This is a genomic window from Bradyrhizobium sp. WSM1743, from assembly GCF_000473065.1.
Classification (GTDB): Bacteria; Pseudomonadota; Alphaproteobacteria; order Rhizobiales; family Xanthobacteraceae; genus Bradyrhizobium.
Genome location: NZ_AXAZ01000056.1, coordinates 1 through 56,339 on the forward strand (window position 1 = coordinate 1; position 56,339 = coordinate 56,339).

Consider the following 56,339-nt stretch of genomic DNA (forward strand, 5'->3'; position numbering starts at 1 on the left):
GTCCGCTCCAACGGCGAGATCAAATGGCGTGGCGAGCTCATCCACCTTTGCAGCGCTCTCGCTGGTGAAACAGTCGCCGTAGAGGAAACCGCCGATGGGCAATGGCAAGTGCGCTTCTTCAACGTGCCGATCGGCATCATCGATCAGAAAACATCGACGCTGCGGCGCTGCGCTAGCGCAGCGCCGCAGCGGACCGAACCATGAACGATTGTTACCTATCCATCCGGGCTGTTTTGTTACCCTTCCATCCGCTGGACATCCGAGCATGCCGCGCTAGGCGCGCTCCCGCTTTTCAAACTCCCCCGCCAGCACCCGCCACTGGAACAGCGGCGACTCCTTTGGCGGCGAGAGCTCCGGGGTCCAGCCGGTGAGCTTTTCAATTACATAAGTGTCCGTCACAACGCCGCGCCAGCGGCGTTCGACTTCTCCGAGTTGCTCGCGTTTCGCCGGGATGTTCTCCCACAGCGACGAACGGTTGTCCGGCTCGCGTCCGACGTAAATCCCCGCATGTCCCCTGATCTTGTCCATGCCGGGATCGCGGAAATCCTGGAAGCGGCCGCGCTCGTTGATCTCGATGACGGGCACGCGGCCCCGGAACAGCCAGCGCATCATGGCGTAGGTGCGATAGTCGGTGGTCGCGATCCAGGTCGCGCCGGTCTCATCGAGGGCGGCCTGCGCGCGCGCCGCAACCTGCTCGTAGCCGGCCTCGGCGCCGATCGGATCGATCTTGCCGAGCAGATTCCAGGGCGCGGCGACGTAGTAGAGAAACACGATGACGACGAAGGCCATGCCTGAGACGATCGCTGCCTTGACCCAGAACAGTGACGATTTGAGCATGCGGGCCGACCATCCCTCTTTCGTCATCGTGCTGAGGTTCACCGCGGCGGCGGCAAAACCGACCGGCCACATGAACATCGGCCAGGTGTCGCCGACGCGAAGCGTCAGCGACTTGAAGAAGAAATACAGAAACGGCACCAGCACGGCGGTGGACAAGAGGATCGCAACCGGCTCGCGCGTGCGATAGCCGCGCCACGCCGTCAACACCAGGCCCGTCAGCACCACCGGCAGCATGACGAAGCCGACCAGGCCGAATTGCAGGCCGATGTAATCGCCGATCGTGCGCAGCGAGATGCCGTAATTGGCGGTGGCGCGCACGCCCTGGAAGCGGAACGAGGCCCAGTCGTGCTGCGCGTTCCAGATCAGCACCGGTGAGAATACTGCTATCGCGACCAGCACGGCGAGATAAGGGTAAGGGCTGCGCAGCCAACGCCAGCGCCAGTCCGGCACCAGCAGGAAGGCAGCCACTGCGGGCGCGAACATGATCGCGGTGAATTTCGACAGCATCGAGAGGCCTGCGAACAGGCCGGCCGCGAGCCACCAGCGGCCATCGCCACTCTGCACCAGCCGCACCAGCGACCACACCATCGCCACCGCGAACGGGATCATGGCGACGTCGGGCGCAACCTTGGCCATCAGCAGGCCATAATACAGCGCGGCTTCCGGCATCAGCATGGCGACCACAATCGCACGTGCATCATGCGTGAGGCGGCGGACGATGTCGGCGAGCAGCAGCTGCGTCACCAGCATCGCGACGATGCCGCCGAAACGAACGCCGAGATTGGTGTCGCCGAAGATCGCGGTACCGAAACGGATCAGCCAGGCGATGCCGGGAGGATGATCGAGGAAGCTGAGCGCGGCCTCCTTCGACCAGGTCCAGTAATAAGCTTCATCCGTGCGCAGCTCGATCGCGGAGGCATAGACGATGCGAAGCGCGGTCATCGCGGCGATGATCACTGCGGCAACAAGGATGAGACGGCGTTCGGAGCCGTCTGGCTTCGCAGATATGTCGGGAGCGATCGTCACGGCCGCGCTTTTCCCCGACTTGGAGGGGCGAGTCAATGTAGGGAGTCCCACATGGGTGTCGTCCCGGGCAAGCGAAGCGCAGACCCGGGACCCATAACCAGGGAGGAGTGCGGCGAAGACTCGGAGTTACCGCCCCGCGCCACAACCCTCCCTGTGGCTATGGGTCCCGGATCGGCGCGCGCCTGAGGGCGCGCTTGTCCGGGACGACGGCGGGGTTATGCGGCGGCCTGCCGCGCATGTGATCGGCCAAGCTGTCCACATCAGGAATTAAACGCTACGCTGGCTGTTCTCTTTCACGAACTGATACAATCGAATCATGGCCATCGCTCCCATACAGATGTCCGTCGTCCGCGCCACCAGCGTGCGGCAGGTGCGGCTCATCTGCGGCATCATCCTGTTCTCTTATGTGGTCAGCCATTTCCTCAACCACGCGCTCGGCAACATCTCGGTCGATGCCATGGAGGCCGGGGTCTACTACCACACCCTGTTGTGGCAGTTCCTGCCTGTCGCGATCGTGTTCTACACGGCGGCGCTGACCCATATGGGGCTCGGCATCTACGCGCTGTATCAGCGCCGGCAGTTCCGCTGGCGGACGATCGAGCCGCTCCAGCTCGTGCTGGGACTGAGCATTCCGGCTCTCGTGATGGCGCATGTGATCGGCGTGCGACTCGGCCAGACGCTGTACGGACACCAGAAGCTCTATCCGCAGGAGCTCTATCTGTTCTTCGTCGCCGCGCCGGGCCGGCTCTGGCAGATGACGATCCTGCTCCTGATCGCCTGGGTGCACGGCTGCATCGGCATCTATTTCTGGCTTCGCCTCAAACCGTTCTTCACGCGCGCGGCGCCCTATCTGCTCGCAGCCGCCGTGCTGATCCCGACCCTGTCGCTGCTCGGAGTCTACCAGGGCGGCCGCAGCGTCGAGCTCGAGGCCGACGACGGGGAATGGCGTACGCACAATCTCACCCGCCGCCAGGTCGGCACGGTCGCGGAAGGCAATACGCTCGACCGCATCGCCGGCGGCCTCACTGCCGGATATTTCGGTTTGCTGGGACTGGCGCTGGCCGCGCGCGGCGTGCGGGCCTGGCGCGAGCGGCGCGGCGGCATGATCGCGCTGTCCTACGGCAACGGCAAGACGGTGCGGGTCCCCAAGGGCCTCTCCGTGCTGGAAGCGAGCCTGCGCCACAACGTGCCGCATGCCAGCGTCTGCGGCGGCCGCGCCCGCTGCTCGACCTGCCGCATCCGCGTCATCGGCGATCATGGCGTCCTGCCCGAACCGTCGCAACGCGAGGCCTTCGTGCTCACGCGCGTCGGCACCGCCGATCCGTCGATCCGGCTGGCGTGCCAGCTACGGCCGACATCCGACCTCTCCTTCTTCCAGCTTTTCACGCCCCACACGCACGCGGCGGACGGACAGGCCTCGACGCCGGCGCGCATCGGCCAGGAACGCTATCTCGTCAGCCTGTTCGTCGACATGCGCGGCTCGACGCAGCTCGCCGAGAAGCGGCTGCCGTTCGACACAGTCTTCATCGTCAACCGCTTCCTCGGCGCGGTCTCCCAGGCCGTCATCGAGAACGGCGGTCAGCCGAACCAGTACGTCGGCGACGGCATGCTGGCGCTGTTCGGGCTGTCGGCCGATCCGCAAACCGCGTGCCGGCAGGCGCTGAAGGCTGCAGCCGGAATCGCAACGCATATTGACGAACTTAACGAGCTTCTGAGCCACGATTTGCGCCAGCCGATCCGCTTCGGCATCGGCATCCACAGCGGCGAGGTCATCATCGGCGACATCGGTTATCGCGATCACATCGTCTTCACCGCGCTCGGCGATGCCGTCAACGTCGCGGCCCGCCTGCAGGACATGACCAAGACGCTGGCCTGCGAGGCCATTGTCTCGGAAGAAGTCCGCCGCACCGCAGGTCTTGCCGAGGACGCCCTGCCGCAGCAGGAGGTCGCAATCCGCGGCCGCGACGAGCCGATGGCCGTGCGCGTGGTGACGGATGCGAGGGAGTTGGCGGGGCTGGTTGATCGCAGCGAGCGGGTGGCGGCATAAAGTGCGAGCGGCAAGTTCCGTGCGCTCCCTCCCCCGCTTGCGGGGGAGGGTTGGGGAGAGGGTGCTTCCCCAACGGGACAATCCCCTAGAGGAGAAAGCCCTCGCCCGGCGTGCCCGGGACGATGCTTCGCATCGCCCGGAGCGCGCCGACCTCTCCCGCAAGCGCTTGCGGGAGAGGTGCACCGTCGCAGACGCTGCAGTTCGGCTCAACCCACTGCACCGCGTAACACCGGCCTGCTGCAATGCAGCGGCATGGGCTTGCTGCGAAAGCACGAATTGACTTCATCCAAATCGTTGCGACAGATGAGCGCGGGTCTCGCGGTGATGACCGCTGGTCCAACAAAAGCTCCGGGAGGAGACCAGAATGTTCGATCGACGCGACCTGCTCAAAGGAGCAGGGCTTGCCGCACTTGCGGCCACACTGAATTCCACCAGGGCGCTTGCGCTCGACACCGTCACGCTGCCCTTCGCCAATGGCGAACGGCCGCTGGTGAAATATCCGCAGAAGCGGCCGATGATCGGCTTGACCAGCCGGCCGCCGCAGCTCGAGACGCCGTTTGCGGTGTTCAACGACGGCCCGATCACGCCGAACAACGCGTTCTTCGTGCGCTATCACCTCTCCGATATGCCCTACAATCTCGATCCCGACAAGTTCACGCTCGAGGTCAAGGGCAAGGTCGACAAGCCGCTGAAATTGTCGCTGAAAGACATCAGGAAGATGAAGGCGACCGAGATCGTCGCCGTCAATCAGTGCTCCGGCAACAGCCGCGGCTTCTTCGAGCCGCGCGTCGCCGGCGGCCAGCTCGCCAACGGCGCAATGGGCTGCGCGCGCTGGCGCGGCGTGCCGCTGAAGGCGGTGCTGGAGATGGCGGGCGTGCAGACCGGCGCCAAGCAGGTGACGTTCAACGGCATGGACGGGCCGGTCAACGACAAGACGCCCGACTTCGTCAAGGCGCTCGACATTGATCACGCCAGCGACGGCGAGGTGATGCTGGCCTATGGCATGAACGGCGAGGACCTGCCGTTCCTCAACGGCTTTCCGCTGCGCCTGGTCGTGCCGGGCTATTACGGCACCTACTGGGTCAAGCACCTCAACGAGATCACCGTCATCGACAATGTCTATGACGGCTTCTGGATGAAGTCGGCCTATCGCATCCCCGATACGCCCAACAACGCGGTCGAGCCGGGCACCGCGCCGAAAGCGACGATCCCGATCAACCGCTTCACCATCCGCTCCTTCATCACCAGCGTCCCCGATGGTGCCAAGCTGAAGGCGGGAGCTGTGACCCTGCGCGGCATCGCCTTCGACGGCGGCAAGGGCATCAAGGAGGTCCAGGTCTCCACCGACGGCGGCAAGACCTGGGTAAGCGCCAAGCTCGGCAAGGACCTTGGCAGATACGCCTTTCGCGAATGGAAGCTGCCGGTGAAGCTCGCGGCCGGCAGCCATGAGCTCAAGGTCCGCGCCACCGGTAACGGCGGCGAGACCCAGCCGGACACGCCGCGCTGGAACCCGGCGGGTTACTTGCGCAACGTCGTCGAAACCGTCCGCGTGACGGTGGCCTGAAGGACAATGATCATGCAGCGCACCGTTCTCCTCACCATTACGCTCGCCCTCGCGGCCGCAGCGGCGTCGGCGTTTGCCGCCCCGGTCAACTACAAGACCCCCGACGAGCTCGCGGCCTTCAAGCCCGGGCCCAATCTCGAGGTCGTGCAGGGCAATTGCAGCGCCTGCCACTCGTCCGACTACGTCGCGACGCAGCCGCCGATGAAGGACAAAAGGGCCTTCTGGCAGGCCGAGGTGACGAAGATGATCAAGGTCTATGGCGCACCGATCGACGATGCCGATGTCGGCAAGATCGTCGATTATCTGGCCGCGACCTATTGACGGCTGCCGGCATGCGCCCCTGCCATTTGACCGCGAAACGGGCAAAACCGGTAAAAACGCCGCGAAGTTGAGCGGAATTCGGCGAAATGGCGATGTGGTTTGAGCTACCAAGCCTGCCACATTCCGCGTATCCTGTTAGGACCGAACCGGCCGGTTGGCGGGGACTGGCGGTTCGAGATCTCGGAGGAAGACCCGCGGAGAAGTCGTGATGGCTAAAGGTACGGTCAAGTGGTTCAACCCGACGAAGGGTTATGGATTTATCCAGCCTGCGTCGGGTGGCAAGGATGTGTTCGTGCATATCTCGGCAGTGCAGAAGGCCGGTCTGTCCACCCTGAACGAGGGACAGACGGTGGAATACGAAGAGATCGCAAACCGGGGCAAGACCTCCGCGGAAAACCTCAAAGTATAAGCCCGCGCCAGCCTTTGCTGCCTCCCGGATCTGTCCGGGAGCGGGCCAAGAAAATTTAAGAAGACGGCCGGTGCATTCGACGACAGGCGTTGCGACTGCACAAGGATAGCTATTTTTCCTGCGAAGACCGCTTATCAAACCACAGCAATGACAATCGCGACAGCACTTCGCTAACCCACCGGCAACGGTGCGTCGCGCTTGATCTCCTCCATCACCGCATAGGTCCGCGTCTCGCGCACGCCCGGCATCGACAGCAGGGTCTCGCCGAGAAAGCGCCGATAGGCGGTCATGTCTGCCAGCCGCGCCTTCACAAGATAGTCGAAGCCGCCGGCAACCATGTGACACTCCAGCACCTCGGGCGCGAGCTTCACCGCGCGCGCAAAGCGCTCGAAATTGTCGGGCGTGGTCTTGTCGAGCAGCACCTCGACGAACACCAAGAGACCGAGACCAAGCCGGTGCGGGTTGAGCCGCGCGCCATAGCCTTCGACAAACCCCTCGCGCTGCAGGCGCTTCAGCCGCTCGCCGATCGAGGTCGGCGACAGCCCGATGCGCTCAGCGAGCTCGACATTGGCGATGCGCCCGTCCTCCTGCAAAATCGAGAGGATTTTCCGGTCGATGCGATCAAGTTCCATATCTTGCGAGGCCGAATGGCGAAAGATCTTCATTTTCTAAGGCAAACCGGCTAAATTGTCTATCGAACTACGGTCATGCCGGCTTTATCCTGAATCTCACCACAGGACACGCCATGCCGAACATCCCGCCGCCCTTCACCGCTCCCTACGCACCTGACGACGCCGACATTGCTGCGCGCCTGTTGCCATCGGCACATCTGGCCCCGCCGCAGGAGGCGCAGATCGACCGCACCGCGACCCGGTTGATCGAGGCGATCCGCAAACGCGACGACCGGCTCGGCGGGGTCGAGGACATGCTGCGGGAGTTCGCACTCTCGACCAAGGAAGGGCTCGCGCTGATGGTGCTGGCGGAAGCGCTGCTGCGCGTGCCTGATGCCCGCACCGCCGACCAGTTCATCGAGGACAAGCTCGGCGAGGGCGATTTCATCCATCACGAGACCAAGTCGACCGCGTTCCTGGTCAACGCTTCGGCCTGGGCACTCGGCCTGTCGGCGCGGGTGATCCAGCCCGGCGAGACGCCCGACGGCACCATCGGCCGGCTGGTGAAGCGGCTCGGCGCGCCGGCGGTGCGCACCGCCACGCGCCAGGCGATGCGGCTGATGGGCAATCACTTCGTGCTGGGCGAGACCATCGAGCAGGCGCTGGAGCGGGGCCGGCCGCGCTCCGGCCAGAAGCCGCTCTATTCCTTCGACATGCTTGGCGAAGGCGCGCGCACGGCGGCCGACGCCAAGCGCTATTTCGACGCCTATGCCAGCGCGATTGAGACGATCGGCAAAGCGGCGGGCAACCATCCCCTGCCCGACCGGCCCGGCATCTCGGTAAAACTTTCGGCGCTGCATCCGCGCTTCGAGGCGATCAGCCGCGCGCGCGTAATGGCCGAGCTGGTGCCGCAACTGCTGGATCTCGCGCAGCGCGCCAAGACCTACGACCTGAACTTCACCGTCGATGCCGAGGAGGCCGACCGGCTGGAGCTCTCGCTCGACGTGATCGCAGCAACCCTCGCCGATGCCTCACTTGCCGGCTGGGACGGATTTGGCCTTGCGATCCAGGCCTACCAGAAGCGCGCCAGCGCCGTGATCGACTATGTCGATGCGCTGGCCCGCGCGCATGACCGCAAGCTGATGGTGCGGCTGGTCAAGGGCGCCTATTGGGACACCGAGATCAAGCGCGCGCAGGAGCGCGGGCTCGACGGCTATCCCGTGTTCACGCGCAAGGCGATGACGGATCTGAACTTCGTCGCCTGCGCAACGAAGCTGCTGGCCTTGCGGCCGCGCATCTTCCCGCAATTCGCCACCCACAACGCGCTGACGGTCGCGACCGTGCTGGAGCTTGCCGCTGATAGCGGCGGTTTTGAATTCCAGCGGCTGCACGGCATGGGCGAAGCGCTGTACGAGCAGCTCGCCAAGGATCACCCTGACATCGCCTACCGCACCTATGCGCCGGTGGGCAGCCATCGCGACCTGCTCGCCTATCTGGTGCGACGGCTCCTGGAGAACGGCGCCAACTCATCGTTCGTGGCGCAGGCTGCCGACTATCGCGTGCCGGTTTCAGCGCTGCTGCAGCGCCCGGTGGATGCCATTGGCCGACCGCAACAGGCGGCTCATCCCAGGATTCCGCTACCGGCAGATCTGTTCGCGCCGGAGCGGCGCAATTCGCGCGGCGTCGAATTCGGTGAGCGTGCCGCACTCGACCGGCTGCTGGCCGACGTCAGGGCCGAGGCGGCCGATCTCAAGCCCATCACCGACGCGACGCCGGATCAGGCCAACGCGGCGGTGACGGCTGCGCGCGCGGGCTTTGCCAGCTGGAGCCGGACGCCGGCGGGGGCGCGCGCGGCGGCGCTGGAGCAGGCCGCGCATCTCTTGGAGAGCCGAGGTGCCCGCTTCATCGCGCTGTTGCAACGCGAGGGCGGCAAGACGCTCGATGATGCGCTGGCGGAGCTGCGCGAAGCCGCCGACTTCTGCCGCTACTATGCCGCGCATGGCCGCAAGCTGTTCGGGAACGATGCCGCCATGCCGGGCCCGACCGGCGAGAGCAATGCGCTCGCCCTGCGCGGCCGCGGCGTCTTCGTCGCGATCTCGCCGTGGAATTTTCCGCTGGCGATCTTCCTCGGCCAGGTCACGGCGGCGCTGATGGCCGGTAACGTCGTGGTCGCAAAACCCGCCGAGCAGACGCCGCGCATCGCGCGCGAGGCCGTCGCCCTGCTGCACGAGGCCGGCATCCCCACGAGCGCGCTGCATCTCGTCACGGGCGATGGTCACATCGGCGCGGTGCTGACCGCGCATGCGGATATCGCCGGCATCGTCTTCACCGGCTCGACCGAGGTCGCCCGCGGCATCAACCGCGCGCTCGCCGCCAAGGACGGGCCGATCGTGCCGCTGATCGCGGAGACCGGCGGCATCAACGCCATGATCGCGGACGCGACCGCGCTGCCCGAGCAGGTCGCCGACGATGTCGTGACCTCCGCCTTCCGTTCCGCCGGCCAGCGCTGCTCGGCGCTGCGGCTACTGTTCGTGCAGGAGGATGTCGCCGACCGCATGATCGAGATGATCGCGGGCGCGGCGCGCGAGTTGAAGATCGGCGATCCCTCTGACGTCGCAACCCATGTCGGGCCGGTGATCGATCGCGAAGCCAAGCAGCGCCTCGATGCGCATATCGCGCGGATGAAGCGCGAGGCGCGCTTGCACTTTGCAGGCCACGCGCCGGAGGGCTGCTTCGTCGCGCCGCACATCTTCGAGCTCAAGGAGGCCGGTCAGCTCACCGAGGAAGTCTTTGGTCCGATCCTGCATGTCGTGCGCTATCGGGCCGAAAACCTCGCGCGCGTCCTGCAGGCGATCGAGTGCACCGGCTACGGCCTCACGCTCGGTGTTCATTCCCGCGTCGATGACACGATCGAGGCCATCATCGACCGCGTCCAGGTCGGCAACATCTATGTCAACCGCAACATGATCGGTGCCGTCGTCGGCGTGCAGCCGTTCGGCGGCAATGGCCTGTCCGGAACCGGCCCCAAAGCCGGCGGCCCGCACTATCTGGCGCGCTTTGCGACCGAGCAGACCGTGACGATCAACACCGCCGCGGCCGGCGGCAACGCTGCGTTGCTGGCGGGAGAGGAGTGAGGCTCGCAGCGTAACTCAGCCGCAACAACGCATGTTGCCAGTTCCGTCATCCTGAGGTGCCGGAGCGTAGCGGAGGCCTCGAAGGATGAACGGCCCGGATGCAGCCGGGCCCTCGCCCTTCGAGGCTCGTCCTGCGGTACACCGCAGGACGAGCACCTCAGGGTGACGGGAGATGGTTTTCGGTCCGTGGCGGATGCGCGCTGGATAGCGCAACGAGCCCTGCGCCGGGCGCCGTTGCATCCCGCGGAAACATCGGTCTAATGCTCCCATCACAGGCCTGCGCCAATTCCAGCGCGCGGGAAACGACAAGAGCGAGGGAGCAACGCCGCGATGGAGAAGGGCATTTTTGCGGGGCTGAAGGTTCTGGACTGCGCGAGCTTCATCGCAGCGCCCGCGGCCGCGACCGTGCTGTCGGATTTCGGCGCCGACGTCATCAAGATCGAGCCGCCCGGCACGGGGGATCCCTACCGCAATCTGCCCAATTTGCCGGGCTATCCGACCGGCGAGCACAATTTTGCCTGGCTGCTGGAAGCGCGCAACAAGAAGAGCATCGCGCTCGACCTCGCAAAGCCGGAAGCGCAGGCCGTGCTCTACAAGTTGGTGGCGGAGGCCGACGTCTTCATCACCAACATGCCGCCACCGGTGCGCGCCAAGCTCGGCATCACCTACGACCATCTCGCCCATCTCAACGACCGGCTGATCTACGCCTCCTTCACCGGCTATGGCGAGAAGGGCGAGGAAGCCAACAAGCCCGGCTTCGACAGCAACGCCTATTGGGCGCGCTCCGGCCTGATGGACCTCGTCCGCGCCGACACCGGCACCACGCCGGCGCGCTCCGTCGCCGGCATGGGCGATCACCCCTGCGCCATGGCGTTCTACGGCGCCATCGTCACTGCGCTCTATCAGCGCGAGAAGACCGGCAAGGGCTCGCATGTCGCGTCCAATTTGATGGCGAACGGGGTGTGGGCCGCAAGCGTGCTGGCACAGGCAAAGCTCTGCGGCTCCAAGTTCAGCGAGCGACGGCCGCGCGAGCGCGCGCTGAATGCGGTCGCCAATCACTATCAATGCAAGGACGGCCGCTGGCTGATCCTGTCGCTGCTGAACGAGGAGAAGCAGTTTCCAACGCTGGCCAAATGCCTGGGGCGCGAGGATCTGATCGGCGATCCCCGCTTCGCCACCAAGGCCGACCGGCACGCCCGCTCAGTCGAGCTGATCAAGATCCTGGACGACACCTTTGCGACCAGGGATCTCGCCGAATGGCGCAAGATCCTCGACGGCAACGGCCTCGTATTCGGCGTCGTCGCCATTTTGGACGACATCCCGAACGATAAGCAGATGCTCGACAACGAGGTGCTGGTGCCGTTCGAGAACGACACCATGCTGACCATCAACAGCCCGATCTGGATCGACGGCGCCAGGAAGGTGCAGCCGCGCAAGCCGCCCGCTGTGGGCGAGCACAGTGACGAGATTTTGCGCGGCGCGGGATATGACGAGGCGGCGATCAAGGCGCTGCGGGGCTCGGGGGCGGTGGGGTAAGCGGCGGTCGCTCCACAAACTCCGTCATTGCGAGCGCAGCGAAGCAATCCAGAGTGTCTCCGCGGACGCATTGCTGGATTGCTTCGCTGCGCTCGCAATGACGAGGAGGGACTATCTCGCTATAACAATCGGCAACACACCGATGCCGCGAGGTCCCATGCCCAGCTACCGCCTGCACTACTTCCCTGAATCCGGCAACAGCTACAAGCTGGCGCTGATGCTGACGCTTTGTGGCGAGACGTTCGAACCGGTGTGGACTGATTTTGCCGGCGGCGTCACGCGCACGGCGGAATGGCGCAAGGCCGTGAACGAGATGGGCGAGATCCCGGTGCTCGAGATCGACGGCGTGAAGATGACGCAGACCGCGCCGCTGCTGCTCAAGCTCGCCGAGCAGTATGGCCGCTTCGGCGCCGAGACGGAGGACGAGAAGTTCGAGCTGCTGCGCTGGCTGTTCTGGGACAACCACAAGCTCACCGGCTACATGGCGACCTATCGCTTCATGCGGGCCTTCACCGAGAAGAACGATCCGCAGGTGCTGAAGCATTTCCGCCGACGGCTTGAGGATTTCCTCGGCATCCTCGACGGGCATCTTCAGCACAATGACTTCGCGATCGGTACGAAGCCGACGGTCGCCGATATCTCGATGATGGCCTATCTGCATTATCCCAGCGACGAGCACGGCTTTGATTTCGCGCAGAGTCATCCCGCCATCCACGCCTGGCTCGGCCGCATGGCCGCGCTGCCCGGTTGGAAGCCGGCCTATGAGCTGCTGCCGGGCAAGCGGATGACCAATTACGCGAAGTGAAGGCTCTCTCCACTCCCTCTCCCCGCTTGCGGGGAGAGGGTCGGGGTGAGGGGGGCTCTCCGCGAGGGTGGTGAGAGTTGGACTCGCGGAGAGTCCCCCTCACCCGTAATCCGCGGTCCGCGCGAATTCCGGCCTCTCCCCGCACGCGGGGAGAGGCGAAGAGAAAGCTACCTCAACGACAGCCAGCCCAGCGTTAACAAAATCCCGCCGATGATGACGGCCACCGTGACCGCCCAGATGCTGACGCGGATGCTGCCGGTGACCTGCTTGACTTCCTCATTGCGCGCAATCTCGCGATTGCGCATCTTGTTGGCGTTGCCAGTGTCCGTCATGGGTCATCCAAATCGCTTGAGGTTCTATCTTGCGCGCGATCTTTTCGGAAAACCGCTGCACACTTTTCCGGATCACGCGCTAACGCGTCTTGATGAAGCACATGCCGATGCGGCGCGAGGCCGCGGCAGCCTGACAGGCGAGACCGTTTGCACAGCTCCATGACGTAAAACTCTCATCCCGCATTCCCGATCCCGCGTCTTGCAGGGAACAATGCGCGCCCCAGCCGTCCTGATATTCGGTGCCGGCGAGCTCGCTTCTGCCGCGGGTCTGCGGCCGGCTGGCAAATCCGCGTGAGAAATCAGGGTGTTTTCCGGCCGCGAACGCGGCCAGGATATCGCGGCGGCGGAGCTGGTCACCGAAGAAATGCGGCGAGGCCGGCACGATGGTGGAATTCGACGACTTGTCCGCAAGCCAATCGACGCCCGGGAAATGGAAGCCGCCGATGCCGCGGGTCTGGTGGCAGCCGGCGCAGGTGATGTCGTTGAGACGGCGCTGGAAGCCTGCGACCGAGCGGACGTTCTGCATGTCGATGCCGCGTGCCGCGGCCTGCTTGAGCGCGCTGACCACGTCGCTATCGGTGAAGACTGCGTCGCCTTTGCCCTCCCCTTTTCCCTCTCCTTGCAGCATGCCGAACTCCGGCTGCAATGCCGAGGCATCGAGGCCGGCGGGGGTCGGCACCACCGCAGCCTTGGCCAGGAATCTCTCCGGGATCAGCACGGTGCCGCGATCGAACTCGCGCAGATGATCGGGCGCGAGCAGCCAGGCCTTGAACTCGCGCCGCAGCGCGGCGTCGGCAAGAATCCGGTCGCGGTCGATCTGGTTCTCCAGCGCCGATTCCTCGAACGTCTTCGTGGCAGCGTCGTACTTGAACACCTTGAGCAGATAATCGGAGCGGAAATCGTGCAGTGCCGATTTCGGCGCGACCGAGACCTGAATGTTGGTCTCGATGCGGTCAAGCATGGCGTCGTATGGCGGGAAGCGGCTGCCGATCAAATCCTGCCAGTCGCCATTGTCGAGCCAGCGCCGGGCGACCTCGGCGCAGCTGATCGGCTCGCTGCTCGCATCCGTCTGGCGCGCGTCGCGCGCCTTCATCACAAGGTTGAGCGTCATCGGCAGGCGCGTTGCGGTCTTGCCGCCATCCGGGCTGCTGTCGGAACGCGCAAGACGGTAGATCAGCCGGATCTCGCCGCAAGACTCTTCCGAGACATAGGCGCGGTCCATGCGATTGACGATGCCGGCCAGCATGAAACGGGTGTCGCGCGATCTCAGATTGGCGCGATCAAACAATTGCGCGTCAAAACCCTCGCCGACGCCGATGGTCTCGCCTGGATAAGTCGCCTTGTACCACGCGATGTAACGGTCAAACTCCGCATCGATCGCGGGTGGAATCTCTTTCAGCTGCGGCAGCGACACAAACATCAGCTCGGTCGTGAGCGGGACGTCTGCATTCCGCTCCGGCGATAGCAGACGCGTGATCGTCAGCGTATTGTTCTGGTCGAGCTTGCGCAGGAGAGCGGGATCGGTGATCGCGGTGCCGCGCGTCAGCGCAGTGTTCTCCGCTGCGAAGAGCGAGACGACGCCGCCCAGCAATGCGGCGGCAGCAACGAGAATTCGCAAGGCGCGGCCCATGCCTCCAGTAACACCGCACCGGGATGCCTATTCAAGCAAAAGGCGCCTCACATCGTGGTGAAGCGCCTCTGCGACAGTCGTATATCGAACGCTCAGCGCCCGACGATCAGGCCCCTGCTGGTGACGACCACCCAGCGACCGTCCTGGCGGCGGATCGCATCGACACGGCCCACGCCGGGGATGGGGTCGCCGGGATAGACCTCGTAGAGGCCGTCACGGTCCTCGATCAGCGCACCGCCGTTCGCGGCGTTGCGCAGCCTCCAACCTTCAATCGTCGGGAGACGGCCGACCTCGGTCTTGGGGGTTGCGGGCGCCGGTGCGGCCGCCGCGGTCGCGACCTGGGTCGGCGCGATCGAGCCGGTGGTCTCCTTGGGCACCGCTGCTGTGGCCTGCGCGGGGGCAGCGGGCGGCGTGGCGCGGAGCTTGTCGACGGTCTCGGACAGCTTTGCGATCCTGGCCAGCGGCTCGGCCTGCGCCTTCTCGAGCTTGTCGAGGCGGTCATTGGTCCGGTTGAACTGGCTGACACCGACCTTGGAGGTTTGCTCGACGTTGGCCTTCAGTGCGACGAGGTCGGCATCGATCCGCGCGACCGACGCATTCAGCGCGCTGGTGTCGGCGACCTGTACGGGCGCCTGGGCTGGGGCGGCGAAATGCATCATGCCTGCGGTCGCGAGCGCGCCGCTGATCGCGCCGACGCAAGCGGCAATCGCCACCATCGCGGCCATGGCCGAGAGGCGACGCTTGCTGCCGGTTTCGCGCGGCTCGTCCGCCTTCACATGCGGAGCGAACTCCTCGCGCTCCCAGGCACGGTCGGCAGGCGCCATGACGATGAGCTTGCCGAGCTTCGGCTCGGGCTTGGCTTCAGCCTTCGGTTCAACTGTGGCTTCGACCTTCGGCACCTCGATCTTTGGCGCCTCAATCTTTGGCGGCTCGACCTTCACCGGATCGGGCTTGGGTGGCGCCTCGTGGTCGGGCGCGATCGAGGGGGCATCGATCCCGGCAGCCTCAACAGCCTGCGGCGCGGTCGTACCGGCTTCGACGACGCTCTTATCCTGGGCAGCCTGCTCAGCCATTGGTTCGCTCACAGTTCAAATACTCCGCTCTGGATTGACCTTTTGGTAACTTTCATTGCTTGCAAAATCCTTACCTTGGGACCCGCTTACCGAAATTTTAGGAAGTTATCCGGGGCCGAATTGGGCCGGGAAAGTGGAACCGGTGTGGCGGTCGTCAAACAGTTTGTAATCGGGGCAAGATGAACGGTGGCGCAACGGCCTATCACATCACCACCGGCGTATCCGGCAGCTCGTTCGCATGCGGCCCCTGCGGCGGGAAATGCCGCGCCAGCTCGCGCGACACCGCCTCGATGCCGCCGATCACGCCGCGCTCGAACCGGCTAGAAGCGAACTCGGCCTCCATCGCGCGGCAGATGGTCTCCCACCCCTCGGCGCCAACCTTCGAATCGATACCGCGATCGGCGACGATCTCGACGTCGCGGTCGGCGAGCAGGAGATAGATCAGCACGCCGTTGTTGTGCGCGGTGTCCCAGATGCGCAAGTGCGAGAACACGTCGAGCGCGCGCTCGCGCGCCGGCTGGTTGCGGAACAACGGGCGGCCGTCGAGCGCGCCTTCGACGACGAAGCGGACCTGGCCGGAATGGGTGGCTTCGCCGCGCTTGATCGCCTGCTCGATGCGGTCGAGCACGGCTCGCGGAAAAATCTGCTTCGCCCGCCAATGATGCTGCACGAGATGTCGGGCAATGCGCTTGATGCTCATGACCTACCAGCTCCCCGAGGCGCCGCCGCCGCCGAAACTACCCCCGCCGCCGCTGAAGCTGCCGCTGTCACTGCTACTCGACGATCCGCTGCTCCAGCCGCCCGAGGAGCCGCTCGACCACGAGCTGCCGCCCGAGCGGCCTGTGCCGGGCGTTATCGCCGAAAACAGATCGGCGACAAATCCGATGATGAAGCCGAGGATTCCGACGGCCGCGGCGAGCGCGGCGGAGCCCAGGATGAACCAGGTCACCGCCGCGATGATGCCCCCGGTCACCAATGATCCGAGCAGCCGCCCCAGGATGGCGCGGAAGAACCCGCCGACACCTATCGAAGCAAACAGCGCCACAGCGAACACCGGTGCAAGGTCGTCCAGATTGTGGGCGAAGTTGACGCTGCGCGAGGGTGACGGCAGCGGTTCGCCATCGATCACCCGCATCATGCGGTCGACGCCCGCGCCGATGCCCGCGGCGAAGTCGCCGCTCCTGAACTTGGGGGTGATATCCTCGTCGATGATGCGCCGCGAGGTCACGTCGGTCAGCACGCCCTCGAGGCCATAGCCGACCTCGATGCGCAGATGCCGGTCGTTCTTGGCGACGACGAGGATCGCGCCGTCGTCGACCTTCTTGCGGCCGATCTTCCAGGCCTCCGCCACGCGGATCGAGAATTGCTCGATCGTCTCCGGCTGCGTGGTCGGCACGATCAGGACGGCGATCTGGCTGCCCTTGCGGTTCTCGAAGTCGCGCAGCTTTTGCGACAGCGTGGCGATGTCACTGCTGGACAGCGTGCCGGTCTGATCGACCACGCGGCCGGTGAGTTGCGGCACGGGGACGTCGGCGAGGGCGGGGAAGGTAAAGGTGAGGACGAGCGCGATGGCGAGGACGATCTGCGATGAGAAGGCCCAGCAAGCCAGCCACAACCTCGCTGTCATCGCCCGGCTTGACCGGGCGATCCAGTATTCCAGAGACGCCAGCGGGCTACGGAGGAGCCGCCGCGTACTGGATTCCCCGCCTTCGCGGGGAATGACGGCGGTGGCTGGGGCCGAGAGCATTCGCAAAACGGCGCGCGGCTACTTCGATGGCGCTGGCGCCGGATTAAAGTCCACCTTCGGTGCGGTCGAAATCTCCTTCTCGTTCTCGACCGTGAAGTTCGGCTTCTCCTTGTAACCGAACGCCATTGCCGTGAGGTTGGTCGGGAAGGAGCGGATGGTGACGTTATACTCCTGCACCGCCTTGATGTAGCGGTTGCGCGCCACCGTGATGCGGTTCTCGGTGCCCTCTAGCTGCGACATCAAATCCTTGAACAAGGCATCGGACTTCAGTTGCGGATAGTTCTCGGTGACGACCAGGAGGCGCGACAGCGCGCTGGAGAGCTCGCCTTGCGCAGCCTGGAATTTCTGGAAGGCTGCGGGATCGTTCAGCACCTCGGGTGTTGCCTGGATGCTGCCGACCTTGGCGCGGGCATTTGTGACACCGAGCAGAACGTCCTTCTCCTGCTGCGCAAAGCCCTTCACCGAGTTGACGAGATTGGGCACCAGATCGGCGCGGCGCTGATACTGATTCACGACCTCGGACCAGTTGGCCTTGATCTGCTCATCCTCGCTCTGGATCGCGTTGTAGCCGCAATTGGTCAGGCTCAGCGAGGCCAGCGCCGCCAGCACGGTCAGGATCTTGCGCATCAAATTTCTCCCGGTGGAATCCGGCGCAAACTACCAGATTGCGCGCGCGAGACGCCAGCTTGACGATGTCATTCCGGGGCGCGAAGCGAACCCGGAATCTCGAGATTCCGGGTCTGGTCCTTCGGACCATCCCGGAATGACTCCGGTGGATGGGCGCACCCCAGCCGGCTGACGCAAGCCTCTTGCCTATCGCAGGCGGGCATAGTCAACTCCGGCAAAACAAAGCGGAAACGCCAGGGAGGAACGCGATGTCCTCGTTCGAGACCATCCTCGTGGAGCGGCCGGAGCCGGCGATCGTCCGTGTCGTCATGAACCGGCCGGAGGCGCGCAACGCGCAGAACCTGCAAATGACCTACGAGCTCAACGCCGCTTTCGATGCAGCGGTGCAGGACGACGCGGTCAAGGTGATCATCCTCGCCGGCAACGGGCCGCACTTCTCCTCCGGCCATGACCTGCGCCCCGGAGACAAGAATACCGCAGGAGTCGATTTTCCGCCGATCGGAAATTGGGGCGGCTTCGCCGAAGCTGGCGCGCATGGCCGCTTCGCGCGCGAGCAGGAAATATATCTCCAGATCACGCGGCGCTGGCGCAACCTCGCCAAGCCAACCATCGCCGAAGTGCACGGCAAGTGCATCGCCGGCGGTCTCATGCTGGCCTGGGCCTGCGACCTCATCGTCGCCAGCGACGACGCGCAGTTCTGCGATCCCGTCGTCACCATGGGCGTTTGCGGCGTCGAGTGGTTCGTCCATCCCTGGGAGCTCGGACCGCGCAAGGCCAAGGAGTTCCTGTTCACCGCCGACAGCTGGAGCGCGCATGAGGCGCACCAGCTCGGCATGGTCAACCAGGTCGTGCCACACGCGGAGCTGTCATCGCGCGTGCTCGAGCTGGCGCGCCGGATCGCGACAAAGCCGTCCTTCGCGCTGAAATTGACCAAGGAGGCCGTCAACCGCTCGGTCGACGTGATGGGCCAGCCCGCCGCGATCGACCAGGCCTTTGCACTGCATCAGCTCTGCCACGCGCATAATCTCCAGGAGTTTGGCATGATCGTCGATCCCTCCGGACTGCATCCCTCCGTGCGCAAGCCGCCGGCGGCCGCGGAGTAGACGCGATGGATCTCAATCTCAGTGACGAGCAGAAGTTGCTGCGCGAGAGCGCGGAACGGTTCGTGGCCGAAAGCTACGATGCCGCTCACCGCCGCAAGATGGCGAATGACCCGCTCGGCTTCAGCCCTGATGTCTGGAAGCAGTTCGCAGAGCTCGGCTGGCTGGCATTGCCGCTGCCCGAAGAGTTTGGCGGACTCGGCGGCGGCCCGGTGGAGATCGGCATCCTGATGGAAGCCTTTGGCCGCGGGCTGGTCTCGGAGCCCTATGTTGCAACCGCGGTGCTGGGAGCCGCGCTGATCGCCAGGTGCGGCACCACGCTGCAGAAGCAGGTAAGCCTGCCCAAGGTGGCGGACGGATCACTGAAGCTCGCCTTTGCGCATTCCGAGCGCGCGGCCCGGTTCGACCTCGCCAAGGTCACGACCGGCGCCAACAAGACGGCGCAAGGCTGGCGCCTGGACGGCAACAAGGTCGCGGTGCTCGACGGTCATGCCGCCGACGAGATCATCGTCTCCGCACATATCCACGATCATCGGGGGCCGTCGGGGCGGATCGGCCTGTTCCTTGTGCAGGCGACGACACCAGGCGTCGGCATCAGCGATTATCCGCGCCTTGGCGGCGGGCGTGCCTGCAACATCGAGCTGTGCGACGCGCATCTGCCGGAAGACGCCCTGCTCGGCGACGGCAGCGATGCTCTGCCGGCGATCGAATGGGCGGTCGATCGCGCCATGGCCGCGCTCGGTGCGGAAGCTGTCGGCATCATGCAGACGCTGCTCGACACCACGCTCGAATACACCAAGATCCGAAAACAATTCGGCCGGCCGCTCTCCGCCAACCAGGTGATCCGCCACCGCCTCGCCGACATGGCGATGCAGGTGGACGAGGCGCGCTCGATGGCGCTGCGCGCTGCGCTGAAGGTGGATGCTGCGCCGATCGAGCGTGCCCGGGCCGCGTCGGGCGCCAAGGCGAAGATCGGCAAATGCGCGCGCTTCGTCGGCGAGCAGTCGATCCAGCTCCATGGCGGCATGGGCGTCACCGAGGAGCTCGAGGTCGGCGCCTATTTCAAGCGGCTCGTCGCCTTCGACACGCTGTTCGGCGGCAGCGCGCATCACTATGCCCGCCACGCCCAGCTTGGTCGCACGGCCTGACACAAGGAGCGGATCATGGACCTGTCGTTCAATGCCGAGGAGCGTGCCTTCCAGGACGAGGTGCGCGGCTTCATTGCGAAGAACCTCACCGAGGAGATGAAGCGCGCCACCGCGCTGACGCCGTCGGTGTTCTCCGATCCTGATATCGGCATGGCCTGGCAACGCGCGCTGCACGCCCAAGGCTGGGGCGCGCCGGGCTGGCCGGTCGAATATGGCGGTCCGGACTGGACGCCGGCACAGCGCTGGATCTTCGAGACCGAATGCGCGCGCGCCGGCGTGCCCAATGTCAACGTGATGGGCGTAAAGATGGTCGGGCCCGTCATCATCGGCTTCGGCTCGCCGGAGCAGAAGAACTTCTACCTGCCGCGCATCCTCTCCGGTGAGGACTATTGGTGTCAGGGCTATTCCGAGCCGGGCTCCGGCTCCGACCTGTCGTCGCTGAAGACCCGCGCGGTGCGCGACGGCGACGACTACATCATCAACGGCACCAAGATCTGGACCACGCATGCCCATCACGCCAACCGCATGTTCGCGCTGGTGCGCACCAGCGACGGGCCGCGGCAGCAGGACGGCATCAGCTTCATCCTGATCGACATGAAGACGCCGGGCATCACCACGCGCCCCATTCTCACCATCGGTGGCGACCACGAGGTCAACCAGGTGTTCTTCGACGACGTGCGCGTGCCCGTCGCCAACCGCGTCGGCGAGGAAGGCAAGGGCTGGACCTACGGCAAATATTTGCTCGAGTTCGAGCGCGGCTCCGGCATCGCCTCCGCCAAGCTGCGCGAGGGCTTGAAGGCGATCGCGGATCTCGCCGAGTCGGATCTGACGGGCCCGGCGATCGACAGCTCCGATATTGCGGCGCGGATCTCGGAGGTGGAGGTCGATATCGACGCGCTGGAGATGACCGAGCTGCGCGTGCTCTCGGCACTCCAGACCGGGCAAAATCCGGGCGCGGTGTCGTCGATCCTGAAGCTGCGCAACAGCGAGATCCGCCAGGCCGTGACGCGGCTCGGGGCCGACGTGATCGGCCACGACGCCCTCGCCGTCGAGCCTATGCGCCCGCTCTACAAGCTCAACAACGAGCCGGCGATGCCTGAGGAGATGCTGACGGTGATGCCGGAATATCTCAACGGCCGCGCCTATACGATCTTCGGCGGCACCTCGGAGATCCAGCGCGATATCATCGCGAAGATGATGCTGGGGATTTGAGGCCGGGCTGGCGCTGCATTCCCCGCTGTCGCCCCGGACAAGCGCAAGCGCTGATCCGGGACCATACCCACAGGCCGAGGTGATTACGGAGACTCGGAGTTACCGGTTTCTCGCCGAACCGCTCCCTGTGGCTGGGTCCCGGATCGGCGCGCGCTTGAGGCGCGCTTGTCCGGGACGACAGCGGAGTTTGGAGCGAACGCCTAACCCACCTTCGCGTCCTGGATCGCCTGCCAGATCTTCTGCGGCGTCAGGGGCGTGTTCAGCTGGGTGATGCCGAGCTCGGCGAGCGCGTCCATCACGCCGTTGGTGACGCAAGGCGGGCCACCGATGGCGCCGGATTCGCCGCAGCCCTTGGCGCCGAGCGGATTGGTGCGGCAGGGCGCGGAGTCGTCCAGCGTCACCACGATCGGCGGAACGTCGTCGGCGCGCGGGATGCAATAGTCCTGATAGCTCGCGGTGAGGAGCTGGCCGTCGGCATCATACGACACGCCCTCATACAGCGCCTGGCCGATGCCTTGCGCGACGCCCCCATGGATTTGGCCGGTGACCAGCATCGGATTCACGGCAACGCCGACGTCGTCGACCGTTGTGTAGCGCACGACCTTGGAGACGCCGGTCTCGGGGTCGATCTCCACCTCGCAGATATGCGTGCCGTTGGGCCAGCTCGGACCATCGACCTCGCCTTCGGAATCGACGCTGAGCTTGGCGCCGCTCTCCTTCTCGGCGAGATCGAACAGGCTGATGCGGCGGTCAGTGCCGACCACGGTGAGCATGCCGCCCCGATACTCGATGTCCTCGACCGAGGTCTCCAGCACGTTGGCTGCCTTCTCGCGCGCCTTCTGGATCAGGTCGTTGGAGGAGACCGCAACCGCGGTGCCGCCGACGAACAGCGAGCGCGAGCCGACGCTGCCGAAACCCATGGCCAGATCGGTGTCGCCCTGGACCACGTCGATCTTCTCCATGGGAATGCCGAGCGTGTCGGAGATCATCTGGGTGTAGGTGGTCTGCAGCCCCTGCCCCATCGCCATGGTGCCGGAATGCAGCACGACGCGCCCTTGCGAGGTCGCGTGCAGGCTGACCTTCTCGGTGTGGGCACGGCCGCCGGTCCATTCGATGTAGGAGGTGAGCCCGCGGCCGTAGAGCATTCCCTTCTTCTTGGCGGCCTTCTTGCGCGCGGTAAAGCCGTCCCAGTCCGCGAGTTTCACGGCGCGATCGAGCATGTGAGCGAAGGCGCCGGAATCGTAAACCTGCCCCGCCGCGTTGGTGTAGGGCAGCTGCGCCGGCTTGATGTAGTTCACTTTCCGGATCGCGCGCGGGTCCATGCCTATCTTTCGCGCGGCGGCGTCGAACAAACGCTCGACGATGAAGACCGCCTCGGGGCGACCCGCGCCGCGATAGGCGCCAACCGGCGCGGTGTGGGTCATCACCGACTTCACCTCGAAATGCACCAGTGGCAGATCGTAGACGCCGGTCTGCACGAACGGCCCGAGCACCAGCGGAATGATGTTGGCGGCGCCCGAGGAATAGGCGCCGGTGCAGCCGATCGACTTGACGCGATAGGCCAGCACCTTGCCCTTTTCATCCAGTGCGAAAGAAGCGGTGGAGGTGAGATCGCGGCCATGGGTGCCGCCGACGAACTCGTCGGTGCGGTCGCCGCGCCAGCGGATCTTCTTGTTCAGCTTGGTCGCGGCATAGGCGACGATGCCGTCCTCGGGGTAGAGGTTGGTCTTCTGGCCAAAGCCGCCACCGATGTCGCCGACCAGCACGCGCACGCTGTCCTTGGGACGCTTGAGCACGGCTTCCGCCAGCACGTCGCGGGTCGACGCCGGCGTCTGCGACTGCACGTGCAGGAGGAGACGGCCGGATTTCTTGTCGATCTCGGCAATGGTCGAGCGCGGCTCCATCGCGGAAGGAACCAGGCGCTGGCTGACGAGATCGAGCTCGACCGTATGCGCCGCCTTGGCAAAGGCTTCGTCCACCTTGGCGGCGTCGCCATAGCTCATGGCGCCGACGATGTTGTCGGGCGCCCCCGGCCACACCACGGGCGCGCCGGGCTTCGCCGCCTCGACGGGATCGACCACCGCGGGCTGCACGTGGTATTCGACCACGATTGCCTCGGCGGCGCTCTGCGCCTCCACGCGCGATGAAGCCACCACCGCGGCCACCGCCTCGCCGGCATAGCGCACGACCTCGCGGGCGAGCAGCCGGCGCGGCGGCACGGTCATCGGCTTGCCGTCGGGACGCTTGAAGATGTTCAGCGTCGGGATGCTGCCGATGTCGTCCTTGACGAGGTCGGCACCGGTGTAGATCGCGGCAACGCCCGGCATCGATGCTGCGGCGCTGGTGTCGATCGAGACGATCTTCGCATGGGCGTGCGGCGAGCGCAGCACATGCAACCACAGCGCGCCATCTGCTGGCTTGTCGTCGATGAACTGTCCCTTCCCGGTGAGTAGCCGTTGGTCTTCCAAACGCTTGACGGGTTGCCCCGCTCCGAAACGCAAATTGCCGGGAAGAATGTTCATTCCGCTATGTCCTTGAATCCGGAAAACGACCGCGGCGGTTTTAACCGATTTTGCGGGCCAGACAACCGAGCCCCGGCACATCTGCAATGCGCGTCAGAGCCCCTTGCTGACGCGGAATGGCCCGCTAAGACCTGTCGATATCGATGATGCCTACATTCACATCACGGCTGTCCGAGCCGCGCTTGACCGTGAGCCGAACGGTCTTTCCGGCCCCCGCCTGCTCAAGCGCATCGGTCAGGTCGGAGAGGCGCCGCACCGGCTTGCCTTCGGCCGCAGTGACGATGTCTCCGATCGCTCCAGTCGAAAAGTTGACACCGCGAATCCCCGCCCGCTCGGCAGGGCTACCGGGGGCCGTCCGCACCACGATCACCCCTTCGACGCCAAGCCGCGTCGACACATCCTCGCTGGCGGCCACAATGCCGATACCAGGTGTCGGCACGCGGCCGTTGCGGATGAGCTCGGGCACAATCCGGTTCACGACATCGACCGGCACCGCGAAGCCGATGCCGGCGTTCGAGCCTGACGGCGATATGATCGCCGTGGTGACGCCGATCAGCCGGCCGGCAGAATCCAGCAGCGGCCCGCCCGAATTGCCCGGATTGATCGCGGCATCCGTCTGGATGACATTGGCAATCTCCCGGCCGCCATGGGTCGGAAGCCTGCGCTTGAGCGCGCTGATGATGCCGCTGGTCATCGATTGATCCAGCCCGAAGGGGTTGCCGATCGCAAAGGCGGATTGCCCGACCTTCAGGTCGCTTGAACTGCCGAGCGCCACCGGCGGAGGGAGTTCGCGCACACTGCGGATTCGCAGGACCGCAAGATCGTAATTGGGAGCCGTGCCGACCAGGTCGACCTGGGCCACTTCTCCCGACGCGAAGCGCACGGCGATCTCGCCGCCATTGGTCACGACATGATTGTTCGTCACGAGATGGCCCTCACGGTCCCAGACGAATCCCGTGCCGGAAGCGCTGCCCTGAGCTTCCTCACCCATGAGAGGATTGGCCGCCGATTTCGCCGCCACCTGGACGACCGAGGGAGACACGCGCTCGAAGATGTCGATGGTGGCCCTTTCGGCCTCGGACAGCGGCCCGCGCTGCTCGATGGCTCGCGCAGCGGGCGTGGTCCACGGCGCATGCTGGATTTTCGCGGCAGTGACGGCGAGCAGCACGACAGCGAAGGCTGCCGCGACGATGACGTAGCGACGATTCATGGGCGATCACCGCGATGTGTGCTGAAAGCAATGTTCGGAATGCACATGCATAAGCTGACGGACCTCGCTCACGCAGCAACGTCCCAAGGGGCTAGAAGTTTCCCGGTCTGGCAGTTTAGGGAAGGGCTTGGCTTTTGGCAGGCGTTCGACGACATATTGCCGCGTGACAATCGGCTATGCCAGCTCCCTCAGTGCGGCTTCGACGATCCTGCGCTGCTCGGCTGTCAGCGCGGCCTGCGGCGGGATTGGGTCGCCGATATCGTAGCCCTGAATCGAAAGGCCGGCCTTGATGCAGGCGGCGAGGTTGAAGCGGGCGAAGGCTTCGTTGATGCGCCACAGCCTGCGCTGCAGCGCCATTGCCTCATCCCAGCGGCCAGCCTTGCAGAGGTCGTAGAGCATAACGCTCTGGCGCGGGATGATGCAGGCCGGGCCCGCCATCCAGCCGCGGCCGCCGATCAGCATGACCGCCGCGGGAATATGGGCGGAGGCCGAGAACACGCGCAAGGCATCCCCGCAGCGGTTCATGATCGATAGCAGCCGGCCGGTATTGGTCGAGGCGTCCTTGATGTAGCCGATGCGCGGATGTTCGGCGAGGCGCGCAATGACGTCGAGCGTGAGATCGGAGCGCTGGAATTGCGGATTGGTGTAGATGACGACGGGAATGTCCACGGCATCGGCGATGGCGCGGAAGTAGGATTCGACCTGGGCATCGGCGAGCGGGAAATAAGCCTCCAGGATCGCCAGGATGCCGTCGGCGCCGAGTGCCTGATAGGCTCTCGCCTGTGCCACCGCATCCGCGGTCGAGGTGGAGGCGACGCCGGCCACGACCGGCACGCGGCCCCTCGCCGCCTCGATCGTGATCCGTACGACGGAGGTGCGTTGCGCTGCATTGAGATAGGCGAATTCGCCGGTCGAGCCCAGCGGCGTCAGTCCATGCACGCCGGCGCCGATCAGGTCGTCGCAGAGCTTTGCGAGCACGTTCGTCCGCACCGTGCCGTCGGCATCGACGGGTGAGACGAGGTAGGGAAAGACGCCGTGGAATTCGGACATGTCGGAGGCTTCCGGAATGCTGCTGGCACCCACGGGTATTAGCAATGCCCGCCCCGGCGATCAAATCTTGAGCAAGCGTACCCGTGTGCCCCAGGGATCAATCGCCTCCACGCCGTCCGCAAGCGCCGTGACCTTCACACCGCTCTTGCGAAGGCGCTCCTCCTGGGCGGCGAGCAGCTCCTGCTTCGCCATCACCAGCGAGAACCAGGCGAGACCGGTCGTGGACTCGTCGCGCTGGCCGGCACCCTGGCTCTGCCAGACATTCATGCCGAGGTGATGGTGATAACGGCCCGATGACAGGAACGCCGCGCCGTTGCGGCGGCGAGTCGGATCGAGGCCGACTGTGCCGTGATAGAAGCTCTCGGCCTGCGCGAGATCGCCGACGCGCAGATGCATGTGGCCGATGCGCATTCCGTCCGGCGCCTTGGCGTAATCAGGGACGCGCGTATTGGTCAGCGACAACAGGTCGGGGATGTTGAGCTCGTCGGTCGCCATCTTCACGCTGCCCTCGCTCCACTGCCATTGCGAGGGATCGCGGTCGGCGTAGACCTCGATGCCGTTACCTTCGGGGTCGTCGAGATAAACGGATTCAGAGACGAGGTGATCGGCAAAGCCCGACAGCGGCACGCGGTGCGAGGCGGCTGCTACCAGCCAGCGCGCAAGATCCTTGCGGGTCGGCATCAGGAAGGCGGTGTGGTAGAGGCCGGCGGCATTGCGCGGTTCGATCGCGGCATCGGGACGGGCTTCCAGGACCATCAGGGTGATGCCTGATGTGCCGAGCTTTGCTGCGGCTGCCGAACGCTCCATCACGGTGAGCCCGATCACATCGCGGTAATAGTCCGCGACCTTGTCGAGATTCTTCACCCGGAGCGTGACCATGCCGACCCGCATCGGCGTACGGCTGGCAAAGGTCGGGCCACCGCCCTGCGGTGTGCCCTCGGCATGTGCCGCGGCTGCGGCTGCCATCGCGAGTGAGGTCGCGCCGGCAAGCTGCAGCAGGGTGCGGCGGGTGAGGTCGATAGTCATCGGTCGAGGCTCGCTGAAGGGCTATGAGACGCAATTGCCGGATTGCTACACGTTCCCGTGAGGCGCTCCCAATCACATATTCGTCGGGGGTGGCCCTGCGCAGGCCTGGCCGTCCCCCATGTCCTGGCCACCCGGCCAGTTTCGCAAACGCCTGCGACGTCCCAGATTGAAGGCAGCTACAGGAGCCTGCCATGACCGATCCAACTCCCCTGTCCTCACTGTCGTCCGCGCTCGCGGACGTGGTGGCGCGTACCGCGCCGTCCGTCGTCTCCGTGCATTCGCATCGCTCCCGCGCGACCGGTTTCGTCTGGAAGAGCGGCCTGATCGTCACCGCCGACGAGGCGCTAGCCGACGAGGGCGAGGTCGGGATAGGCCTCGCCGACGGCGGCCGGGTCGCCGCCACCATTGCTGGCCGCGACCACACGACCGACATCGCACTACTACGCACTGAAGCCGCTGTCGCGCCGGTCAAGCTCGCCACCATGGTCCCGCCGCTCGGTGCATTGTCGATCGTGGTCGCCACCAACCGCGAGACACCGAGCGCGGCGCTCGGGATGGTGTCGGCGTCCGGCAAGAGCTGGCGCTCCCTACGCGGCGGCGACATCGATGCGCGGATCGAGCTCGACGTTCGCCTCGGCGGCAGCCAGCAGGGCGGCCTCGCGCTCGATGCATCGGGCCAAGCCTTCGGCATGGCCGTGCTCGGCCCGCGGCGCGTGCTGGTGATCCCGGCGGCGACGATCGAGCGTGTCGCGCCCCAGCTCGAGGCGCGCGGCCGCATCGCGCGCGGATATCTCGGCCTCGGGCTCCAGCCCGTCCGGCTCGACGACGGCATCGGTGCCATGGTGATGAATGTCGACAAGGCCGGGCCTGCGGCCGCGGCGGGCATCCGCCAGGGCGACGTGATCGTCGCGGTCAACGACCAGAAACTGTCGGGCGTGCGCGCGCTGTCGCGGACGCTGGGCCCTGCCAGCGTCGGCGCGGTGGTCGACGTCGCGGTGCGCCGCGGCGGCGAGCCGATCAGCTTCAAGGTCACGGTCGGCGAGAGGCCGGAAGCGTGAGCGAGGACAAGACGGCTGAGATCGTACTGTCGCTGGAGATCGACGATCCCGCCCTCGCCGATCGCCTGGCCGTCCTGCTCAGCAACGTCGCCGGGCTTCGTCTTGCCGCACCGGGCGAAACCGCCGCAGCGACGATTGTCGCCCGCGATCCGCGTATCATGCCCGAGGATATCGCACTGACGCAGCGCGAGCTCGACGTGCTGGCGCTGATGGCCGAGGGCGCCTCCAACAAGATGATCGCCCGGCAGCTCGGCATCTCCGTGCACACCGTGAAATTCCACGTCGGCTCGCTGCTCGACAAGCTGGATGCCACCGGCCGCACCGATGCAGTCGCGCATGCGGCACGGCGCGGCGTGATCGAGCTTTGACACCACCGGGCCTCACGGCGCTGACATCGCCGAGAAGCTGAGCTCGACCTTCAGGCCCGGCGCATTGTCATTCAGCGCAATCTCGGCGCCATGAAGGCGCGCGACCGCGGCGACGAGGCTGAGGCCGAGACCATTGCCAGGCGTGTAGCGGCTCTGCTCGAGCCGGTAGAAGCGCTTGAAGACATGATCGCGCTGCTCGGCGGGAATGCCCGGACCGTCGTCGGCAATCGAGATCACCGCACCGCGATCGGCTCTGCGGCAGCTCACAGTCACCTGCCCGCCCTTGCGGCCATGCTTGATCGCATTGTCGACGAGATTGGCGATGGCGTCGAACAGCAGGTCGCGGTCGCCGGTGATCGCGACCTCGCGGTCGCCATCGAGGCTGAGGCGCGTGGCAACCTGCTCGGCGGCGGCATCGTAGAGCTCGACGACCTCGCCGGCGATCTCGGCAAGATCAAGCGCCCGGAAGGCGCCGGTGCGGGCGCGGGTCTCGATCTCGGAGATTCGGGTGATGGAGGCGAACATGCCGAGCACGGCGTCGAGATCGGCAATGGTGTCCCCGATCAACGCCGCGTCCGTCTCGCCGTTGCGCGGGGCGTGGTAGGCCTTCTCCAGCCGGCCGCGCATGCGCGTCAGCGGCGTGCGCAGATCGTGCGCGACATTGTCGCTGACCTGCTTGACCTCGCTCATCAGCGTCTCGATGCGGTCGAGCATCTGGTTGAGGTTTTCGGCGACGCGATCCCACTCGTCGTTGCTGCCGCGCAGGGGGATACGCTGGTCGAGGCCGGAGAGCATGATGGCGCGGCTGGTGGTGTTGATCTGCTCGATCCGTCCGACGGTTCGCCGCGTCACCAGCACGGCCGCCAGCCCGGCGAGCACCAGCAGCAGCGCGGCGACGGCGGCCATCGCAAGCTCGATCATGCTGGTAAAACCGTCATGATCGACTGCCGTGCCGAGCCGGCGCTCCACATAGGCGAGCGTGCCGAAATAGACATAGGCCATGATCGCCGCCACGATTAATCCGAATGCCGCGATCGCGATCAGCGCCAGGCGGAAGGTCGAGGAGCGAAGGGTCTTAGCCAGGAGCACGGAGGCAATATCCGATGCCGCGAATGGTGTGGATCAGCGGATAGTCCTGGGCATCGTCGACCTTGCGGCGGACGCGGCCGACATAGACGTCGATGATGTTGGTGGAGGGATCGAAATGCAGGTCCCAGACATGCTGCAGCAGCATCGCGCGGGAGACGACGCGGCCCTCGTTGCGAACGAGATATTCGAGCAGCTGGAATTCCCGCGGCAGCAGCGGGATCTTGCGGCCGCGGCGGCTCGCGCTACGCGCGATCAGGTCGATGGCGAGATCGCCGACGCGCAGCAGCGTTTCCTTGGCGATGGTCTCGCTGCGGCGGCCGAGCGCCTCGAGCCGCGCCAGCAATTCGGTGAAGGAGAACGGCTTGACGAGATAGTCGTCGCCGCCGGCGCGCAGGCCGCGCACGCGGTCGTCGACCTCGCCCAGCGCGGAGATGATCAGAAAGGGGGACGCGATGCCATCGTCCCGCAGCTGGCGCATCACGCTGATGCCGTCGATATCGGGCAGCATGCGGTCGATGGTGATCACGGCATAATCGCGCGCGGCGCCGTGGCTGAGGGCTTCGCGCCCCGTAGCGGCGAGATCGACGTCATAGCCTGAGGTCGTCAATTCCTCGACGAGCTGGCCTGCGGTTTCCGGATCGTCCTCGACGACCAGGATGCGGCGGTGACCTCCGGTCATGACAAACTCCGCGCGACGATCGCCACCAGACTATCCCGTTCCGGGGCAGAGCGGAACTGCCCGGTGGCGACCGCGACAATGGTGCGGTCCGGCGATGCTAGTACCAATCGTACCCGCACACATTGACCCATTGCCATCCATAGGGCGTCCAGCTCCTGCGCCAGCAGCCGTCGTAGTAACTGGCGTAGATGAACGGCGCGCCGACGAAGGCGAACCGGTGGAAATGATGGCGGTGGAAGAAGGCATGGCGGCCGATGAAGGGCCTGCCATGCCACCCGGTGCCGGCAAACCGCGGGCCGAAGGCGGCGCGGGTCGCGAACGGCGCACCGGCAAAGCGCGGCCCGATCGCCGCGTGAGCGGCCATCGGGGAACCGGCGAAGCGGGCGCCACCGAAACGAGCGCCGCCCATGCCGCCCACTCGCATGCCCCCGCCCATGCCGCCGACATGCATGCCGCCGCCCATTCCACCGACGTGCATGCCGCCACCACCGAAATGCCCGCCGCCAAAGCCGCCATGGCCGCCACCGCCAAAACCGCCGCGCGCGAGAGCGGGCGTCGCAGCCGCCAGCGTCGCAGCAACTGTCGCTGCGGCGAGCCCTGTGAGAAGCCTGTTCTTCATCGGAATATCCTCCTTGCAGTGCAGCGCTAGTCCCGCTGCACGAGGAGGATCAGGAGAAGCGAATGGGCTGTCCCCATCAACTTACAAATGCGCCAGATTCTGACGCGGGTGTTAGGGAGGCATCGCTCTCTCGCTCCCTCTCCCCGTTCTTACGGGGCCCCGACGAGCTTCGCTCGCGCTGAGAGGGTGGGGTGAGGGGTGCTTCCGCAGACGGTGATAGCCGACTCCCGACGCTCTCTCCGCGTCATTGCGAGGAGCCCTTGCGACGAAGCAATCCAGAATCTTTCCGCGGAGAGATTCTGGATTGCTTCGCTGCGCTCGCAATGACGAGGTGGAGAAATCTCACCGAAGGGTCGAGACGCTCAGCCCGCGGAGGCTGGCCCCTCACCCGGATCGCGTCGGACGATGCTTCGCATCGCCGGGGCGATCCGACCTCTTCCCGCAAAGGCGGGGAGAGGTGAAGCCGTCACGCCCGCTTGCCGTTGTTTTTCTCGGCCGCGCGGCGCAGCGCTTCGGCGAGAGCGCCGCCGCCCGAAGACTCCTGCTTGCGCGGTGCTGACGAGGTCATGCGGGCTGGATTTCGCGAGCCGTTGTCGCGCTGCATGCCGGGGGCGTCCTTCTTGGTGCCGACCTCGTCGTCGAGCCGCAGCGTCAGCGAGATGCGCTTGCGGGCAACCTCGAAGTCCAGCACCTTCACCTTGACGATGTCGCCGGGCTTCACCACCTCGCGCGGATCCTTGATGTAGGTCTTGGACATCGCCGAGATGTGCACGAGGCCGTCCTGGTGCACGCCGATGTCGACGAAGGCACCGAAGGCGGCGACGTTGGTCACGGTGCCCTCGAGGATCATGCCCTTCTTGAGATCCTTGATCTCCTCGACGCCTTCCTTGAACACCGCAGCCTTGAACGCAGGGCGCGGGTCGCGGCCCGGCTTTTCGAGCTCGCGCAGGATGTCGGTGACGGTCGGCAGACCGAAGGTCTCGTCGACGAAATCCTTCGGCTTCAGCGTGCGCACAACGTCGCTGTTGCCGATCAGCGCCTTGATGTCGCTCTTGGTCGCTTCGAGAATCCGGCGCACCACGGGATAGGCTTCGGGATGCACGCCGGAGGCATCGAGTGGATCCTCGCCGCCGAGAATGCGCAAGAAGCCCGCGCACTGCTCGAACGCCTTCGGCCCGAGCCGCGGCACGTCCTTGAGCGCCTTGCGCGACTTGAACGGGCCGTTGGCGTCGCGATGCGCCACGATGCTCTGCGCAAGGCCCGAGCCGACGCCCGACACGCGCGCCAGCAGCGGCGCGGAAGCCGTGTTGACGTCGACGCCGACGGCGTTCACGCAATCCTCGACCACCGCATCGAGCGATTTGGCGAGCTTGGCCTGGCCGAGGTCGTGCTGATACTGGCCGACGCCGATCGCCTTCGGCTCGATCTTGACGAGCTCGGCGAGCGGATCCTGGAGCCGCCGCGCGATCGAGACCGCGCCGCGCAGCGTGACGTCGAGGCCGGGCAACTCCTCCGACGCAAAGGCCGAGGCCGAATAGACCGACGCACCAGCTTCCGATACCACGATCTTGTTCATCTTCAGCTCGGCGAGACCCTTGACCAGCTCGGTCGCGAGCTTGTCGGTCTCGCGCGAGGCGGTGCCGTTGCCGATCGCGATCAGTGCGACGCGATGCTTCATCGCGAGCCGGCCCAGCGTCGCCAGCGACTCGTTCCACTGCCGCTGCGGCTCGTGCGGGTAGATCGCGGTGGTATCGACCACCTTGCCGGTCGCGTCGACGACGGCAACCTTCACGCCGGTGCGGTAGCCCGGATCGAGCCCCATCGTGACGCGTGTGCCGGCGGGCGCCGCCAGCAAGAGATCGCGCAGGTTCGAGGCAAACACACGCACGGCCTCGGTCTCGGCCGAGTTCCACAGCCGCATGCGCAGGTCGATGTTGAGATGCACCTGGATCTTGGTGCGCCAGGCCCAGCGCACGGTGTCGACCAGCCAGCGGTCGCCGGCGCGCTTGAGGTCGGCGATGCCGAAGCGCTTCATGATCTTGAGTTCATAGGCGCTCGGCACGCCCGGCGGCGGCGCTTCCGCCTCGGGCTGAATTTGCAGGTCGAGGATCTCCTCCTTCTCGCCGCGGAACATCGCGAGGATGCGGTGCGAAGGCAGCTTGGTCAGGGGCTCGGAGAAATCGAAATAGTCCGCGAACTTCTCGCCCTCGGTCTTCTTGCCGTCGCGCACCTTGGAGGCCATGCGCGCGTTGGTCCACATCTCCTCGCGCAGTGCGCCGATGAGGTCGGCGTCCTCGTCGAAACGCTCGACCAGAATGGCGCGGGCGCCGTCGAGCGCGGCGGCGGCATCGGCAACGCCCTTCTCCGCGTTGATGAAGCCTTCGGCCACGACCTTGGGATCGTTGCCGGGCTCCGCCAGCAGCTGATTGGCGAGCGGCTCGAGGCCGGCCTCCTTGGCAATCTCCGCCTTGGTGCGGCGCTTCGGCTTGAACGGCAGATAAATGTCTTCGAGGCGTGCCTTGCTGTCGGCGGCCATGATCGTGGCTTCAAGGGCTGCGTCGAGCTTGCCCTGCTCGCGAACCGATTCGAGAATGGCCCTGCGGCGGTCTTCGAGCTCGCGCAGGTAGACTAGGCGCTCCTCCAGGGTGCGCAATTGCGCATCGTCGAGCGCACCAGTCGCTTCCTTGCGGTACCGGGCGATGAAGGGAACCGTGGCGCCGCCGTCGAGCAGCGTCACCGCCGCCTCGACCTGCTCGCCGCGGACCCCAAGCTCCTGCGCAATTTTCTGGTTGATGTTGGCCACGCGAGATTCCCTCTGTCAAAGCACGCGACGCAGGGGCGAACCACCGGCCGCGGGACGCCGCTTATGGACCAAGCGGGGTTGATTCATCAAGGTGCGGCGGGGAACCGTCGACAGAGGATTTTTTGCTGGATCGATGCGATCTCGCCACATTCGTGGGGATGTCAGCGACTTCTCTCTTGCGTCGCGGCAAACCAAATAGCCGACCCGTCATCCCTGCGTAACGGCGAAGCCGTTATCGCTGGAGGTGCGAACGCCGCAGCGCACAGCGCTGCGGCGGAAGCCCCGAAGGATGAACGGCCGGGATGCAGCCGGGCCGTCGCCCTTCGAGGCTCGCCGAAGAGGCGAGCACCTCAGGGTGACGGTCAAAGATGAACGCTTGTGGCTTGACATCAGCCAGGCGTTCCGCGCCTGCTTGCTCCGCCGGGCCACTGAACTCCACGCGAGGACCAATCATGCGTACGACATCGGTCAGCGTCTTCGCCACCACGGGCCCCGGCGACGTCTCCGGCCTGATGGACTTGATCGGCTCCGGCGCGATCGATCCCAACTCGATCCTTGCCATTCTCGGCAAGACCGAGGGCAATGGCGGCGTCAACGATTTTACCCGGGAGTACGCGGTGGCCGCGCTGTGCACCGCGCTGGCACCACACCTCGACTTGCCGCCGCACGAGGTCGAACAGCGCATCGCCTTCGTGATGTCCGGCGGCACCGAAGGCGTGCTGAGCCCCCATCTCACTGTGTTCACGCGCCGCGAGATCGACGAGCGGCCGGCGGGCCTGTCCGGCAAGCGCCTGAGCATCGGCATGGCGCACACGCGGGACTTCCTGCCCGAAGAGCTCGGCCGCTCAGCGCAGATCACGGAAACGGCGACGGCCGTGAAGGCGGCGATGGCGGACGCCGGCATCACTGATCCGGCGGACGTCCATTTCGTGCAGATCAAGTGCCCGCTGCTGACCAGCGAGCGCGTCGCGACCGCAAACGTGCGTGGCAGCAAGACGGTGACGACAAGCGCCTACAGCTCGATGGCCTATTCGCGCGGCGCCTCCGCGCTCGGCGTTGCGGTCGCGCTCGGCGAGATCGGCTCCGATGTCCGCGACGACGACGTACTGCGGCGCTACGACCTGTTCTCGAAGGTCGCCTCGACCTCGTCGGGAATCGAGCTGATGCATAACGTCGTCATCGTGCTCGGCAATTCGGCGGCGTCAGTGAGCGAATTCGAAATCGGGCATGCCGTCATGCGCGATGCCATCGACTCCGCCGCGGTGATCGCAGCGCTCGAAAGCGTCGGACTGGGCTTTGCACCGCAGGCAACGAAAGGCCGCACGCTCGTCAACATCTTCGCCAAGGCGGAAGCCTCGCCTGACGGCAGCGTGCGCGGCTTTCGCCACACCATGCTCGAAGATACCGACATCAGCTCGACACGCCACGCCCGCGCCGCTGTCGGCGGCCTGATCGCGGGCCTTGCCGGCACCGGTGCGGTCTATGTCTCCGGCGGCGCCGAGCATCAGGGGCCGGCCGGCGGCGGCCCGGTTGCGGTGATCGCGCGACTGTCGGATTGATAGAGCCAGCCTCCCGGATCGTCCGACCTCTCCGTCCGGCGCAACCCTGCCCCTCGCACCGGCTCAGTTGATTCGCGCGGACCGTTGCGAAAAAGGTGACGCCGCTACCCAAAGGAGATTTTGACTTCATGACTTTGCCGATGAGCTGGAGTGAATGGGCGCAGCACGATGGCGTCGCGCTGGCGGGGCGCGTCCGCAAGGGCGAGCTGACGGCGAAGGAACTGGCGCGGCAGGCCGCGGCCGGCGTCGCCAAAGTCAATCCGGCGCTGTCGGGCGTGGTCGAGCTGTTCGAGGACGTGATCGCCGATCCCGCCAAGGATGGCGCCAACCTCGCGGGTCCCTTCGCCGGCCTGCCCTTCCTGATGAAGGACCTCGGGCCGACCATGAAGGGCCGGCTCCAGGAAATGGGCTCGCTCCTGATGCGCGGCAATCGCGCGAGCGCCGACACGTTCCTGACCGGTAAATTCCGCCAGGCCGGGCTGAACCTGATCGGACGCACCACGACGCCGGAATTCGGCGTGTGCTCTTCGGCCGACAATCCCGCCGTCTACGTCACGCGCAATCCCTGGAATACCGACTACACCACCTGCGGCTCGTCAGCCGGCAGTGCCGCGATGGTCGCCGCCGGCGTGGTGCCGATCGCGCATGCGACCGACGGCGGCGGCTCGATCCGCATTCCCGCCGGCGTCAACGGCAATATCGGACTGAAGGTCTCCCGCGGCGTGTTCTCGCTGGCGCCGCACATGTCCGATCTCACCGGTCTCGTCTCGATCCAGGGCTGCCAGTCGCGTTCGGTGCGCGACACCGCCGCCTTCGTCGATCATGCGAGGGGACCGGCGCCGGGCGAGTTCATGCCGTTCTGGACCACGGCGCAGCCTTATTGCGAGATGATCAAGCGCGACCCAGCGAAGCTTCGCATCGCACTGTCGCACACATGGGGCGATTACACCGCGACGCCCGAGATCGCCGCCGAGCTGGAGAAGGCCGGCCGCTTCCTCGAAGGCCTCGGCCATCACGTCGACTACGCGCTGCCCGAGCTCGATTTCCGTGCCGCGTTCGCGGCGCAGACCGCCTGCTACATCTCGAACTTCGCGGTAGTGATCTCCAACATGCTCGCCGCGCGCGGGCTGGAAAAGCCGCCGGAAGATCTGATCGAGCCTATGAACATCCGGATCTGGGAAGCCGGGCGTCACACGAGCTTCGCCGAGCGGGCGAAGATGCAAGCCGTGTTCAACACGACCTCGCGCGGCTTCGGCGCGTTCTTCGAGCAGTGGGACGTGATCCTGACGCCGATCACCGCGCTGCCGACGCCCAAGGTCGGCGCCAGGGAATACCTCACCATCTCCGACAACCCCGATGTGCTCGACTGGTTCGGCAATCTCTGGCGATTCTTCGCCTTCACGCCGCTCGCCAATCTGTGCGGCATGCCCGCGATCTCGATGCCGATGGCAAGCCAGGACCACGGCCTGCCGCTCGGCATCCAGGCGATCGCCAAGCAGGCCAATGACGGCCTGCTCCTCCAGCTCGCCGCCCAGATCGAGCGCGCACTCGACGGCAAGTGGAACGGCGGCAGGAAGCCGAAGGTGCATGTGGGCTAGGAATTGGCGATCGCATTGAGATGCGATCGCAACCGCCTCAATTCTTCACCGCCGGAATCTCCTCATTCGGCTGCTGCTGGCCCTGCTTATACATCGCGAGCGCCTTGTCGAGCGCTTCACGCAGCGCCAGCGCTGCGGCCACGCTGCAGCGCAGGTGCGCGGTCTGGACCACGTCGACCCTGACGGCGGCGCCGACCGGCATCAGCAAGTTTGCGGCGAGCTCGATCTGGATCGCGCCGTTGTGATGGCCGAAGCAGGAGGCGCCGTCGAAATAGATGATCGGCGCCCGCTCGGCACTGGAGCTCGAAATGGTGACGGGGCCCTGGGCGGTCGAGGGCGTTTCGGGATCGGCCATGGGCACTCCTTGCGGCTAGTCGAACGAACGAAGCCCCACCATCGTCGCTTCGGCCCGCCGTGTCGAGGCCAAACCGCCCGGGCCCGACCCGCAATGCCCATTCGGGGTTTTGCGCGGCGCCCGGCGCTGGTCTAGAACGTCGTCATGTCCACTCTACCTGCCACGCTCCCCTTCGAGGAACTCGCCGAGGCCATCAAGGGCCGCCGCTCCGATTACGGCCATATCAGCGGGCTCCAGCTCGACCGCTTCGCGCCGGCCGAGGCCTGGTCCAGCCTGCCCTATCGTCCCGTCTTCGTCGGCGACACCGAGACCGGCGTTCTGCATGGCGGTGTCGTCACCGCGATGCTGGACGAGAGCTGCGGCATGGCGGTGCAACTCGCACTCGACGGCACGCGCGCGATTGCAACCCTCGACCTACGCATCGACTACCAGAAGCCGGCAACGCCCGGTCTAGACATCAAGGCGCATTCGGTGTGCTATCGTACCACGCGCTCGATCGCCTTCGTGCGCTCCACCGCCTATCAGGACTCCGAAGACGATCCGGTCGCGACCGCAACCGCCTGCTTCATGATCGGCGCCAACCGCACCAACATGCTCGCCGACCGCCGGATGGATGCGCGCAGCATCCCGACGCTGGAGGCACCGGAGGATCCGGATGGTCCGTTCGCGCGCAGTCCGTTCGCGCGCTGCCTCGGCATCCGGGTCAATGACGACGGCACGCTGACGATGCCGTTCTCGCCACAGATCATCGGCAATCCGATCCTGCCCGCGATCCACGGCGGCATGACCGGCGCCTTTCTCGAGACCACCGCGATCATCGGCGTGGCACGAGAGCTTGGCGCTGCCGCGCCGCCCAAGCCGATCGGCCTCACCGTCAACTATTTGCGCTCCGGTCGTGCGCTCGACACGTTTGCCGACGTCTCGATCGTGAAGCAGGGCCGGCGCATCGTGGCCTTCGAGGCGCGGGCCTGGCAGGACGATGCGAACAAGCCGATCGCCACCGCGTTCGGTCACTTCATGCTGCGCCCGACCTCGGGAAGTGACGACGAATAAGCGCATTTTGACTTGACGACCGCAGTTCCGGCCACAACGATAGCGCGTCCCCGCGAGAGGTATTGGATTGCGGCATCCGCTCGACATCGTCGCCATGTTCGCCGCGCTCTGGCTGCTGGCATCGATGGTGCTTGACGCGCTGACGCCGAAGGAGCTGACGGCGATGATGATCGCGGTTGCGATCGGTCCCGCTATCGTCATTACCGCCGTGTTCTACTACCTGCGCTGCCCGCGAACGGACTTTGCGGTCATGTTCGCAGCGCTGTGGCTGATCTCGGACATCGCCATCGCCTTCATCTCGCCGAAGGAGCTGCCGCATTTCCTGATCATGCTCGGCTTCGTCCCGGCCCTGCTGATCGGCATCGTGCTGCACTGGCAACGCTTCCAGCGCCGCCATGAGCGGCTGCCGGTGCCGTCAGTGAAGCGTGGCTGAGGCCGTGCGGCCGGTGTTCACCTCTCTCCGTTGGGGAGAGGTGAACCGGACCGCCTCGGCAAAATCATCGCGGCAGCAAATTCGTCTTCGCGAGATCCAGCACCTCGTCGCCGCGGCCGTTCATCACCGCGCGCAACACCCAGAGGCTAAAACCCTTGACCTGCTCGGCCGTGATGGTCGGCGGCATCGACAGCTCCTGCTTGGCGGTGACGACGTCGAGCAGCGCCGGCCCATTGTGCGCCAGCATCTCCTTCATCGCGCCGGGGAGCTCGCCGGGATCTTCGACGCGTTTTGCGAAGATGCCCATCGCGCGTGCCATCGCCGCGAAATCGGGGTTCTCCAGATCGACATTGGTGTCGACGAAGCCCGCCGCCTTCATCTCCAGCGCGACGAAGCCGAGCACGCCGTTGTTGAAGACGACCACTTTCACCGGCAGCTTCATCTGCGTCAGCGTGATGAGGTCGCCCATCAGCATGGTGAAGCCGCCGTCGCCGGAGAGCGAGATCACCTGGCGCCCGGGCTGTGCGGCCTGCGCGCCGATCGCCTGCGGCATCGCATTGGCCATCGAGCCGTGCACGAACGATCCGATCAGCCGGCGGCGGCCGTTCATGTCGAGATAACGCGCGGCCCACACCGTCGGCGTGCCGACATCGGCGGTGAACACGGCATCCTCTGATGCGTGGTCGCTGATAACCTTGGCGAGATATTGCGGATGGATCGGCTTGCTGCCGGGCGTGCCTTTGGCAAGTGAGTCCAGACCTTCGCGCGCCCTCTTGTAGTGGGCGACCGCGTCGTCGAGATGCTTGCGCTGCGTCTTGGTCTTGAGCAGCGGCAGAAGCGCCTCGATGGTGAGCTTGACGTCACCGACGAGGCCGAGATCGATCCTGCAGCGGCGGCCGAGATTTTCCGGGCGGATGTCGATCTGCGCGATCTGGCAGTCGGTCGGGAAGAACTGCTTGTAGGGAAAATCAGTTCCCAGCATCACCAGCGCGTCGCAGGCGTGCATGGCGGCATAGCCCGAGGAGAAGCCGATGAAGCCGGTCATGCCGACGTCGTAAGGGTTGTCGTACTCGACATGCTCCTTGCCGCCGAGCGCATGCACGATCGGGCTCTTGAGTGCTTCGGCGAGCTGCATTAGCGGCGCATGCGCGCCGGCGCAGCCGCGGCCGCAGAACAGGGTGACGCGCTCGGCGCGGTTCAGGAGGTCCGCAAGCGCCTTCAGCTCATCCGCCTGCGGCTCGACCTTCGGCGCAGCCAGTGTAAGCCCGCGCGTCGTCGACAGCGCGCGCTTCGGTGGGCTGCGGAAAGCGACATCGCCGGGCATGGCGACGACGGCGACACCCCGCAGGCCCACCGCCGCGCGGATCGCATTCTCCAGCACATAGGGCAGCTGGCTCGGGTCCGAGACCAGCTCGCAATAATGGCTGCATTCGCGGAACAGGTTCTGCGGATGCGTCTCCTGGAAATAGCCGCCGCCGATCTCGGCGGTGGGGATCTGCGCTGCAATCGCCAGCACCGGAACGCGGCTGCGATGCGCATCGAACAGCCCGTTGATCAGATGCAGATTGCCGGGACCGCAAGAACCTGCGCACACTGCGAGGCTGCCGGTCATCTCGGCCTCGCCGGCGGCGGCGAAGGCCGCGACCTCCTCGTGGCGGACATGGACCCATTCGATCGTGCCGCGGCGACGCAGCGCCTCAGTCAGCGCGTTCAGGCTGTCGCCGACGATGCCGTAGATGCGCTTGACGCCGGCCTGCTCGAGCGTTGCCACGAATAGATCGGCCACGTTATTGATCGCCATGTCGGTCTCCTGCTTCAGCCAGTCGCTGCGTACGATGCGCGAACATCGCGACACCGCGAGGGACAATAAGCTATGACACGATCACGGCTTGTCTGTTCCTGCTCACTTTTTCGCAATCGCCCGATCGTAGGCCGCGACTGTCGCCTTTGCGCGAGCTGCGACATCCGCTGCACTCATGCCGGGCTTGTAGAGGCTGGAGCCGAGGCCGAACGCGGTCACACCACCCGTGATGTACTCCGCAAAGTTCTGGTCGGAGACGCCGCCGACAGCGGCGATCATCACGCCTGATGGCAGCACGGCGCGGATCGCAGCAATGCCGGAGGCGCCGAGCACGCTCGCTGGAAAGAATTTTAAGCTCGACGCGCCACATCGCGCCGCGAGCAGCGCTTCGGTCGGCGAGAACACGCCGGGCATGGTCACCATGCCGTGTTGATGCGCCCGCGCCAGCACCTCGGTATCGACATTGGGCGAGACCATCAGTCTGCCGCCGACGTCGTTGAGACGATCGACGTCTGCCATGGTCAGCACCGTGCCGGCGCCGATCAACACGCCTGCTGGTGCCTGCTTCACCGCCATGGCGATGGAGCGGAATGGATCGGGCGAGTTCAAGGGAATCTCGATCGCGGTCATGCCGGCCTCCATCAGCACGCCGACGATCGCCTCGGTCTCCTCGGGCTTGATGCCGCGCAAGATCGCGACCAGCGGCCGCTTCATCGACGGAAAGGGAACGCTCATCTCATGAATCCTTCTACTTCGTCCAGATCGCGGCAGCCGCCATCGACAGACCGCGGCGGACGGCTTCATCCGCATCGACGAGCCTTGCGGTCACCGACAACGCCTCGAAAGCCAGCCGATACAGCATCGCAAGCCGCCCCGAGGCAATCAGCTCGACACCCGCTTGCGGCACGGCGCCGGAGAGCCCTGCGGCCAGCTCGACGCCGATCAACGTGCCTGACAGCGTCTCGCGCGCCGCGGCCGGCGGGCCACCGAACAGAAGCTGCCGCGACCGCGCGGTGAACAGAAGGTTGGCAGCGAAGGCCGGGGCGCCGAACGCGGCCTTCACGGCCGCGTTGAAGCTCGCGACATCCTCGGCGTCGTCTGCGCCGGCGATCGCGAGCGACAGGATGGTCTCGCGCGAGACAGCGCTGAACAGCTCGCCGGTCATGAAGGTCGAAAATCGTTCGACAGTGTCATCCGTCACGCGAACCCATTTCGAATGCGTGCCGGGCATGCAGACCAGCGCCTCGCCCGCAGCATCGAGCCCGAGCGCGCCGAGCAATTGCGTCTCCTCGCCGCGCATCACGTCCGGTGCTTTTGCATCGCGCTGCGCGATGCCCGGCAGGATGCGAATGTCGCGCGCCTCGCCCGGCACGCGCACGGCCTGCTTCAGAACGGCAGAGAGCGGCGCCGGCGTGTCAACATAGCCGGCCTCGACCCAGCCGGTGCGGGCACCGGCCATGCCGCAGACGAGCACGGGCAGATGATCCGGCGCTTCGACCGCCGCAAGATGCGATTGCAGCACCGCAGGGAAGCCGGTCTTCGCCGCGGCCAGCAGGCCCTCGCCGCTGCGGCGCTCGGTCAGCGCCTGACCGGCGCGATCGATCAGCCAGAGCCGGAAGCTGCTGGTGCCCCAGTCCACCGCGACATAAGCGGGTTCGGTCATGTCAGGTCTCGTCCTCGTCTCAGGGCTAAGACGCCGTCTCGCGACACATGAGACGATGTCTTGCAGGCTCCCGTCGAGATACCGGCTATTGCGCGGGCAAACCAGCCCTTTCTCTTCAATTTGAGGCTTCGCGGCGCTGGCACACAGCTTGCTCAAGCTTCATCACTCAACTCCGTCAACGCGCGACAAGACGCGTCAACATCAGATGAGGAAACCCATGGAGATCGGCTATTTCACGATGCCCTCGCATCCGCCGGAGTGCGGCCTGAAAGAAGGGAACGACTGGGACCTGCAAGTCATGCGCTGGCTCGACGAGCTCGGCTATCAGGAAGCCTGGGTCGGCGAGCACCACACCGCGCCGTGGGAACCCAATCCCACGCCGGACCTCTTGATCGCGCAGGCCTTGATGCAGACCAAACGCTTGCGCGTCGGACCGGGCGGCTTTCTGCTGCCCTATCACCATCCGGCCGAGCTCGCCAATCGCGTTGCCATGCTCGACCATCTCTCCGAGGGCCGGCTCAATTTCGGCGTCGCGGCGTCGGGGCTGCCGAGCGACTGGGCGATGTTCAACGTCGACGGCATGAGCGGGCAGAACCGCGACATGACGCGCGAGGCGCTCGAGATCATTCTGAAGCTCTGGACCGAGCCGGCGCCCTTCACCCACAAGGGCAAGTTCTGGACGGTGACCAAGCCGGACACGATGTTCGACTTCCTCAAGCCCCACATCAAGCCGCTGCAGGCGCCGCATCCGCCGATCGGCGTCGCCGGGCTTTCCAAGAACTCGGACACCCTGAAGCTTGCGGGCGAGCGCGGTTTCATCCCGATGAGCCTCAACCTCAATCCGGCCTATGTCTCCAGCCATTGGGATTCGGTCGAGATCGGCGCTGCGAAAACCGGGCGCAAGCCGAACCGGCAGGACTGGCGGCTGGTGCGCGAGGTGTTCGTTGCCGACACCGATGAGGAAGCCTGGAAGCTCTCGACCGGCGACATGATGGGCCGCATGATGAGCGAGTATTTCCTGCCGCTGCTCGGCCATTTCGGCTTCAAGGACTATCTGAAGCACGCACCCGACGTGCCCGACAGCGACGTCACGGTCGAATATTGCGCCAAGCGGAACTGGATCGTCGGCTCGCCCGCGACGGTCGCCGAGAAGATCGAAAAGATCTACGACGAGGTCGGCGGCTTCGGCGTGCTCCTGGTGTTCGGCTTCGACTACAAGCACAAGGCCGAAGCCTGGCATAACTCGCTGTCGCTGCTGAAGAACGAGGTGATGCCGCGTCTTGCGCATCTCGGCTCCGCGAAGAAGGCGGCTTGACCCGATGCGGGTGCGGCGCGATCGTGCCGCACCCGCATTGATTTCGGAGATTTCTGCGTGTCGGTGGACGCCAAGGACTTCAAGCAGGCGATGCGCCAATGCGCCGGTGCCGTGGCGCTGGTGACCGTGGGCGCCGAGCACGGCAAGCGCACAGGGCTGACGGTAACCTCGGCGTGCTCGCTGTCGGATTCACCGCCCTCGCTGATCGTCTGCGTCAACCGCAACGCCAGCGCGCATGCGCGTATCCGCGAGGAAGGCGCCTTTGCCATCAACTTCCTGCATGAGGATCACGCGATGCTGGCGCTGACCTTCAGCGGCCAGAAGGGCGTCAATGGGGACGACCGCTTTGCGTTCGGGCAATGGACTCGCGGCGTGACCGGCGCACCGGTGCTGACGGATGCGGTCGCCGCGTTCGACTGCGTGCTGGCGCAGGAGTTCGAGACCACGACGCATTCGATCTTCGTGGGCGAGGTGCGCGGCGTATCACATGCGGATGCGGCGAGGCCACTGGTCTATCTGCGCAGCAGTTTTCATATACCCCACGAAATCCGCGAGACAGTAACGGTCGGCGATCTCGACTCGCGGCATCTGAGCTGGACGGATTTTTCGTAAGAAGCGGCATCGGCGGTGCGTTCCCTCGCCCCACTTGCGGGGAGAGTTGGGGTGAGGGGAAGTCTCCACGGGGACGGTGGCAGTTGGACTCGCGGAAAGTCCCCCTCACCCGCCGCGCGTTCCGCGCGTCGGCCTCTCCCCGCACGCGGGGAGAGGCGACACCCGCGGCTCGCTACTGTGCCGTCTCGATCTTCAGTTGCTTGAGCTTCCGATACAGCGTCGCGCGGCTGAGCTTCAGCGCGCGCGCTGCTTCCGTCACGCGGCCGCCATGCTGGCGCAGGGCTTGCACGATTGTGGCGCGCTCGGCTGCCGCGAGATCCGGCTCCGCGCGTCCACCGAACGGCGGCAGATCGAGATCGGCATCGGTGATGACGCCGTTCTCCGCCGTGCAGCCGGCGAGCCGCAGCACGTGGCGGAGCTGGCGCATGTTGCCGGGGAACGGGTAGGCCGCAAGCTGCGACCAAGCCTCGTCCGACAGGCGACAATTCGGCGCCTCCTCGCGCGCGATCTGGCGGATGATGTCGCCGCGATCGGCGCGCTCGCGCAAGGCCGGCAGGTGCACCTCCATGCCGCGCAGGCGGAAATAGAGGTCGGCGCGGAAGGCCCCCTCTTCCGCCATGCGGCCGAGATCGCGATGGGTGGCGCTGATCAGGCGGATGTCGACGGCGACAGGCTTGAGCGCGCCGAGCGGCCAGACCTCGCGGTTCTCCAAAACGCGCAACAAGCGCGTCTGCAGCGCCATCGGCATATCGCCGATCTCGTCGAGAAACAGCGTGCCGCCATCGGCCTGCACGATCAGGCCCTTGGAGCCCTCGCGCCGCGCGCCGGTGAAGGCGCCGGCCTCGTAGCCGAACAGTTCGGCGTCGATCAGACTCTCGGGCATGGCCGCGCAATTCAGCGCGACGTAATTGTTGCGCGCGCGATTGCTCGCCGCATGAATGGCGCGCGTGAACACGTCCTTGCCGACGCCGGTCTCGCCATGCAGCAGCACCGGCAGATTGTGATCCCCAATGCGCGTGAGCCGGTTCACGCTCTTGATCAGGCCAGGGTCGCGGCCGGCGAGCCGATGCAGCGCATCGAAGCGGCCGACGGGCGCCTCGCGGCGCGGCGCATGCGACTTTGCACGCATCGGCGGGGCAACATGCCCCTTGCCCAACGGACTGCCATCCGCGCGACGCAGCTCGACCATCTCGTCCGCACCGCGCGCGGCATGATGATCGAACTTGACGTAGCGCGACAGGTCGATGCCGGATGCGATCAGGCCGTCGGTGAGACCGAGCAGCGCACGCGCGGAGCGGCAGGCGCCGACGATGCGGCGATCATCGTCATAGGCGATGAGGCCGCTGCCGCCGTCGCCGGGGAGGGTCGCGATCCAGGCGTTGCGGAAATGGCCGCGGAAGATCGCATCCTCCATCCGCCGCGTTGCTTCCATCGTCACCGCAAGCGCGAGCTGATGTGCGGCGCGTTCCAGATCCTCCCGGCAGGAGGTGATGTTAATGGCGCCGGCAAGCCGGCCGGCCTGGTCGAACAGCGGCGCCACCGCGCAGGAGAACATGTGCCACTGCGCGCGAAAATGCTCGTCGCGATGCACCAGGATCGGCTTCTCCTCGGCGAGCGCGGTGCCGAGCCCGTTGGTGCCCTCGAAGGTCTCGGCGAAGTTCGAGCCGGTGTAGATCTTCCAGTCCAGAAACATCTTTGCGTCGGCTTCGCCCGGCAAACGGCTGAACAGCATGGTCGCGTTGACATCAGCGAGGTTGACGCAATAGCCGGCATCGCGCAGCACACGGGCGAGATCGTCGAGCGCGGGCGTGGCGAGCCTGATCGTCTCCTCCATGGGTTCGGCGACATGACGGATCTCGGCCTCGGTCAGCGTCTGCGGCGGGCCCTGGCGGGCGGGATCGAGCTTGTGGCTGATCAGACAGCGTCGCCAGGAATTGGCAATCCGCGAGGAGGCATCGACGTCGGCCACGTGATTGGCGACGGACAAGACACGGGCGACATGGTTCGAGGCCGAAAGGCTGGCCATCGCGGACGTCTCCACCCTGTATTATTGTGCAAAGTCTGGCACCACAGGCGGGGATGTCAATCGGGAACCGGACGCGGTTGTGGGCGCGCTGCCTCAGCATCCGTCATGGCCGGGCTTGGTCCCGGCCATCCACGTCTTTGCCGAGCGCGCCAAAGAACGTGGATGCCCGGGACAAGCCCGGGCATGACGATGCGGATGCAGATTGCCTCAAGCTATTCTGATTTGCTGCACCGCCCTCACCACGTGTCGATGCACGGCCGTTTCTTCTTCGTCCTTGCCGGCGGCTTCGGCACGGACCGCAGCCCGGCCATGATCCAGCGCCGCGTCTCGGCGGGGTCGATGACGTTGTCGATCTCGAACACCGAGGCGATCGAGACCGCCTTGCCGTTGGCGTAGAGCTCGGCGACCTTGTTGCGGTAATAGGTCTCGCGCTCCTCGGGATCGGCGATCGCCTCCATCTCCTTGCGGAAGCCGAGGCGGACATAGCCCTCCAGGCCCATGCCGCCGAACTCGCCTGTCGGCCAGGCCGCGGTGAAGAAGGAGGCGTGGAAGCCGCCGCCGATCATCGACTGCGCGCCGAGACCATAACCCTTGCGCAGCACGATGCCGAACAGCGGCACGGTGAGGCTCGCGCCTGTCACGAACATGCGCGAGACGTGGCGCACGATCGCGGTCTTCTCCGCTTCGGGGCCAACCATGAAGCCGGGCGTGTCGCAAAGCGAGACGATCGGCAGGTCGAAGGCGTCGCACAGCTGGAGGAAGCGAGCAGCCTTGTCGCCGGCATCGGCATCGATTGCGCCGCCGAGATGGCGCGGATTGTTGGCGATCAGGCCGAACGGTTTTCCTTCGATCCGGATCAGCGCGGTGATCATGCCGGCGCCGTAATCGCGGCGCAGCTCCAGCACGGAGTTCTTGTCGGCGACGAGGTCGATCACGCTGCGGATGTCGTAGACGCGCAGCCGGTTCTCGGGGATCGCGCGGCGCAAGAGGCGCTGGTCGGCGGCTTCCCACTCCGTCACCGCGCCCTGGAAATAAGACAGGTAGTTCTGCGCGACGCGCGTCGCCTCTTCCTCGTCCTCAACCAGGATGTCGATGACACCGTTTGGCGCCTGGAACGAGACCGGGCCGACCTCGGCCGGGTGATAGACGCCGAGCCCGCCGCCTTCGATCATCGCCGGGCCACCCATGCCGATCGACGCGTTCTTGGTCGCGATGATGACGTCGCAGCAGCCGAGCATCGCGGCATTGCCCGCAAAGCAATAGCCGGAAACGACGCCGACGACAGGCACCAGGCCGGAGAGTCTTGCGAACTGCACGAAGGACGGGCCGTCGAGACCGGTCATGCCGAGGCGGTCGGTGTCACCGGGCCGGCCGCCGCCGCCTTCCGCATAGAACACCAGCGGCACGCGCCAGTCTTCCGCGAGCGTCAGCATGCGGTCGATCTTCTTGTGATTCATGTGACCCTGCGTGCCCGCGAGCACGGTGTAGTCATAGGCCACGACGATGCAGCGGCCGCCCTCGGGGCCGAACTTCCCGGCATTCACCGTGGCAACGCCCATGACCAGGCCGTCGGCCGGCGTGTTCCTGATGAGGTCGTCGAGCTTGCGCCGGCGGCGCTGTGCCGCGATCGCCAGGCTGCCGTACTCCATGAACGAGCCTTCGTCGACGAGCTGCGCGACATTCTCGCGCGCGGTGCGCTGGTTGGTATTGCGGCGGCGCTCGACCGCTGCAGGACGATTCTCGTCGAGCGTGTTGGCCTGACGCGCGATCAGCTCGGCGAGGTCGGGGCGGATGTGGTCGAGATCGATGTCCGCTTCCGCCGCAGTGCTGTCAGCTGCGACGTCGAGCGGCTCGAGATACATGATCGGCTCGCCATGCATCAGCGTGACGCCGTCGCCGGCGACGAGCTTCATGACGCGGCCGCCCTGCTCGGCCATGACCAGATGCTCCATCTTCATGGATTCGATCACGGCGAGCTGCTGGCCGGGGCGCACAATCTCGCCTTGCTTCACCTGGATGGTGACGATGGTGCCCTGCAATGGTGCCGCGACCATCACCGCGCCTTCGGGCACGACTTGCCCGACATGCACTTCCGCGCCGTGACCGCCGCGCTCTGTCGCTGCAAAGTAGAGCGGCTTGGCTGCGCCATCGGCCGCTTCGACGAGCTTTGCGATATTGCGATCGATGAAATCGGTCGCGATGCGGTTCGTCCTGAAATCGGGATGCGCGAGCACCGCCTGGAGGAAGGCGATGTTGGTGACGACGCCGTCGATCCGGAACTCGCGCAAGGCGCGCGAAGCCTTCGCGACCACATCATGCCAGGCCTCGCCCGGCGTGTGCACGATCACCTTGGCCAGCAGCGAATCGAAGGCCGCGCTGGTCTTGTAGCCGGCGTAACCAAAACTATCGACGCGGACGCCTGGGCCCGACGGCGGCTCGAACACGGCGAGCACGCCGCCGGTCGGATGCGTCGCACCCGTCTCGTCCAGCGTCTCCATGTTGACGCGAAGCTGCATGGCATGGCCGCGCGGCTTCGGGATCGAACCCTGCGCAAGACCCAGCGCAACCAGCGTGCCGCCTGCGGCGACCGCGAGCTGGGCGCGGACGAGGTCGATGCCGAGCACCTCTTCCGTGACGGTGTGCTCGACCTGGAGCCGCGGATTGGCCTCGATGAAGGCAAAGCTGTCCTCGGCGGTCCCGTCGACCAGGAACTCGAACGTGCCGAGATTGTCGTAGGACGCCGCGCTCGCCAGTTGCTTTGCCGCCTCGATGATGCGGCCGCGCAAGGGATCGCTCAGCGAGGGGCTCGGCGCCACCTCGATCAGCTTCTGATGGCGGCGCTGGATGGTGCATTCGCGCTCCCAGAGATGGGAGATCGCGCCGTGGCGGTCGCCGATGATCTGCACCTCGATGTGGCGCGCCTGCCGGATCAGCCGTTCGGCATAGACGCCGTCGAAGCCGAACGCCGCCTTGGCCTCGGACTGGCAACGCGCATAGGCCTCCGCGAGGTCTGTCGCATTCTCCACGACCCGCATGCCGCGGCCACCACCGCCGGCCATCGCCTTGATCACGATTGCCGCGTTGCTGCCAAGGGAGGTGAAGAATGTCGAAATCTCCTCGAGCGAGGACGGCCCGCTGGTGCCGGCGATGATGGGGACGCCGCAGCGCTTTGCCAGTTGCCGTGCCGCAACCTTGTCGCCGAACAGTTCCAGCGCCGCGGCCTTCGGCCCGACGAAAACGATGCCGGCATCGCTGCAAGCCTTGGCGAATGCCGCATTCTCGCTGAGGAAGCCGTAGCCGGGATGCACGGCATCGCAGCCGGCCGCCTTCGCCGCCTTCACCACCGCATCGATATCGAGATAGGCCCGGGCGCCGCGGCCGGCGATTTCGATCGCCTCGTCGGCAACGCGCACGTGCAGCGACAGCGCATCGTCGGCGGGATGGATCGCAACGGTCGCGATGCCGGCGTCGGCCGCCGCGCGCGCGACGCGGATGGCGATCTCGCCGCGATTGGCAATCAGGAGCTTCTTGAACGACATGCGGCTGTCTCCATGCCCCGGGGCAAGTCGCGGGGTCGGCAGGTTCGATGATCCTGCTTCTTCACTTTAGCCGCAGCCGTCAAGAGCGTGAAAGCCGGTCGCGATGACCGCTCCCGCAGGCCGGAATTTCGATGCGCAGCACATGCCGTCACGCGGTCAATAACCCGCGCCATGGCGGGCCGGATCGGCAAGGATCAGGCCGCCCGCACGCCTGCAACGAAGGTGCTGACCTCGTCCTGCAGCGATTGCAGTTTCTGCGTCAGCCGGCCGCTCGATTGCAGCACGAGGCCGGCGGCCTCGCCGGTCTCGGCGGTCGCCTCAGTGACGCCGGAGATGTTTTGCGAGACTTGGTCGGTGCCGGAGGCCGCCTCCTGCACGCTGTGGGCGATCGCCTGGGTCGCCGCGCCCTGCTCCTCGACCGCGGCGGCGATCGACGAGGAGATCTCGTTGACCTCCATGATGGTGGCGCGGATGCTCTCGATGTTGCCGACGACCTCGTTGGTCTCGGCCTGGATCGCGGTGATCTGCGCGCCGATCTCGTCGGTCGCCTTCGCGGTCTGGCTCGCCAGCGACTTCACCTCGCTCGCGACCACCGCAAAGCCCTTGCCGGCTTCGCCCGCGCGCGCCGCCTCGATCGTCGCGTTCAGCGCGAGCAGGTTGGTCTGCGAGGCGATCTGGTTGATGAGGTCGATGACCTCGCCGATCTTGTGCGCGGCAGCGGCCAGCCCCTGCACGGTGTCGTTGGTGCGCTGGCCGTCGGCGGCGGCCTTGTCGGCCACGATCGCGGCCTGTGCAACGCGCTGGCTGATTTCGGTGATCGAGGCCGACAGCTCGCCGGCGGCGGAGGCCACCGTCTGCACATTGCTCGAGGCCTGCTGGCAGGCGGTGGCGACGAAGCTCGCGCGATCGCTCGCCTTGTTCGCGGTCTCCGACATGCCCTGCGCGGCCTGCTGCATCGCGCGCGCCTCGTTGAAGACGTCGCGCACCACGGCCTGGACGCTCGCCTCGAACTTGCCGGCGAGATCGGCCATTGCCTTGCGCTTCTCATCGTCGGCCCTCTGTTTCAGCTCCTGCTGCTCGGCATGCATCCGGCCGACTTCCGAGGCATTGTCCTTGAACACGGCGAGCGCCTTGGCTAGTCCGCCGACCTCGTCGCGGCGATCGGTGTAGGGCACGTCGAAGGCGCTGTCGCCGGCGGCAAGGCGCTCGGTCAGCGCGGTGATCTTCGCCAGCGGGCGGGTGACGCTGCGGCCGATCAGGAAGGAGGCTCCGAGCACCACGACCAGCACCGCGAGACCGATGTAGGCGAAGGTCATCGCGTTCTGGCGGAAGACTGCGTCGACGTCGTCGAGATAGATGCCGGTGCCGATGATCCAGCCCCAGGGCGCAAAGCCCTTCACATAGGAGATCTTCCCAACTGGCTGGTCGAAGCCGGGCTTCGGCCAGAGATAGCCATAGAAGCCCGCCTCGTGCTTGTTGACGACGTCAACGAAGCCCATGAACAGCGCGTTGCCGGTGGGATCCTTCATCCCGGAGAGATCCTTGCCGTCGAGCTCGGGCTTGATCGGATGCATGACCATCTTGGGAGTCATGTCGTTGATCCAGAAATACTCGACCTTGTCGTAGCGCAGGCTCTTGATTTCAGCCATTGCGCCGGCCTGGGCCTGCTCGCGCGAGAGTTTTCCTTCGCTCTCGAGCTTCTGGTAATGCGCCAGGATGCCATAGCCGACATCGACCATGTGCTGCGTCTTGGCCTGGCGATCGGCGACCATCTGCGCACGCAGGGTCGAAAGCGCGACCGGCGCCAGCGCGATCATGCCGAGGAGGCTGATGCCGACAATCAGGACCAGCTTGAAACTGATGCGGAAGAAAATCATCGGTGCTCACAAGAATTGGAAGGGCTGTCATGCCAATTTATCCCGGGTCCCTTAGCAAAGCTTTAAGCATTCGGGCTCCCGAAATCCCCGCAATTCCGCCGGGACGATGCCGGCATGTCGCGTACGGCTTCGACGCGAGCGACACTGTCAGCATCCGAGATACGAATTCTTCCAATCTAGAACACCTCGACATCGCCTCTCCGAGCGTTGACTTGGAGAGGTCTCTGGCAGAACCATCGGCGCGGATCATCCGCGCCAGCTCTGGCGTGAGCGCAGCCAAAGGCCAGAGGCTCAATGCATCGATCGACACATACCGGGCACCTCGACCTCCCCGCGCTGAGCGCAGCGGAGCGGCTCTTCATCTGGGGTTTCAGGGCGAAGGCACGCAGCGGAGGCCCCGTCCCGACCGCGGCCGATATCAAGCAGGTGTACGACCATTTTCGCGTCGGCGATGCCGTGCCGTCGCTGGAGTCCATCATCGAGGTCTTCGCCTGCACGGCCCATACCGCCATCGAAGTGCATTGCCCGACTTGTCCACGCGTGTCGGACAGCGAGCACGGAATTCTGCGCGCCATCGCCGCGGCGCAGCAGGACCGCATCGATGTCGCCCGTGAACAGTTCGAGCGCTGGCTGCCACCGGTCGGCGCCGATTGGGCGCTCGCGCCGGTCCAGGGGCTTGCAACGATCTTCCGCATGGCCGGTCTCATCCTGCCCGACCGGCACGTGCGGTCTTTCGACCCTGACCGGACGATGGCGATGCAGAGCTGGCTGGTCGGAAGCCCCACGCTGCATTGACGAGAACATTCACGATGCAGGATGCATGCGGTTCTGTGGCAGTCCCGGACGCCGGCCAATCGCAGCTCTGACACGGGCGGTCAACGCGCTCGCGCTGTGCTGACACCTATCCGCCTTTCCTGCCGAGCACGAGATCGATCGTGTGTGCGGCGATCTTGCGCAATTGGGGCTCGTCGCCGAAGGCACGCTCGAGCACGGCGAGGCCGCGCGTCATGGTGACGATGTGCAGCGCCGCGGCCGCGGGATTGCCGTCGAACTCGCCCCGCGCCGCGCCGGCCGCCAACGCGTCCTGAACCAGTGCGATGATGCGCGAGATCAGGCTCGCAAAAGCCTGGCGGGCGTTTTCATCGAGCCCCTCGCCTTCGGCGGCGCCGAGCTCCATGAGCCCACGCGTGGTCGGACAGCCGCGCGGCGGCGTGCCCGAGCGGAAATTGGTGATGGTCAGATCGAAGAACGCGGTGAGGCGCTTGCGCAAAGAACCCACCCCGAGCGCCTTTTGCAGCGCTGCGAGATAATCCCCCGCGTAGCGTTCATACGCCTGCAGGAACAGCGCCTCTTTGCTGCCGAAGGCGTTGTAGAGACTTCCGCGCTGGACCGCCGCATCGCGCGCGATATCGGACAGCGAGGTGCCGCGCACGCCCTTGCGCCAGAACTGGTCAAACGCGACGCGCAGAACCTCGTCATGATCGAATTCGCGCGGCCTCAAGCTCCGCTCCTCAAAGTATTTGACACGACGTCAAGAACATGATTTCTAGACATCGTGTCAAAAACTGATCGGGATTGATAGCCCGTTTTCTTCAATCGGCCGAGCAGGCGGCGTCTACCTCGCCGTGCCGGTCGAGCCCGCATGCAAAGGGACGCGCGATGCCTCTCGTCCACATCTCGATGCGCGCCGGCAAGCCGCAAGCTTACCGGCACGCGATTCTCGACGGACTTTACCGCGCCATGCGCGAGGCCCTGAACGTGCCCGACGGTGATGTGTTCATGGCCATCACCGAGCATGAGCCAGCGAACTTTCGCTGCGGCAATGCCTACGGCGTCGCGCGCAGCGACGACGCGTTGCTGATCCAGATCACCGTGTTCGCCTCGCGCACCCCCGAGCAGAAAAAGGCGCTCTATCGGCGGATCGCCGATCTGCTCGGCGAAAACCCGGGCATCAGGCCGGAGGACGTGTTCGTCAACGTGCTCGATGCTCCCAAGGAGAACTGGTCCGTCGGAAACGGCATCGCGCAATTCGCGTGAGGCGGCTCCCGTTTCAATCTGCAACGCACGCCTCCATGATGCCGTCGAGCTCCGCCTTCGAGAGAACGCCGAGCTCGGCGATGAAGACGATCCGCGTCCGCGCAACGCCCGGTGCCGGCGCGTCGCCTGGCGCCAGCGTTGCGCGGCCGGCGGCGAACTGAAACACCATCGTGCGGCCGGGCTGCTCGATGCTCTCGAACAGTCCTTTGGCGCGCGCGAGCTTCGGCGCCAACCGGTTGATGGCTTGCTGCAAGCGGGGCAACGAGACCGGCTTATCCGAGGTCCAGCTCAGCGTCTCGAAGCGCTCTTCTGCCGGCCGCCGCGGGCCCACCTCACGCGGCGCGGGGGCACGGTCGAGGTCGGCGGGAAACAGCAGCGCGGCAGGAATCTCGCCATGCTGCGCATCGATCACGACGGCGGGAACACGCAGCGCGCGGATGGCCGCGCGCATCCGCACACCCGCGCCCGCGTCCGCCAGATCCAGCTTGGTGAGCGCCACGATATCGGCGACGCGCAACTGCGACCGCTGAAGCGCGTCGTCAAGGGCGGCGGGCGGCTCCGTCGCATCCATCACGCAGAGCACCGTCTCCAGCGGCGCCTCGCGCAGGATCACCGGATCCATCAGATTGCGCACGATGTCGGCGGGATCGGCGACGCCGCTGGTCTCGATGACGATGTATTCGGGCTTGGGATCACGCCGCAGCAGCGTCGAGAGGGTGCGGAGCAGATCGCCTTCGAGCGAGCAGCAGATGCAGCCATTGGCAAGGCTGACCACGCCGTCGCGCGCGCCCGCGATCAGCTCCGCATCGATGTTGATCGCGCCGAAATCGTTGACCACGGCGGCGATCTGCCGCCCCTCCGCATGCGCCAGCAGATGGTTCACGACCGTGGTCTTGCCCGCCCCCAGAAAGCCCGTCACCAGGAGAATGGGGACCGGCATGGGTCAAGCCTCGACGACGGGGCGGCGCACGGGCCTGCCCGGCCGCGCCGCCACGTCAAGCACGCCGTCGCTGATCAGCACCTGGCCGCTGACGAGGAGATGCCGCACGCCTTCGGAGGGACGGTTCATCGCGGTGAATGTCGCGCGGTCGCTGAGCTTCTCGTAGTCGAACACGACAATGTCGGCATCCGCGTCTTTCGCAAGCCGGCCCTTGACCCGCATCGCGGGCGTGCTCTGCGACAGGATCTCCGCCGGGATCAGCGCGCATTTGCGCACGCCTTCCAGCAGCGACACGGCCTTGCGCTCGCGCACCCATTCGCGGATGAACTTCGTGAAGCAGCCGGCCGAGCGCGGATGCGAGGTGGCATCGTCAGGCAGCGGCCAGGCATCGCCGGTATACGTCGAGCCGTCAGAGAGCGTCCACGGCATCGCGTCGGAGGCAATCGCACCGCCGGGATACAGCACCGACATGTCGAGCAGGTCGCGGTGATGCGCATTGTTCTCGGTGTCGAGGATGTGCCAGAGCACCAGCGAGGACGGCTCTTCGGCCTGCGCCTTCAAGAGCTCCTCGCGGTCGTGGAAGCGGTAGCCGTCGGTGACGCGCTGGACGGAATCGTAGCCGGTGCCGTTGCGCTCGACGAATTTGGGATCGCTGAAGAAGGCGGCGGCCAGCACGGTCGAGCCGGTGCCGTAAGGATAGGCCTCGACCGTGATCGGCAGCCCCTGCGCCTGCGCCTTCTCGACCAGCACGCGGCAGCGCGCGATGTCTGTCTTGCTTGACGAGTTGAAATGGCAGATGTGCATGTGCGCGCCGGTGGCGCCGGCATAGCCGATCAGGCGGATATAGGCCTCCGCCGCGCTTTCGGGGTCGATGCGCGACATGAAGGCGACGTGGGTGAAGGTCGGCACGTCCTTGGCCGCAGCCAGCTGGCACACCGCGGTCAGCTCCTGCACGCCGGCGCCCGGCGCATAGGCGTTGAGGATGCCGATGCCGATGCCGCCTTCGTTGAGGCCGCGCGCGAGACGCTCGAGGATGCCGGCGACCTCGGCTTCGCTGGCAACATTGTCCATCCAGCGGCGGTCACGCATGGCGTTGCCGAACGCCTCCAGCGAGCTCTCCGCATTGGAGCCCGTCATCGCGCCGATGCGGGCAAAGGCCCAGTTGGTGGCAGCACCGTAGTTCAGCACGCGCCCCTTCCTGGCCTGACGCTCGTACCAGGACGCGACCGGCAGCACGCCGGCCTCGAGATCGAGCGTCGTCGTGACGCCGTCGAACGCCTGCATACGGTCGGCCGGAATCGACTGGCCATGGGCGTGCAGATCGATGAAGCCGGGCGCGACCACCAGGCCAGTTGCGTCGATCACCCGCTCGGCGCCGCCGAGCGAGGTGCCGACGGCGGCGATCTTGCCGTCCACCACCGCCACGTCGCCGATGGCATCCATCCCGCTCGCGGGATCCACCACCCGGCCGCCAGAGATCACCAAACCGCTCATATCGTCACCCCACCAAATTGAAATCGCATCAAGGCAGATTCCAGGAGCCACGACCACCTCCAGGGAAGCCGACGCATCATGCTTCAGCGGAAGGCCATTTTGAGGGATCGCAGACACGCGCTCGCATCCTCGCGGCAGGATTTGCCCGAGCTATGCTCCGCTTCACACCCTCTCCAAAGAAAGGGCGCAGGGAAGACCGCATAGGCGTTAAGTTTATTCTTGAGTGTTGGAATCACACGTGATTCCAAGGCGGGATGGCAGACGAATCGCTTCTGAACGAGGACTGGACGAGAGTGGTTGCGCAGCTCGGCGGGGCTGCGCAGCTTGAAATAAGTGCGCGCCAGACGAAGGCTTTCGTGCGGCGGCGCCAAATTCCAGATGCGGTGTCGTTACTTCGGCTGATGCTGGCCTATTGTCTGGGTGAAAGAGGGTTGAGATCGACAGCCGCGTGGGC

The 56,339-nt window shown here is 65.8% G+C and carries 46 protein-coding genes and 2 pseudogenes; 22 read left to right on the forward strand and 26 right to left on the reverse strand.

Annotated elements, in window-relative coordinates; genetic code table 11:
- Window positions 1–204 (forward strand): annotated as a pseudogene (locus YU9_RS49220) (integrase); the annotation flags it as partial.
- A 69-nt stretch (window positions 205–273) separates the two neighbouring features.
- On the opposite strand, the gene YU9_RS0127545 reads toward YU9_RS49220, so the two are convergent.
- Window positions 274–1,779, reverse strand: coding sequence for a glycosyltransferase family 39 protein (locus tag YU9_RS0127545; RefSeq protein ID WP_051380545.1), 1,506 nt, complete (start codon window positions 1,777–1,779; stop codon window positions 274–276).
- A gap of 400 nt (window positions 1,780–2,179) precedes the next feature.
- Between YU9_RS0127545 and YU9_RS0127550 the strand changes: the two genes are divergently transcribed.
- The 4 genes from YU9_RS0127550 to YU9_RS0127565 all read left to right on the forward strand — a co-directional run bounded on the left by YU9_RS0127550 (window position 2,180) and on the right by YU9_RS0127565 (window position 6,204).
- A complete protein-coding gene (locus YU9_RS0127550; RefSeq protein ID WP_027575692.1) occupies window positions 2,180–3,910 on the forward strand; it encodes an adenylate/guanylate cyclase domain-containing protein in 1,731 nt (576 codons plus the stop codon).
- A gap of 364 nt (window positions 3,911–4,274) precedes the next feature.
- Window positions 4,275–5,474 carry a molybdopterin-dependent oxidoreductase gene (locus tag YU9_RS0127555; protein ID WP_027575693.1) on the forward strand — a complete coding sequence of 400 codons (1,200 nt, stop codon included), beginning with the start codon at window positions 4,275–4,277 and terminating at the stop codon, window positions 5,472–5,474.
- Window positions 5,475–5,486: 12 nt separating this feature from the next.
- The gene (locus YU9_RS0127560) at window positions 5,487–5,795 is read left to right on the forward strand and encodes a sulfite:cytochrome C oxidoreductase subunit B (protein WP_027575694.1); all 309 of its coding nucleotides are present in this window, start codon (window positions 5,487–5,489) and stop codon (window positions 5,793–5,795) included.
- A gap of 208 nt (window positions 5,796–6,003) precedes the next feature.
- Window positions 6,004–6,204: a cold-shock protein gene (locus YU9_RS0127565; protein WP_008563500.1), complete on the forward strand. Its 201-nt coding sequence runs from the start codon at window positions 6,004–6,006 to the stop codon at window positions 6,202–6,204.
- A gap of 170 nt (window positions 6,205–6,374) precedes the next feature.
- Here YU9_RS0127565 and YU9_RS0127570 read toward each other — a convergent pair whose 3' ends face one another.
- Window positions 6,375–6,836: an Lrp/AsnC ligand binding domain-containing protein gene (locus YU9_RS0127570; RefSeq protein ID WP_018643717.1), complete on the reverse strand. Its 462-nt coding sequence runs from the start codon at window positions 6,834–6,836 to the stop codon at window positions 6,375–6,377.
- Window positions 6,837–6,949: 113 nt separating this feature from the next.
- Between YU9_RS0127570 and putA the strand changes: the two genes are divergently transcribed.
- The 3 genes from putA (at window position 6,950) to YU9_RS0127585 (ending at window position 12,290) form a co-directional block, all read left to right on the forward strand.
- The gene (gene putA / locus YU9_RS0127575; protein ID WP_027575695.1) at window positions 6,950–9,949 is read left to right on the forward strand and encodes a bifunctional proline dehydrogenase/L-glutamate gamma-semialdehyde dehydrogenase PutA; all 3,000 of its coding nucleotides are present in this window, start codon (window positions 6,950–6,952) and stop codon (window positions 9,947–9,949) included.
- Between the two features lie 330 nt (window positions 9,950–10,279).
- Entirely contained in the window at window positions 10,280–11,485 is a 1,206-nt protein-coding gene (locus YU9_RS0127580; RefSeq protein WP_027575696.1) for a CaiB/BaiF CoA-transferase family protein, read from the forward strand.
- Between the two features lie 157 nt (window positions 11,486–11,642).
- The gene (locus YU9_RS0127585) at window positions 11,643–12,290 is read left to right on the forward strand and encodes a glutathione S-transferase family protein (RefSeq protein ID WP_027575697.1); all 648 of its coding nucleotides are present in this window, start codon (window positions 11,643–11,645) and stop codon (window positions 12,288–12,290) included.
- Window positions 12,291–12,457: 167 nt separating this feature from the next.
- Here the strand turns inward: YU9_RS0127585 and YU9_RS49225 are convergent, their stop codons facing one another.
- The 6 genes from YU9_RS49225 to YU9_RS0127615 all read right to left on the reverse strand — a co-directional run bounded on the left by YU9_RS49225 (window position 12,458) and on the right by YU9_RS0127615 (window position 17,699).
- On the reverse strand, window positions 12,458–12,622 hold the full coding sequence (locus tag YU9_RS49225; protein WP_198028310.1) for a hypothetical protein: 165 nt from the start codon (window positions 12,620–12,622) through the stop codon (window positions 12,458–12,460).
- Window positions 12,623–12,701: 79 nt separating this feature from the next.
- Entirely contained in the window at window positions 12,702–14,252 is a 1,551-nt protein-coding gene (locus tag YU9_RS0127595) for a hypothetical protein (protein ID WP_027575698.1), read from the reverse strand.
- Between the two features lie 92 nt (window positions 14,253–14,344).
- Window positions 14,345–15,325, reverse strand: a complete 981-nt coding sequence (locus YU9_RS0127600; RefSeq protein WP_027575699.1) for a hypothetical protein — start codon at window positions 15,323–15,325, stop codon at window positions 14,345–14,347.
- Between the two features lie 202 nt (window positions 15,326–15,527).
- Window positions 15,528–16,025 carry a TPM domain-containing protein gene (locus YU9_RS0127605; protein WP_027575700.1) on the reverse strand — a complete coding sequence of 166 codons (498 nt, stop codon included), beginning with the start codon at window positions 16,023–16,025 and terminating at the stop codon, window positions 15,528–15,530.
- A 3-nt stretch (window positions 16,026–16,028) separates the two neighbouring features.
- A complete protein-coding gene (locus YU9_RS0127610) occupies window positions 16,029–16,952 on the reverse strand; it encodes a YgcG family protein (protein ID WP_027575701.1) in 924 nt (307 codons plus the stop codon).
- A 138-nt stretch (window positions 16,953–17,090) separates the two neighbouring features.
- On the reverse strand, window positions 17,091–17,699 hold the full coding sequence (locus tag YU9_RS0127615) for a LemA family protein (RefSeq protein ID WP_027575702.1): 609 nt from the start codon (window positions 17,697–17,699) through the stop codon (window positions 17,091–17,093).
- Between the two features lie 248 nt (window positions 17,700–17,947).
- On the opposite strand from YU9_RS0127615, the gene YU9_RS0127620 reads away from it, so the two are divergent.
- Genes YU9_RS0127620 through YU9_RS0127630 form a run of 3 tightly spaced genes read left to right on the forward strand, consistent with a single transcriptional unit; the run spans window position 17,948 to window position 21,159 of the window.
- Window positions 17,948–18,802 (forward strand): enoyl-CoA hydratase, encoded by an 855-nt coding sequence (locus YU9_RS0127620; RefSeq protein ID WP_027575703.1) that lies wholly within the window; start codon window positions 17,948–17,950, stop codon window positions 18,800–18,802.
- Between the two features lie 5 nt (window positions 18,803–18,807).
- The gene (locus YU9_RS0127625; protein WP_027575704.1) at window positions 18,808–19,947 is read left to right on the forward strand and encodes an acyl-CoA dehydrogenase family protein; all 1,140 of its coding nucleotides are present in this window, start codon (window positions 18,808–18,810) and stop codon (window positions 19,945–19,947) included.
- A gap of 15 nt (window positions 19,948–19,962) precedes the next feature.
- Window positions 19,963–21,159, forward strand: coding sequence for an acyl-CoA dehydrogenase family protein (locus YU9_RS0127630; RefSeq protein WP_027575705.1), 1,197 nt, complete (start codon window positions 19,963–19,965; stop codon window positions 21,157–21,159).
- A 200-nt stretch (window positions 21,160–21,359) separates the two neighbouring features.
- On the opposite strand, the gene YU9_RS0127635 is transcribed toward YU9_RS0127630, so the two are convergent.
- The 4 genes from YU9_RS0127635 to YU9_RS0127650 form a co-directional block, all read right to left on the reverse strand.
- Entirely contained in the window at window positions 21,360–23,681 is a 2,322-nt protein-coding gene (locus tag YU9_RS0127635) for a xanthine dehydrogenase family protein molybdopterin-binding subunit (RefSeq protein WP_027575706.1), read from the reverse strand.
- Between the two features lie 124 nt (window positions 23,682–23,805).
- Window positions 23,806–24,891, reverse strand: coding sequence for a S1C family serine protease (locus YU9_RS0127640; protein WP_027575707.1), 1,086 nt, complete (start codon window positions 24,889–24,891; stop codon window positions 23,806–23,808).
- Window positions 24,892–25,065: 174 nt separating this feature from the next.
- Window positions 25,066–25,941, reverse strand: coding sequence for a dihydrodipicolinate synthase family protein (locus tag YU9_RS0127645; RefSeq protein ID WP_027575708.1), 876 nt, complete (start codon window positions 25,939–25,941; stop codon window positions 25,066–25,068).
- Window positions 25,942–26,001: 60 nt separating this feature from the next.
- Entirely contained in the window at window positions 26,002–26,967 is a 966-nt protein-coding gene (locus tag YU9_RS0127650; RefSeq protein ID WP_027575709.1) for a VOC family protein, read from the reverse strand.
- A gap of 191 nt (window positions 26,968–27,158) precedes the next feature.
- Between YU9_RS0127650 and YU9_RS0127655 the strand changes: the two genes are divergently transcribed.
- Together YU9_RS0127655 and YU9_RS0127660 are read left to right on the forward strand one after the other, a co-directional pair.
- The gene (locus YU9_RS0127655) at window positions 27,159–28,025 is read left to right on the forward strand and encodes a S1C family serine protease (RefSeq protein WP_027575710.1); all 867 of its coding nucleotides are present in this window, start codon (window positions 27,159–27,161) and stop codon (window positions 28,023–28,025) included.
- Window positions 28,022–28,393: a response regulator transcription factor gene (locus YU9_RS0127660; protein ID WP_027575711.1), complete on the forward strand. Its 372-nt coding sequence runs from the start codon at window positions 28,022–28,024 to the stop codon at window positions 28,391–28,393. The genes YU9_RS0127655 and YU9_RS0127660 overlap by 4 nt, the downstream gene beginning before the upstream one ends.
- A gap of 12 nt (window positions 28,394–28,405) precedes the next feature.
- On the opposite strand, the gene YU9_RS0127665 is transcribed toward YU9_RS0127660, so the two are convergent.
- The 4 genes from YU9_RS0127665 to YU9_RS0127680 form a co-directional block, all read right to left on the reverse strand.
- The gene (locus YU9_RS0127665; RefSeq protein ID WP_027575712.1) at window positions 28,406–29,482 is read right to left on the reverse strand and encodes a HAMP domain-containing sensor histidine kinase; all 1,077 of its coding nucleotides are present in this window, start codon (window positions 29,480–29,482) and stop codon (window positions 28,406–28,408) included.
- The gene (locus YU9_RS0127670) at window positions 29,469–30,161 is read right to left on the reverse strand and encodes a response regulator transcription factor (protein ID WP_027575713.1); all 693 of its coding nucleotides are present in this window, start codon (window positions 30,159–30,161) and stop codon (window positions 29,469–29,471) included. Before YU9_RS0127670 ends, YU9_RS0127665 begins: the two co-directional genes overlap by 14 nt.
- A gap of 97 nt (window positions 30,162–30,258) precedes the next feature.
- Entirely contained in the window at window positions 30,259–30,780 is a 522-nt protein-coding gene (locus YU9_RS0127675) for a hypothetical protein (protein WP_027575714.1), read from the reverse strand.
- A 466-nt stretch (window positions 30,781–31,246) separates the two neighbouring features.
- Window positions 31,247–33,583 (reverse strand): Tex family protein, encoded by a 2,337-nt coding sequence (locus YU9_RS0127680; protein ID WP_027575715.1) that lies wholly within the window; start codon window positions 33,581–33,583, stop codon window positions 31,247–31,249.
- 452 nt (window positions 33,584–34,035) lie between these two features.
- On the opposite strand from YU9_RS0127680, the gene YU9_RS0127685 reads away from it, so the two are divergent.
- Both YU9_RS0127685 and YU9_RS0127690 read left to right on the forward strand, forming a co-directional pair.
- A complete protein-coding gene (locus tag YU9_RS0127685; protein ID WP_027575716.1) occupies window positions 34,036–35,142 on the forward strand; it encodes a ring-opening amidohydrolase in 1,107 nt (368 codons plus the stop codon).
- A gap of 128 nt (window positions 35,143–35,270) precedes the next feature.
- Window positions 35,271–36,740 (forward strand): amidase, encoded by a 1,470-nt coding sequence (locus YU9_RS0127690; protein WP_027575717.1) that lies wholly within the window; start codon window positions 35,271–35,273, stop codon window positions 36,738–36,740.
- Between the two features lie 37 nt (window positions 36,741–36,777).
- Here the strand turns inward: YU9_RS0127690 and YU9_RS49230 are convergent, their stop codons facing one another.
- A complete protein-coding gene (locus tag YU9_RS49230; protein ID WP_027575718.1) occupies window positions 36,778–37,095 on the reverse strand; it encodes a hypothetical protein in 318 nt (105 codons plus the stop codon).
- A 144-nt stretch (window positions 37,096–37,239) separates the two neighbouring features.
- Here YU9_RS49230 and YU9_RS0127700 point away from each other — a divergent pair, with 144 nt between their 5' ends.
- Together YU9_RS0127700 and YU9_RS0127705 are read left to right on the forward strand one after the other, a co-directional pair.
- Window positions 37,240–38,148, forward strand: coding sequence for a PaaI family thioesterase (locus YU9_RS0127700; protein WP_027575719.1), 909 nt, complete (start codon window positions 37,240–37,242; stop codon window positions 38,146–38,148).
- Window positions 38,149–38,215: 67 nt separating this feature from the next.
- A complete protein-coding gene (locus YU9_RS0127705) occupies window positions 38,216–38,581 on the forward strand; it encodes a hypothetical protein (RefSeq protein WP_027575720.1) in 366 nt (121 codons plus the stop codon).
- A 64-nt stretch (window positions 38,582–38,645) separates the two neighbouring features.
- Here the strand turns inward: YU9_RS0127705 and poxB are convergent, their stop codons facing one another.
- The 3 genes from poxB to YU9_RS0127720 all read right to left on the reverse strand — a co-directional run bounded on the left by poxB (window position 38,646) and on the right by YU9_RS0127720 (window position 42,045).
- A complete protein-coding gene (poxB, locus tag YU9_RS0127710; RefSeq protein WP_027575721.1) occupies window positions 38,646–40,382 on the reverse strand; it encodes a ubiquinone-dependent pyruvate dehydrogenase in 1,737 nt (578 codons plus the stop codon).
- Window positions 40,383–40,484: 102 nt separating this feature from the next.
- Window positions 40,485–41,117, reverse strand: coding sequence for a 2-dehydro-3-deoxy-6-phosphogalactonate aldolase (locus tag YU9_RS0127715; protein ID WP_027575722.1), 633 nt, complete (start codon window positions 41,115–41,117; stop codon window positions 40,485–40,487).
- Between the two features lie 13 nt (window positions 41,118–41,130).
- Window positions 41,131–42,045 (reverse strand): 2-dehydro-3-deoxygalactonokinase, encoded by a 915-nt coding sequence (locus tag YU9_RS0127720; protein WP_027575723.1) that lies wholly within the window; start codon window positions 42,043–42,045, stop codon window positions 41,131–41,133.
- Between the two features lie 217 nt (window positions 42,046–42,262).
- Here YU9_RS0127720 and YU9_RS0127725 point away from each other — a divergent pair, with 217 nt between their 5' ends.
- Window positions 42,263–43,360 (forward strand): LLM class flavin-dependent oxidoreductase, encoded by a 1,098-nt coding sequence (locus YU9_RS0127725; RefSeq protein WP_027575724.1) that lies wholly within the window; start codon window positions 42,263–42,265, stop codon window positions 43,358–43,360.
- Between the two features lie 57 nt (window positions 43,361–43,417).
- Window positions 43,418–43,972 (forward strand): flavin reductase family protein, encoded by a 555-nt coding sequence (locus YU9_RS0127730; protein ID WP_027575725.1) that lies wholly within the window; start codon window positions 43,418–43,420, stop codon window positions 43,970–43,972.
- Between the two features lie 172 nt (window positions 43,973–44,144).
- Here the strand turns inward: YU9_RS0127730 and YU9_RS0127735 are convergent, their stop codons facing one another.
- The 3 genes from YU9_RS0127735 to YU9_RS0127745 form a co-directional block, all read right to left on the reverse strand.
- Window positions 44,145–45,998 (reverse strand): sigma-54-dependent Fis family transcriptional regulator, encoded by a 1,854-nt coding sequence (locus YU9_RS0127735; RefSeq protein ID WP_027575726.1) that lies wholly within the window; start codon window positions 45,996–45,998, stop codon window positions 44,145–44,147.
- Between the two features lie 236 nt (window positions 45,999–46,234).
- The gene (locus YU9_RS0127740) at window positions 46,235–49,537 is read right to left on the reverse strand and encodes a carboxyl transferase domain-containing protein (RefSeq protein WP_027575727.1); all 3,303 of its coding nucleotides are present in this window, start codon (window positions 49,535–49,537) and stop codon (window positions 46,235–46,237) included.
- Window positions 49,538–49,731: 194 nt separating this feature from the next.
- Entirely contained in the window at window positions 49,732–51,414 is a 1,683-nt protein-coding gene (locus tag YU9_RS0127745; RefSeq protein ID WP_027575728.1) for a methyl-accepting chemotaxis protein, read from the reverse strand.
- Between the two features lie 294 nt (window positions 51,415–51,708).
- Between YU9_RS0127745 and YU9_RS0127750 the strand changes: the two genes are divergently transcribed.
- Window positions 51,709–52,209, forward strand: a complete 501-nt coding sequence (locus tag YU9_RS0127750) for a hypothetical protein (protein WP_027575729.1) — start codon at window positions 51,709–51,711, stop codon at window positions 52,207–52,209.
- A 106-nt stretch (window positions 52,210–52,315) separates the two neighbouring features.
- On the opposite strand, the gene YU9_RS0127755 is transcribed toward YU9_RS0127750, so the two are convergent.
- Entirely contained in the window at window positions 52,316–52,915 is a 600-nt protein-coding gene (locus tag YU9_RS0127755; protein ID WP_027575730.1) for a TetR/AcrR family transcriptional regulator, read from the reverse strand.
- 158 nt (window positions 52,916–53,073) lie between these two features.
- Between YU9_RS0127755 and YU9_RS0127760 the strand changes: the two genes are divergently transcribed.
- Window positions 53,074–53,451 carry a tautomerase family protein gene (locus YU9_RS0127760; RefSeq protein ID WP_027575731.1) on the forward strand — a complete coding sequence of 126 codons (378 nt, stop codon included), beginning with the start codon at window positions 53,074–53,076 and terminating at the stop codon, window positions 53,449–53,451.
- A 13-nt stretch (window positions 53,452–53,464) separates the two neighbouring features.
- On the opposite strand, the gene YU9_RS0127765 is transcribed toward YU9_RS0127760, so the two are convergent.
- On the reverse strand, window positions 53,465–54,391 hold the full coding sequence (locus YU9_RS0127765; RefSeq protein WP_027575732.1) for a GTP-binding protein: 927 nt from the start codon (window positions 54,389–54,391) through the stop codon (window positions 53,465–53,467).
- Window positions 54,392–54,394: 3 nt separating this feature from the next.
- Complete coding sequence (locus YU9_RS0127770) at window positions 54,395–55,885, reverse strand: amidohydrolase family protein (protein WP_027575733.1); 1,491 nt, start codon at window positions 55,883–55,885, stop codon at window positions 54,395–54,397.
- A 254-nt stretch (window positions 55,886–56,139) separates the two neighbouring features.
- On the opposite strand from YU9_RS0127770, the pseudogene YU9_RS49580 reads away from it, so the two are divergent.
- Window positions 56,140–56,339: pseudogene (locus YU9_RS49580) on the forward strand (hypothetical protein); the annotation flags it as partial.

Bases quoted from the DNA above. Each gene is read 5' to 3' on its own strand.
- YU9_RS0127615 (WP_027575702.1), bottom strand. From the start codon at position 17,699: ATGCGCAAGATCCTGACCGTGCTGGCGGCGCTGGCCTCGCTGAGCCTG.
- YU9_RS0127670 (WP_027575713.1), bottom strand. From the start codon at position 30,161: ATGACCGGAGGTCACCGCCGCATCCTGGTCGTCGAGGACGATCCGGAA.
- YU9_RS0127685 (WP_027575716.1), top strand. From the start codon at position 34,036: ATGCGTACGACATCGGTCAGCGTCTTCGCCACCACGGGCCCCGGCGAC.
- YU9_RS0127655 (WP_027575710.1), top strand. From the start codon at position 27,159: ATGACCGATCCAACTCCCCTGTCCTCACTGTCGTCCGCGCTCGCGGAC.
- YU9_RS0127630 (WP_027575705.1), top strand. From the start codon at position 19,963: ATGGACCTGTCGTTCAATGCCGAGGAGCGTGCCTTCCAGGACGAGGTG.
- YU9_RS0127640 (WP_027575707.1), bottom strand. From the start codon at position 24,891: ATGAATCGTCGCTACGTCATCGTCGCGGCAGCCTTCGCTGTCGTGCTG.
- YU9_RS49230 (WP_027575718.1), bottom strand. From the start codon at position 37,095: ATGGCCGATCCCGAAACGCCCTCGACCGCCCAGGGCCCCGTCACCATT.
- YU9_RS0127645 (WP_027575708.1), bottom strand. From the start codon at position 25,941: ATGTCCGAATTCCACGGCGTCTTTCCCTACCTCGTCTCACCCGTCGAT.
- YU9_RS0127760 (WP_027575731.1), top strand. From the start codon at position 53,074: ATGCCTCTCGTCCACATCTCGATGCGCGCCGGCAAGCCGCAAGCTTAC.
- YU9_RS0127605 (WP_027575700.1), bottom strand. From the start codon at position 16,025: ATGAGCATCAAGCGCATTGCCCGACATCTCGTGCAGCATCATTGGCGG.
- YU9_RS0127650 (WP_027575709.1), bottom strand. From the start codon at position 26,967: ATGACTATCGACCTCACCCGCCGCACCCTGCTGCAGCTTGCCGGCGCG.
- YU9_RS0127545 (WP_051380545.1), bottom strand. From the start codon at position 1,779: ATGACCGCGCTTCGCATCGTCTATGCCTCCGCGATCGAGCTGCGCACG.
- YU9_RS0127750 (WP_027575729.1), top strand. From the start codon at position 51,709: ATGCATCGATCGACACATACCGGGCACCTCGACCTCCCCGCGCTGAGC.
- YU9_RS0127580 (WP_027575696.1), top strand. From the start codon at position 10,280: ATGGAGAAGGGCATTTTTGCGGGGCTGAAGGTTCTGGACTGCGCGAGC.
- YU9_RS0127700 (WP_027575719.1), top strand. From the start codon at position 37,240: ATGTCCACTCTACCTGCCACGCTCCCCTTCGAGGAACTCGCCGAGGCC.
- YU9_RS0127550 (WP_027575692.1), top strand. From the start codon at position 2,180: ATGGCCATCGCTCCCATACAGATGTCCGTCGTCCGCGCCACCAGCGTG.
- YU9_RS0127725 (WP_027575724.1), top strand. From the start codon at position 42,263: ATGGAGATCGGCTATTTCACGATGCCCTCGCATCCGCCGGAGTGCGGC.
- YU9_RS0127585 (WP_027575697.1), top strand. From the start codon at position 11,643: ATGCCCAGCTACCGCCTGCACTACTTCCCTGAATCCGGCAACAGCTAC.
- YU9_RS0127600 (WP_027575699.1), bottom strand. From the start codon at position 15,325: ATGGCTGAGCAGGCTGCCCAGGATAAGAGCGTCGTCGAAGCCGGTACG.
- putA (WP_027575695.1), top strand. From the start codon at position 6,950: ATGCCGAACATCCCGCCGCCCTTCACCGCTCCCTACGCACCTGACGAC.
- YU9_RS0127595 (WP_027575698.1), bottom strand. From the start codon at position 14,252: ATGGGCCGCGCCTTGCGAATTCTCGTTGCTGCCGCCGCATTGCTGGGC.
- YU9_RS0127765 (WP_027575732.1), bottom strand. From the start codon at position 54,391: ATGCCGGTCCCCATTCTCCTGGTGACGGGCTTTCTGGGGGCGGGCAAG.
- YU9_RS0127560 (WP_027575694.1), top strand. From the start codon at position 5,487: ATGCAGCGCACCGTTCTCCTCACCATTACGCTCGCCCTCGCGGCCGCA.
- YU9_RS0127620 (WP_027575703.1), top strand. From the start codon at position 17,948: ATGTCCTCGTTCGAGACCATCCTCGTGGAGCGGCCGGAGCCGGCGATC.
- YU9_RS0127770 (WP_027575733.1), bottom strand. From the start codon at position 55,885: ATGAGCGGTTTGGTGATCTCTGGCGGCCGGGTGGTGGATCCCGCGAGC.
- YU9_RS0127690 (WP_027575717.1), top strand. From the start codon at position 35,271: ATGACTTTGCCGATGAGCTGGAGTGAATGGGCGCAGCACGATGGCGTC.
- YU9_RS0127675 (WP_027575714.1), bottom strand. From the start codon at position 30,780: ATGAAGAACAGGCTTCTCACAGGGCTCGCCGCAGCGACAGTTGCTGCG.
- YU9_RS0127720 (WP_027575723.1), bottom strand. From the start codon at position 42,045: ATGACCGAACCCGCTTATGTCGCGGTGGACTGGGGCACCAGCAGCTTC.
- YU9_RS49225 (WP_198028310.1), bottom strand. From the start codon at position 12,622: ATGACGGACACTGGCAACGCCAACAAGATGCGCAATCGCGAGATTGCG.
- YU9_RS0127570 (WP_018643717.1), bottom strand. From the start codon at position 6,836: ATGGAACTTGATCGCATCGACCGGAAAATCCTCTCGATTTTGCAGGAG.
- YU9_RS0127625 (WP_027575704.1), top strand. From the start codon at position 18,808: ATGGATCTCAATCTCAGTGACGAGCAGAAGTTGCTGCGCGAGAGCGCG.
- poxB (WP_027575721.1), bottom strand. From the start codon at position 40,382: ATGGCGATCAATAACGTGGCCGATCTATTCGTGGCAACGCTCGAGCAG.
- YU9_RS0127745 (WP_027575728.1), bottom strand. From the start codon at position 51,414: ATGATTTTCTTCCGCATCAGTTTCAAGCTGGTCCTGATTGTCGGCATC.
- YU9_RS0127735 (WP_027575726.1), bottom strand. From the start codon at position 45,998: ATGGCCAGCCTTTCGGCCTCGAACCATGTCGCCCGTGTCTTGTCCGTC.
- YU9_RS0127635 (WP_027575706.1), bottom strand. From the start codon at position 23,681: ATGAACATTCTTCCCGGCAATTTGCGTTTCGGAGCGGGGCAACCCGTC.
- YU9_RS0127715 (WP_027575722.1), bottom strand. From the start codon at position 41,117: ATGAGCGTTCCCTTTCCGTCGATGAAGCGGCCGCTGGTCGCGATCTTG.
- YU9_RS0127565 (WP_008563500.1), top strand. From the start codon at position 6,004: ATGGCTAAAGGTACGGTCAAGTGGTTCAACCCGACGAAGGGTTATGGA.
- YU9_RS0127740 (WP_027575727.1), bottom strand. From the start codon at position 49,537: ATGTCGTTCAAGAAGCTCCTGATTGCCAATCGCGGCGAGATCGCCATC.
- YU9_RS0127610 (WP_027575701.1), bottom strand. From the start codon at position 16,952: ATGACAGCGAGGTTGTGGCTGGCTTGCTGGGCCTTCTCATCGCAGATC.
- YU9_RS0127555 (WP_027575693.1), top strand. From the start codon at position 4,275: ATGTTCGATCGACGCGACCTGCTCAAAGGAGCAGGGCTTGCCGCACTT.